General features: G+C 57.2%; 58 protein-coding genes and 1 tRNA gene (1 of these 59 cut by a window edge). 29 read left to right on the top strand and 30 right to left on the bottom strand.

Going from position 1 to position 42,767, the window contains the following annotated elements; translation table 11 throughout:
- A partial coding sequence (locus tag ABIE32_RS11245) for a hypothetical protein (RefSeq protein WP_429016139.1) occupies nt 1-1,147 on the top strand: 1,147 nt, incomplete at its 5' end.
- 262 nt (nt 1,148-1,409) lie between these two features.
- Here ABIE32_RS11245 and ABIE32_RS11240 read toward each other — a convergent pair.
- The 4 genes from ABIE32_RS11240 to ABIE32_RS11225 form a co-directional block, all read right to left on the bottom strand.
- A complete protein-coding gene (locus tag ABIE32_RS11240) occupies nt 1,410-2,156 on the bottom strand; it encodes a GntR family transcriptional regulator (RefSeq protein WP_429016136.1) in 747 nt (248 codons plus the stop codon).
- Nucleotides 2,157-2,219: 63 nt separating this feature from the next.
- Complete coding sequence (locus ABIE32_RS11235) at nt 2,220-2,957, bottom strand: aspartate/glutamate racemase family protein (protein WP_429016133.1); 738 nt, start codon at nt 2,955-2,957, stop codon at nt 2,220-2,222.
- A 28-nt stretch (nt 2,958-2,985) separates the two neighbouring features.
- Nucleotides 2,986-4,464, bottom strand: a complete 1,479-nt coding sequence (locus ABIE32_RS11230) for an NCS1 family nucleobase:cation symporter-1 (protein ID WP_429016131.1) — start codon at nt 4,462-4,464, stop codon at nt 2,986-2,988.
- Nucleotides 4,465-5,093: 629 nt separating this feature from the next.
- A complete protein-coding gene (locus ABIE32_RS11225; protein ID WP_429016128.1) occupies nt 5,094-6,005 on the bottom strand; it encodes a LysR family transcriptional regulator in 912 nt (303 codons plus the stop codon).
- A gap of 107 nt (nt 6,006-6,112) precedes the next feature.
- On the opposite strand from ABIE32_RS11225, the gene ABIE32_RS11220 reads away from it, so the two are divergent.
- Entirely contained in the window at nt 6,113-7,573 is a 1,461-nt protein-coding gene (locus tag ABIE32_RS11220; RefSeq protein WP_429016127.1) for an amidase, read from the top strand.
- Between the two features lie 44 nt (nt 7,574-7,617).
- Nucleotides 7,618-8,601 (top strand): Bug family tripartite tricarboxylate transporter substrate binding protein, encoded by a 984-nt coding sequence (locus ABIE32_RS11215; protein WP_429016125.1) that lies wholly within the window; start codon nt 7,618-7,620, stop codon nt 8,599-8,601.
- 92 nt (nt 8,602-8,693) lie between these two features.
- Here the strand turns inward: ABIE32_RS11215 and ABIE32_RS11210 are convergent, their stop codons facing one another.
- From ABIE32_RS11210 to ABIE32_RS11185, 6 genes are all read right to left on the bottom strand, one after another.
- Complete coding sequence (locus ABIE32_RS11210; RefSeq protein ID WP_429016123.1) at nt 8,694-9,083, bottom strand: nuclear transport factor 2 family protein; 390 nt, start codon at nt 9,081-9,083, stop codon at nt 8,694-8,696.
- 193 nt (nt 9,084-9,276) lie between these two features.
- Nucleotides 9,277-10,422 carry an MBL fold metallo-hydrolase gene (locus ABIE32_RS11205; protein ID WP_429016122.1) on the bottom strand — a complete coding sequence of 382 codons (1,146 nt, stop codon included), beginning with the start codon at nt 10,420-10,422 and terminating at the stop codon, nt 9,277-9,279.
- 92 nt (nt 10,423-10,514) lie between these two features.
- Nucleotides 10,515-11,528, bottom strand: a complete 1,014-nt coding sequence (locus ABIE32_RS11200) for a Bug family tripartite tricarboxylate transporter substrate binding protein (RefSeq protein WP_429016120.1) — start codon at nt 11,526-11,528, stop codon at nt 10,515-10,517.
- Nucleotides 11,529-11,571: 43 nt separating this feature from the next.
- On the bottom strand, nt 11,572-12,759 hold the full coding sequence (locus ABIE32_RS11195; RefSeq protein ID WP_224151737.1) for a M20 aminoacylase family protein: 1,188 nt from the start codon (nt 12,757-12,759) through the stop codon (nt 11,572-11,574).
- A gap of 207 nt (nt 12,760-12,966) precedes the next feature.
- Entirely contained in the window at nt 12,967-13,428 is a 462-nt protein-coding gene (locus ABIE32_RS11190; protein ID WP_224151738.1) for a RidA family protein, read from the bottom strand.
- Nucleotides 13,429-13,604: 176 nt separating this feature from the next.
- The gene (locus ABIE32_RS11185; protein ID WP_224151739.1) at nt 13,605-14,066 is read right to left on the bottom strand and encodes a RidA family protein; all 462 of its coding nucleotides are present in this window, start codon (nt 14,064-14,066) and stop codon (nt 13,605-13,607) included.
- 181 nt (nt 14,067-14,247) lie between these two features.
- On the opposite strand from ABIE32_RS11185, the gene ABIE32_RS11180 reads away from it, so the two are divergent.
- The gene (locus ABIE32_RS11180; RefSeq protein WP_429016118.1) at nt 14,248-16,644 is read left to right on the top strand and encodes a DNA internalization-related competence protein ComEC/Rec2; all 2,397 of its coding nucleotides are present in this window, start codon (nt 14,248-14,250) and stop codon (nt 16,642-16,644) included.
- Between the two features lie 625 nt (nt 16,645-17,269).
- Here ABIE32_RS11180 and ABIE32_RS11175 read toward each other — a convergent pair.
- From ABIE32_RS11175 to ABIE32_RS11095, 17 genes are all read right to left on the bottom strand, one after another.
- Nucleotides 17,270-17,737: a hypothetical protein gene (locus ABIE32_RS11175; RefSeq protein WP_429016116.1), complete on the bottom strand. Its 468-nt coding sequence runs from the start codon at nt 17,735-17,737 to the stop codon at nt 17,270-17,272.
- Nucleotides 17,724-17,975 carry a hypothetical protein gene (locus ABIE32_RS11170; RefSeq protein ID WP_429016115.1) on the bottom strand — a complete coding sequence of 84 codons (252 nt, stop codon included), beginning with the start codon at nt 17,973-17,975 and terminating at the stop codon, nt 17,724-17,726. Before ABIE32_RS11170 ends, ABIE32_RS11175 begins: the two co-directional genes overlap by 14 nt.
- Before the next feature lie 194 nt (nt 17,976-18,169).
- On the bottom strand, nt 18,170-18,856 hold the full coding sequence (locus ABIE32_RS11165; RefSeq protein WP_429016113.1) for a hypothetical protein: 687 nt from the start codon (nt 18,854-18,856) through the stop codon (nt 18,170-18,172).
- A gap of 801 nt (nt 18,857-19,657) precedes the next feature.
- On the bottom strand, nt 19,658-20,125 hold the full coding sequence (gene ssb / locus ABIE32_RS11160; RefSeq protein WP_429016111.1) for a single-stranded DNA-binding protein: 468 nt from the start codon (nt 20,123-20,125) through the stop codon (nt 19,658-19,660).
- Between the two features lie 45 nt (nt 20,126-20,170).
- Nucleotides 20,171-20,671 carry a siphovirus Gp157 family protein gene (locus ABIE32_RS11155; protein WP_429016109.1) on the bottom strand — a complete coding sequence of 167 codons (501 nt, stop codon included), beginning with the start codon at nt 20,669-20,671 and terminating at the stop codon, nt 20,171-20,173.
- Nucleotides 20,668-21,531, bottom strand: coding sequence for an ATP-binding protein (locus ABIE32_RS11150; protein WP_429016106.1), 864 nt, complete (start codon nt 21,529-21,531; stop codon nt 20,668-20,670). Before ABIE32_RS11150 ends, ABIE32_RS11155 begins: the two co-directional genes overlap by 4 nt.
- A 338-nt stretch (nt 21,532-21,869) precedes the next feature.
- Nucleotides 21,870-22,025: a hypothetical protein gene (locus ABIE32_RS11145; protein ID WP_429016103.1), complete on the bottom strand. Its 156-nt coding sequence runs from the start codon at nt 22,023-22,025 to the stop codon at nt 21,870-21,872.
- A complete protein-coding gene (locus ABIE32_RS11140; RefSeq protein ID WP_429016101.1) occupies nt 22,022-22,441 on the bottom strand; it encodes a hypothetical protein in 420 nt (139 codons plus the stop codon). Before ABIE32_RS11140 ends, ABIE32_RS11145 begins: the two co-directional genes overlap by 4 nt.
- Entirely contained in the window at nt 22,438-22,569 is a 132-nt protein-coding gene (locus tag ABIE32_RS11135) for a hypothetical protein (RefSeq protein ID WP_267906736.1), read from the bottom strand. The genes ABIE32_RS11140 and ABIE32_RS11135 overlap by 4 nt, the downstream gene beginning before the upstream one ends.
- Entirely contained in the window at nt 22,566-22,859 is a 294-nt protein-coding gene (locus tag ABIE32_RS11130) for a hypothetical protein (RefSeq protein WP_429016099.1), read from the bottom strand. Before ABIE32_RS11130 ends, ABIE32_RS11135 begins: the two co-directional genes overlap by 4 nt.
- A 311-nt stretch (nt 22,860-23,170) precedes the next feature.
- Nucleotides 23,171-23,476, bottom strand: coding sequence for a hypothetical protein (locus ABIE32_RS11125; protein ID WP_429016096.1), 306 nt, complete (start codon nt 23,474-23,476; stop codon nt 23,171-23,173).
- Nucleotides 23,473-23,721, bottom strand: a complete 249-nt coding sequence (locus ABIE32_RS11120; protein ID WP_429016093.1) for a hypothetical protein — start codon at nt 23,719-23,721, stop codon at nt 23,473-23,475. The genes ABIE32_RS11125 and ABIE32_RS11120 overlap by 4 nt, the downstream gene beginning before the upstream one ends.
- A gap of 572 nt (nt 23,722-24,293) precedes the next feature.
- Nucleotides 24,294-24,551, bottom strand: a complete 258-nt coding sequence (locus tag ABIE32_RS11115) for a hypothetical protein (protein WP_429016091.1) — start codon at nt 24,549-24,551, stop codon at nt 24,294-24,296.
- Nucleotides 24,552-24,612: 61 nt separating this feature from the next.
- Nucleotides 24,613-25,152: a hypothetical protein gene (locus ABIE32_RS11110; protein WP_429016088.1), complete on the bottom strand. Its 540-nt coding sequence runs from the start codon at nt 25,150-25,152 to the stop codon at nt 24,613-24,615.
- Between the two features lie 87 nt (nt 25,153-25,239).
- Complete coding sequence (locus ABIE32_RS11105; protein ID WP_429016085.1) at nt 25,240-25,530, bottom strand: hypothetical protein; 291 nt, start codon at nt 25,528-25,530, stop codon at nt 25,240-25,242.
- 428 nt (nt 25,531-25,958) lie between these two features.
- Nucleotides 25,959-26,228, bottom strand: a complete 270-nt coding sequence (locus ABIE32_RS11100; protein WP_429016083.1) for a hypothetical protein — start codon at nt 26,226-26,228, stop codon at nt 25,959-25,961.
- A gap of 3 nt (nt 26,229-26,231) precedes the next feature.
- The gene (locus tag ABIE32_RS11095; protein ID WP_429016081.1) at nt 26,232-26,522 is read right to left on the bottom strand and encodes a hypothetical protein; all 291 of its coding nucleotides are present in this window, start codon (nt 26,520-26,522) and stop codon (nt 26,232-26,234) included.
- Nucleotides 26,523-27,091: 569 nt separating this feature from the next.
- Between ABIE32_RS11095 and ABIE32_RS11090 the strand changes: the two genes are divergently transcribed.
- Nucleotides 27,092-28,318 carry an AAA family ATPase gene (locus tag ABIE32_RS11090; RefSeq protein ID WP_429016078.1) on the top strand — a complete coding sequence of 409 codons (1,227 nt, stop codon included), beginning with the start codon at nt 27,092-27,094 and terminating at the stop codon, nt 28,316-28,318.
- Between the two features lie 716 nt (nt 28,319-29,034).
- Here ABIE32_RS11090 and ABIE32_RS11085 read toward each other — a convergent pair.
- From ABIE32_RS11085 to ABIE32_RS11075, 3 genes are all read right to left on the bottom strand, one after another.
- On the bottom strand, nt 29,035-29,286 hold the full coding sequence (locus ABIE32_RS11085; RefSeq protein WP_429016077.1) for a hypothetical protein: 252 nt from the start codon (nt 29,284-29,286) through the stop codon (nt 29,035-29,037).
- Nucleotides 29,287-29,386: 100 nt separating this feature from the next.
- On the bottom strand, nt 29,387-30,337 hold the full coding sequence (locus tag ABIE32_RS11080) for a hypothetical protein (protein ID WP_429016074.1): 951 nt from the start codon (nt 30,335-30,337) through the stop codon (nt 29,387-29,389).
- Nucleotides 30,338-30,350: 13 nt separating this feature from the next.
- Nucleotides 30,351-31,079, bottom strand: a complete 729-nt coding sequence (locus tag ABIE32_RS11075) for a S24 family peptidase (protein ID WP_429016072.1) — start codon at nt 31,077-31,079, stop codon at nt 30,351-30,353.
- A 70-nt stretch (nt 31,080-31,149) separates the two neighbouring features.
- Here ABIE32_RS11075 and ABIE32_RS11070 point away from each other — a divergent pair, with 70 nt between their 5' ends.
- The 24 genes from ABIE32_RS11070 to ABIE32_RS10955 all read left to right on the top strand — a co-directional run.
- Nucleotides 31,150-31,395 (top strand): transcriptional regulator, encoded by a 246-nt coding sequence (locus ABIE32_RS11070; protein WP_429016069.1) that lies wholly within the window; start codon nt 31,150-31,152, stop codon nt 31,393-31,395.
- Entirely contained in the window at nt 31,388-31,828 is a 441-nt protein-coding gene (locus ABIE32_RS11065) for a hypothetical protein (protein WP_429016066.1), read from the top strand. The genes ABIE32_RS11070 and ABIE32_RS11065 overlap by 8 nt, the downstream gene beginning before the upstream one ends.
- Nucleotides 31,829-32,040: 212 nt before the next feature.
- On the top strand, nt 32,041-32,274 hold the full coding sequence (locus tag ABIE32_RS11060; RefSeq protein ID WP_429016064.1) for a hypothetical protein: 234 nt from the start codon (nt 32,041-32,043) through the stop codon (nt 32,272-32,274).
- A gap of 61 nt (nt 32,275-32,335) precedes the next feature.
- The gene (locus ABIE32_RS11055; RefSeq protein WP_429016062.1) at nt 32,336-32,521 is read left to right on the top strand and encodes a hypothetical protein; all 186 of its coding nucleotides are present in this window, start codon (nt 32,336-32,338) and stop codon (nt 32,519-32,521) included.
- 205 nt (nt 32,522-32,726) lie between these two features.
- Complete coding sequence (locus tag ABIE32_RS11050) at nt 32,727-33,026, top strand: hypothetical protein (RefSeq protein WP_429016060.1); 300 nt, start codon at nt 32,727-32,729, stop codon at nt 33,024-33,026.
- A gap of 75 nt (nt 33,027-33,101) precedes the next feature.
- Nucleotides 33,102-33,962, top strand: coding sequence for a hypothetical protein (locus ABIE32_RS11045; RefSeq protein WP_429016058.1), 861 nt, complete (start codon nt 33,102-33,104; stop codon nt 33,960-33,962).
- Nucleotides 33,962-34,783 (top strand): ATP-binding protein, encoded by an 822-nt coding sequence (locus ABIE32_RS11040; RefSeq protein ID WP_429016057.1) that lies wholly within the window; start codon nt 33,962-33,964, stop codon nt 34,781-34,783. Before ABIE32_RS11045 ends, ABIE32_RS11040 begins: the two co-directional genes overlap by 1 nt.
- Nucleotides 34,780-34,956 carry a hypothetical protein gene (locus ABIE32_RS11035; protein WP_429016056.1) on the top strand — a complete coding sequence of 59 codons (177 nt, stop codon included), beginning with the start codon at nt 34,780-34,782 and terminating at the stop codon, nt 34,954-34,956. The genes ABIE32_RS11040 and ABIE32_RS11035 overlap by 4 nt, the downstream gene beginning before the upstream one ends.
- A gap of 268 nt (nt 34,957-35,224) precedes the next feature.
- Nucleotides 35,225-35,497 carry a hypothetical protein gene (locus tag ABIE32_RS11030; protein WP_429016054.1) on the top strand — a complete coding sequence of 91 codons (273 nt, stop codon included), beginning with the start codon at nt 35,225-35,227 and terminating at the stop codon, nt 35,495-35,497.
- The gene (locus tag ABIE32_RS11025) at nt 35,494-35,625 is read left to right on the top strand and encodes a hypothetical protein (protein ID WP_279586284.1); all 132 of its coding nucleotides are present in this window, start codon (nt 35,494-35,496) and stop codon (nt 35,623-35,625) included. The genes ABIE32_RS11030 and ABIE32_RS11025 overlap by 4 nt, the downstream gene beginning before the upstream one ends.
- Nucleotides 35,622-36,077: a recombination protein NinB gene (locus ABIE32_RS11020; protein ID WP_429016052.1), complete on the top strand. Its 456-nt coding sequence runs from the start codon at nt 35,622-35,624 to the stop codon at nt 36,075-36,077. The genes ABIE32_RS11025 and ABIE32_RS11020 overlap by 4 nt, the downstream gene beginning before the upstream one ends.
- Nucleotides 36,037-36,423: a DUF2493 domain-containing protein gene (locus ABIE32_RS11015; RefSeq protein ID WP_429016050.1), complete on the top strand. Its 387-nt coding sequence runs from the start codon at nt 36,037-36,039 to the stop codon at nt 36,421-36,423. Before ABIE32_RS11020 ends, ABIE32_RS11015 begins: the two co-directional genes overlap by 41 nt.
- Nucleotides 36,420-37,046 (top strand): recombination protein NinG, encoded by a 627-nt coding sequence (locus ABIE32_RS11010; protein WP_429016049.1) that lies wholly within the window; start codon nt 36,420-36,422, stop codon nt 37,044-37,046. The genes ABIE32_RS11015 and ABIE32_RS11010 overlap by 4 nt, the downstream gene beginning before the upstream one ends.
- Nucleotides 37,046-37,489 carry a hypothetical protein gene (locus ABIE32_RS11005; protein WP_429016046.1) on the top strand — a complete coding sequence of 148 codons (444 nt, stop codon included), beginning with the start codon at nt 37,046-37,048 and terminating at the stop codon, nt 37,487-37,489. Before ABIE32_RS11010 ends, ABIE32_RS11005 begins: the two co-directional genes overlap by 1 nt.
- 496 nt (nt 37,490-37,985) lie before the next feature.
- Nucleotides 37,986-38,174: a hypothetical protein gene (locus ABIE32_RS11000; protein ID WP_429016044.1), complete on the top strand. Its 189-nt coding sequence runs from the start codon at nt 37,986-37,988 to the stop codon at nt 38,172-38,174.
- Between the two features lie 167 nt (nt 38,175-38,341).
- Nucleotides 38,342-38,536: a hypothetical protein gene (locus ABIE32_RS10995; protein WP_429016041.1), complete on the top strand. Its 195-nt coding sequence runs from the start codon at nt 38,342-38,344 to the stop codon at nt 38,534-38,536.
- A gap of 197 nt (nt 38,537-38,733) precedes the next feature.
- On the top strand, nt 38,734-39,213 hold the full coding sequence (locus ABIE32_RS10990; protein ID WP_429016039.1) for an HNH endonuclease signature motif containing protein: 480 nt from the start codon (nt 38,734-38,736) through the stop codon (nt 39,211-39,213).
- Nucleotides 39,214-39,221: 8 nt separating this feature from the next.
- A tRNA-OTHER gene (locus tag ABIE32_RS10985) sits at nt 39,222-39,324 on the top strand.
- Nucleotides 39,325-39,499: 175 nt separating this feature from the next.
- Nucleotides 39,500-39,700, top strand: coding sequence for a Com family DNA-binding transcriptional regulator (locus ABIE32_RS10980; RefSeq protein ID WP_429016037.1), 201 nt, complete (start codon nt 39,500-39,502; stop codon nt 39,698-39,700).
- A gap of 4 nt (nt 39,701-39,704) precedes the next feature.
- Nucleotides 39,705-40,700 carry a hypothetical protein gene (locus ABIE32_RS10975; RefSeq protein ID WP_429016035.1) on the top strand — a complete coding sequence of 332 codons (996 nt, stop codon included), beginning with the start codon at nt 39,705-39,707 and terminating at the stop codon, nt 40,698-40,700.
- Nucleotides 40,701-40,876: 176 nt separating this feature from the next.
- Nucleotides 40,877-41,884 (top strand): hypothetical protein, encoded by a 1,008-nt coding sequence (locus ABIE32_RS10970; protein WP_429016032.1) that lies wholly within the window; start codon nt 40,877-40,879, stop codon nt 41,882-41,884.
- A 116-nt stretch (nt 41,885-42,000) separates the two neighbouring features.
- Nucleotides 42,001-42,243: a hypothetical protein gene (locus tag ABIE32_RS10965; protein WP_429016029.1), complete on the top strand. Its 243-nt coding sequence runs from the start codon at nt 42,001-42,003 to the stop codon at nt 42,241-42,243.
- Entirely contained in the window at nt 42,240-42,617 is a 378-nt protein-coding gene (locus ABIE32_RS10960; RefSeq protein WP_429016027.1) for a hypothetical protein, read from the top strand. The genes ABIE32_RS10965 and ABIE32_RS10960 overlap by 4 nt, the downstream gene beginning before the upstream one ends.
- On the top strand, nt 42,614-42,767 hold the 5' portion of the coding sequence (locus ABIE32_RS10955) for a hypothetical protein (RefSeq protein WP_429016025.1). Its footprint extends 83 nt past the window's final position; 154 of the gene's 237 nt are visible here — the first part of the coding sequence; the start codon lies at nt 42,614-42,616; the stop codon falls past the right edge of the window. Before ABIE32_RS10960 ends, ABIE32_RS10955 begins: the two co-directional genes overlap by 4 nt.

The following is a 42,767-nucleotide window of genomic DNA, read 5'->3' as shown; positions in this document are numbered from 1 at the left end:
CAGTTTGTGGTGCGGTACTTGCGCCGACCCCAGTTCGTCTCACTCATCATCCGAGCCTACTACCGCTGCGGCCCGGATTTGTGCAACAAAGCCCTATAGCGGTGGAGCTACAGTGGCGACAGTTGGCCCTATCAGTACTGGAGCACTCAATTCGTCATTTAACGGCACCTCAGATACGAACCTGTTGGCACCGGGCGCAATCCTGGGCGGTGCAGGCGCAATGACCATTACCTTGCCCGTGACTGTGAATGCGGGTGTGAGCTCTGGCACAGTGATCTCCAACCAGGCAAACGCCAGTGGCTCTGGGGTGACAGGTAATGTTCCCACTGATAACGTGGACAACTCCAACCCAGCATGTCCGGCTGCTGCTCCTGCGCCATGCCTGCCCATTGGAGTGAGCGTACCTTCTGGTAGTGTGCAGCAGCCTCAGACTTCGACGGTTGATCCAGTATTGGTGGGAGTAGGTACCCCTGCGACCAACCCAGGTACAACAGCCTCTATGACAGGTGTAAAGTCGGTGCGCAATGCCACTAGCGGAGGCAACAGTGTGCTGCCTGGTGAGCAATTGGTCTATACGATCAGCTATGCGAATGTAGAGGATACAGATATCACCAACTTCCAGATCACGGAAACTCTTCCGAGCTATGTCAGCTACAACGGTGGGGCGACAGTGGCGACCTTTGGATCAGGTATTAGCACTGGCATGCTCAATTCGGCATTCAACGGCACCTCAGATATCAATCTGTTGACATCAGGAGCGGTTTTGGGTGGTAAGGGTGTAATGACCATTACCTTGCCAGTCACGGTGAATGCTGGCGTGAGTTCCGGAACTGTGATCTCTAACCAGGCCAATGGCAGTGGCTCTGGTGTGACAGGATCGGTTCCTACTGACAACGTGGATAACTCCAATCCGACATGTCCAACGGCAACTCCCGCGCCATGCCTACCCGCCGGGGTGACTGTGCCTGCTGGCAGTGTTCTGCAGACCCAGGCTGCAACTATTGACCCAGTGCACGTGAGTGTCGGCAGTAAGCCGGTCGCTGCCACTCCGGTTCCGGCAAATAGCACTGTATTGTTGCTGCTCTTGTCGTTGCTTGTGCCATTTGGCGCACGTAGTCTTGGGGCACTGAAGCTGGAGAAACCTTAAAGCAGTAGACATTGTTTGAGCAGCTAGATGGCTCGAACTTGACTTCTTGAATAGCGCCCGATGTCATATCGGGCGTTTTCTTTTTTGCATACCGGTTGCACTTGAAGTACGTTGTTGTGCAAACGATTTAGATACATCTAGACTACGGCCTGCTAATACATCGCAAACCACACAGGCAACACACTCCCTTTGAGGAGCTGGTATGGCAGTGGCCTGTGTTTGTGATGCCGCCGCTGAGCAGGATCAACTCAAGTTCGTCTTCTTACTCGTGCTTCAGCAGTGCATTGACCAAATCGAGTTGGCGATTGTGGGGCTGTGACTCCAACTGCAGGCTGGTCTCGATGCGCGATAGATGCGCGCGCATGCTCTCGACGGCGGCCTCAACATCGCCGCTGCGGCACAGTTTTAAAAGCTCTTCATGTTCGTCTGAAGAGCATTGGGGGTCGTTGGAGGTATGGTAGAGCATGGCGATCAGCGAGCTGCGCGCCACTAATTCGCGCACCAAGTCAGACAGCGTGCGATTACCCGTGGCCTCGGCCAATACCACATGGAAATCGCCCAGCAGCCGCTCCCGCACCGTGCTTGTGGCTGAGCGGACATGGAGGGCCTGGCGCTCGAATTTGATCTGCTCTGCAAGCAACTGGTAGTCGCGTGGCTTGGCACGCGCCATGAACAGACGCACCACCTCAGCTTCCAGAAGTTGGCGCACGCTAAAGACCTCGCGGGCCTCTTCCACGCTAGGCTGGCTGACGAAACATCCTTTGTCGGGAATATTCTCGATCAGTTTGTCCTTGGCCAGCATCACCAGTGCGGCGCGCACCTTGGTGCGACTGACGGCATATACCCGGCCAAGAGCCTCTTCGCGCAGCCAAGTGCCCGGCGGCAGGCGCCGCTCAATGATGGCTGTGGCGATATCCTTGGCGATGGACTCGATCGATTGTCGGTCGGTATCGCCAAGGCTGCTGGCATTGTCAGCACTGGGTCCGGAGGAGGCGGAAGCGAGGGGCATTTTGCGTGGGCGGGGCATGCACCATTGTGGCTCAGATGCCCATTGACCATCTTCGGGCGCTGGCTACTCTTGCAAGGCAAAGGGCTGCAGCATCCCCTCCATGGGTTTGGCAGGTGGGCGGTTCAGCTCGCCGCGCTTGCTGGTCGCTAGCCTGAGCGTGATCAGTGACTCCAGCAACTGTGTACCGGCTGTCACGCCGTCCACTACAGGTACACCCAGCGTTCGGGAGATGTGCTCGCACAAGTCGGTCATACCGGCGCAGCCGAGTACGAGCACATCGCTGCCGTCTTCGGCCAACGCTCGGCGGCATTCCTCCACGATGCGCTCGCGTGCGCCTGAGCCAGGTTCTTCCAACTCCAGTACCGACAGTTCGCAGGCTCGCACATTGGCACAGAAACGTTCCATGCCATAGGCTTCGGCAAGATGTTTGGCCTGCCCGATGGTGCGGCCCAGAGTAGTGACAACGCTGAAGCGGCGCCCGATGAAGCTGGCCATGTGCATCGCGGCCTCGGCAATGCCCACAACCGGGCCCCGTGCCAACTCGCGCGCGGCCAGCAGCCCTGGGTCGCCAAAGCAGGCGATCAGGTAGCCATCGAAGCCGTCGCGCTCGCCTGAGGCGATCTCCGCGAGCAGGCCAGGCACTGCAAGCGCCTCGTCGTAATGGCTCTCGATGGAGACTGGCCCCATGGCCGGGCTGACAGTCACCACCTCGGTGCCGGGCCTCGCCACAGCGCGGGCGCAGGCCCCCATCTTCTCGGTCATGCTCCAGGTGGTGTTGGGATTGATGATCTTGATGCGCATGCTGGCCTCCTTGGACCGTAGACAGGTTCTATTTGCGGCAGAGGATGGGATAGATGACGAGGCCCAGCCCCATGCCGATGAACCAGGAGTAATTGGCGGCGCCATGCAGTGCGGGCACCACAACGCACAGGATGGGGATGGTGGCTGCAGGCACCATGGTCCAGATGGCGGCCTTGTTGTAGCCGTTGCTGTACCAGTATCTGCCCTGAGGGCTCAGGGTGTAGAGGTCATCGACCACCACATGGCCCTTGCGCACCAGGTAGAAATCGGCAATCAGGATGCCAAACAGCGGGCCGATGAACGAGCCCAGAATGTCCAGCGTGTAGTGAATCACCTCGGGGTTGTTATACAGGTTCCATGGGGTGATGAAGATCGACCCCACGGCGGCGATCATGCCGCCCGTGCGCCAACTGATGTGCTGGGGAGCTACATTGGAAAAGTCGAACGCGGGCGACACGAAGTTGGCTACGATATTGATGCCGATGGTGGCGATCATGAAGGTGAGTGCGCCCAACACAACGGCAGTGGTGCTGTCGATCCGGCTGACGGTGTGTACTGGATCGGTGATAAGTTCGCCAAACACGGGAACGGTGGCGGCAGAGGTAATGACCGTAAGCACTGAGAAGAACACGAAATTGACCGGCAGGCCCCAGAAGTTGCCTTTCTTCACAGCACTGAAATCCTTGGCGTAGCGCGAGAAATCGCCGAAGTTCAGCATAGGGCCACTGAAGTAGCTCACCACCAGTGCGATGGCAGATAGCATTACAGGCAGTGCGTCCCACCCCTTGTATCGCACGCCGCCCAGATTCAGGTCGATATTCTCCCAGCCAGCCTTCCAGACCAGCCAGCCGCACAGCACCATCATCACCACGTACACACCGGGGCCGGCCCAGTCGATGAACTTGCGGATGGCTTCCATGCCGTGCCAGAACACGAGGGCTTGCAGCACCCACATAACCATGAACGACACCCAGCCCAGCGTGGACAAGCCCGCAAAGCCGTGCAACTCTACCAGGGAGTAGGGGCCGAGCTTTGGAAAGAAATGCAGCGCCAAAACCATGAAGGCGGCGGATGCCAGATAGGTCTGGATGCCGTACCAGGCCACGGCGATCAGGCCGCGGATGATAGCGGGAATATTGGCCCCTTTCACTCCGAATGACGCGCGGCATATCACCGGATAGGGCGTGCCGGTTACCTGGCTGGGTTTGGCCACCAGGTTGCAGAAGTACTGCACGATGACGATGCCCACCAGCAGGGCCACCATCACCTGCCAGCTCGTCAGTCCCAACGAGAACAGGCTACCGGCGGTGATGTAGCCGCCTACGCTATGAACATCCGCCATCCAGAAAGCAAAGAAGTTGTATTGCCCCCAGGTTTGCTTTTTGAGCGGGGCAAGGTCCTCATTGGTCAGAGCCGGGTCGTAACCGGGCTTAATCAGCGCATTGGAGTCGGCGTGGACGCCGTGCGCCTGGGGCAGCGCGTTGACGGGCATCTCTATGGTGCTCATGGGTCTCTCCTGTGATGGTTCGAAGGACCAAACCGACCGCCATGCACCCTACACATAAAACCAAGTCAGCAGTCGAAATGGATACGTTATTTGTATACAAAAATAGGATTCAATCAATAGGGAAAACATTCTTTTGGCGCAGGGGTATTCCCTGAATCTAGGATCAGCTGACGGTTTTCATGAGGGGTGGCAAGAACGACTGTCCCTGCGCTGGGCGTTGTTGCACAGATTGACCAGAGGCCGAGCCCACTCCAGCCTGCCAGCCTGGGCGACGGCAAGCTCGTGGCCACTTTCACGACACTCGATGGCATTGATCTGACGGCCGCCGCACCGGACGGTACGCTGTTCTTCCGCGGCTCAGCAGGCGGCAAGCCGTTTCAGGTCAGTCCCAAGGGGGAGTCCTGTGTGTTGGCGAGTGGCTGGCCCAAGACCGGCGGCGTGGCCTACGACGAGTACAGTCGCCGGCTGTTCGCAGTGGTGGTGGTGTCCGATGCGATTGGCCCGGCGAGCGTGCGGCTTGTGCCGGTGAAGTGCGCAGGATATGTGTGGCGGCTTGCCTGCTCTGGTGCTAGCAGCATGGCTCGGGCCAGAAAGACTGGCCGGCAGCCTGAAGGCAATCCCGGCTGCCATCACTCCGCAGGCAGTAATGCCCGCAGGTGCTCCAAAAACGCCTTCACGCCTTGCGGCAACTGGCGTCCGGTCAGCGTCTGCAATTCGATGGAGCGGGCATTCATGCCGCGCTCGCGGATGGCCGCCGTATGCAACTGGCCCCGGCGCACGTACTCGCGCACGGTGACCTCGCCGCCCAGCGTGAGTCCGCCGCCATGCAGCACAAATCGCACCAGGGCATCGAACTGGCTGCTCTCCAGCGCCGGTTCAAACTCCAGCCCACGCTGACCGCAGGCAATGTCAAACAGCTGGCGCGCGGTGTTGCCTTCGTCCAGCAGGGCAATCGGGTAGGGGTGCATCTGCGCAAGCGTCACGCTGGCAAAGCGGGCCAGCGGGTGATCGGGCGGCATGATCGCAATCACAGGCGAGTTCTGGCGGTGTTGCACATCAATGTCGCGCACTGCGGCGCGGCTGTAGGTGAGACCGATGTCGGCGTCTCCGTTGCGCACGGCGTGGGTCACCTCGGCAGGTGATGCGGCAGTGAGCTGAAACCGCATGCCCAGGTGCTGGTTGCGGAAAGTGGCCATGGCATGGGGCAGAAACTCGAAGGCAAACCCGGCGGATGCAACCACGCGGACATGGCCACGGCGCAACCCGTGCAAAGCCTGGATGTCCGACACCACCTGTTCTGCTTCCAGCGCGTGGCGTCTGGCATGGTGAGCGAGCAGCTCTCCTGCGGCACTGGCCACCATGCCTCGTGGGCGGCGCTCGAACAAGGGGGTTTGCAGCACTTCTTCCAGTGATGCGATCTGGCGGCTGACGGCCGATGCCGAAACATTGAGTCGCAGCGCAGCTTCGCTCACCGAGCCGCTACGCACCACTTCCAGAAAGTAGCGAATGGCGGTGTCCTGTAGATGCTGAGACGTTCGCATGGCCTGCTTTGCAAAAAACGCAACGATAACCGCAGAAAATTGTGATTGTCGGAAAGTGGATGTTTACCTATGCTGAATTTTCAAGACATCCAGGAGACGGACATTCAATGAGCGAGCACCGTATTTCTGCCAGCTCCGGCATCGTGGAACTCAGCGCCACCCAGCTTTCAGCAGCCATCCATCGCAAAGAGGTTTCCTGCACTGAGGTGCTGCAGGCCTTCTGGGGCCAGATGGATCGGCTCAACCCCCAGGTCAATGCCTTGGTGGCGCACATGCCCCGCGAGCCGCTGCTGGCGCAGGCGCGCCAGCTTGACGAGGAGCTGGCGCGTGGCCACAGCAGGGGCCCGCTGCATGGCTTTCCGCAGGCGCCCAAGGACATTTCACCCGCTGCAGGCATGGTCACTACCAAGGGCTCGCCGATCTTCGCGGGCCAGGTAACGCAGGCGGATGCGGTGGCTTTCGAGCGCATGCGCGCTGGCGGCGCACTGTTTGTGGCTCGCAGCAACTCGCCCGAATTCGGGCTGGGTGGCCACACCTACAACCCTGTCTATGGCACCACGCGCAACGCCTTCGATCCCGCGCGCTCGGCGGGTGGCAGTAGTGGCGGTGCAGCCGTGGCTGTGGCCTTGCACATGCTGCCGGTAGCCGATGGTTCGGACATGATGGGTTCGCTGCGCACGCCGGCCGCATTCAACAACGTCTACGGCCTGCGCACTTCGGTGGGCTGTGTGCCGCACGGGCCGGGGGATGAGGTGTTCTTTCAGCAGTTCAGCGTGGCGGGGCCAATGGCGCGCAATATTCCCGATCTGGCGTTACTGCTGTCGGTGCAGGCGGGGTTTGATGCACGGCTGCCGCTCACGCGGCGCAGCGAGGGCGCACAGAACTGGGGCGGGGCGCTGTCGCGTGATTTTCGCGGTACGCGCATCGGCTGGCTGGGCGATCTGGGCGGGCATTTGCCCATGGAGCCTGGGGTGCTCGATATCTGCCGTACGGCACTTCAGTCGTTCATCAACATCGGCTGCAAGGTGGATGAAGTGGTGCCGCATTTCGACATGGAGCAGCTGTGGCGGGCCTGGATCGACCTGCGCAGCTTCACAGTGGCGGGCGCCAATGCAGCGTTGTACGACGATCCGGCAAAACGCGCATTGCTCAAACCCGAAGCCCTGTGGGAGATGGAGCGTGGCAGTGCGCTGTCCGCCATGGACATCTATGCGGCAGCGCGCGTGCGAAGCGCCTGGTATGAGACGCTGCGGCGGTTGTTCGAAACCTACGATTTCCTGATCCTGCCTGCCGCCCAGGTCTTTCCTTTCCAGGCGGAGCTGGACTGGCCCAAGACCGTGGGTGGCCGCACCATGGACACCTACCACCGCTGGATGCAGGCGGTTATTCCCGCCACCATGGCGGGCCTGCCTGCGCTGGCAGCACCTGCGGGCTTCAGCGCGCAAGGGCTGCCTGCAGGCTTGCAGATCATCGGACCTGTGCAAGCCGATCTGGCCGTGCTGCAGATGGGCCATGCCTACGACCAGGCCAGCGGCCATGCGCGCGTAGCGAGTCCGCTGCTGGCTTGATGTCGTGTTTTCAGAAAGCGTATCTTCCTAAGGAGATTTTCACCATGGCCTTGTCCCGCTCCCGCTTCCTCATCTGCATGGCGGCCAGTGCTGCCGCACTGGCGCTGCCACCGGCCCTCGCGCAGCAGCATTACCCTGATCGGCCGATCAAGCTGGTGGTGCCCTATGCGCCCGGCGGCGCGACCGACATTCTGGGCCGCCTGCTGGCCACTGCGCTGGGCGAGAAGCTGGGCCAGCCCGTGATCGTGGACAACCGCCCCGGCGCCAGTACGGCCGTGGGGGCGGGGCTGGTGGCCAAGGCGCAGCCTGACGGCTACACACTGCTGCTGGGTGCAGGCTCGACGCTGACGATGAACCCCGTGGTGCGCAAGACGCTGCCCTACGATCCGCAGCGCGGCTTCACCATGCTGGGCGTGGTGGCAGACATGGGGCTGGTGCTGGTGGCCAACAACGAGGTAAAGGCCAATACCTTGCAAGAGCTGGTCGCTGAATCGAAAGCCGCGCCGGACAAGTTCTCGTATGGCACTTTCGGCGCGGCGTCATCGGTGCATTTTGGCGGCGAGCTCCTCAAGTCCGCCACGGGCTTGAGCATGCTGCACGTGCCCTTCAACGGTAGCTCGCCCAGCCTCACCGCGCTCATGGGCGGACAGGTGCAACTGGCCGTCGATACGGTGGTGGCGACCTCGCCACTGATCAAATCGGGCAAGATCAAGCCGATTGCCGCACTGGGAGCCAAGCGGCTGGCCCTGTTGCCGCAGGTGCCGACGGTGGCCGAGAGTGGCTACCCGGGTTTTGACATGAGCACCTGGTTCACCTTCATGGCGCCAGCCGGACTGCCTGGGCCAGTGCAAAAGAAGCTGGAGCAATCACTGGCCGATGTGATGGCGGTGCCCGAGATGCAGCGCAAGCTCGTGGACATTGGCCTGACACCCGCCTGGGGGCCGGGTGCGGCCCTGCGCGAGCGTGTGGAGCGCGAGCTGCCGCTGATGCGCGAAGTGGCGCAGCGGGCCAATATTCAGGCAGAGTGAGTGCCTGCAGCCGAGTTGAGGATCGGTATCAAAAAGATAGCTGCTGGCGCATATGCAGAAAGCGCTGGCAACCATTTTTGGTTTTCAGCAGATCAGGCGACCTGTGCGTGGAAGGCCTTGTTGGCGATCTTCCAGCCTTGCTCGGTCTTGAGCAGCACGAAATAGTCGGTGAAGGTGATATTGCCGTGCACCAGCGTGACCTTGGCGCTGGCCGCCGTGCCCACGATATCGAGCGTATCGATGGTGCGGCGGCGTGTGGCCTCATCGGTGGCCGGGGTGTGCTTGAAACGCTGGCAGTAGGTATCGAGGTCCCACGATGTCAGGGGGCCTTCGCGCACGCTCTCCAGCCGTGCGGTAGGCATGAAGGCGGCGCGCATGTGCTCTGCACTGTCTTCTGCATGGCCTCGCATGTACAGCTCCAGCGGCACGCGCACGGCGGCCTCTTCGGGGTGGTTGGTCAGGCGGGTGGCTGCGTTGCTCATGGTGTTGTCTCCTCGGAAATAGTTCGGAAATCGGTGGGAAATCGGTGGGAAATCGGTGGGAAATCTGCCGCAGGACCGTGAACACGATCCCGAGAGGCGCTCATACGGGGCAATACGGCGCCCTGCGGCAGGTATGCGAAGCGATGGTAGTGGGCGCAGGCGCTGCGATTAGCGCCATTGCGGTCATCAGTGCTTAACGTAGGTTTTTCCACCACAGCGCATTGATGCGTGGCAGGCCAACGGTCAGCACCTCGCCGATCTCCGGGGTTGCCAGCGCGATGCTGCGCTGCTCGGTCAGCGCCTCCAGGCGGTCCAGAGGATCGCGCCAACCGTGCATGGCGAGCGAAAAGGTGCTGTTGTGCACGCTGTAGAGCACCTGGCCACGTACATCGGTAAACGCTTGCACGGTTTCCTCTGGCGTCATGTGTACCGAGGGCCAGTAGGCATCGTAGGCACCGTTTTCCATCAAGGCCACATCCATGGGGCCGAGCTTTTCGCCAATGGTCTTGAAACCGGGGAAGTAGCCTGAATCGCCGGTATAGAAAATGCGCTGGCCTCCCGCCTGCAGCACCCACGATGCCCAGAGCGTGCTGTTGCGGTCATTGAGCGTGCGGCCTGAGAAATGCTGCGACGGCGTGGCGGTGAGGGTAACGCCGGCATGCGCATCGGCCTGCCACCAGTCGAGTTCGGTGATGCGGTCCGCTTCCACCCCCATGGCACGCAGGCGGGCACCGACTGCCAGTGGCACGAAATAGCGCTCCACCTTGCCAAGTAGAAACTTGATCGTGGGCTCGTCCAGATGGTCATAGTGGTCGTGCGAGAGCACGAGGCCTGCAATTGGCGGCAACTCCTGCAGCGGCAGCGGCGTGGGGTGAAAGCGCTTGGGACCGATGAAGCTGAAAGGCGATACGCGCTCGCCAAACACCGGATCAATCAGCCAGTAGCGCCCCTGCAGCTTGAGCAGGTGCGAGGAGTGGCCCAGCCGGATGATGTGGTTGGCGTCGTCTGGCAGCGCCTGCAACTGCGCCTGCGTCACCGGCCGCACGGGAATCGGGTCTTGCGGCACGGTGCCGGTTTTGTCGCCAAACAGAAAACGCGACCAGATCTGCAACCCGCCTGCGTGAGGCTTGATGTCGGGATTGGGGCCATTGCGAAAGCGCTGGTCCTGCGCTGAATATTGTTGCGAAGCCTGGTAGCGGCGCTGGCTTTCTTCGTCGGGAGTCGATGCGCATGCGGCAATGGAGCAGGCCGTAGCGACCAGCCAGCCGCTGCGCAGGCGTTTGAATCCGCTGCGTGGGCTTGCCGTGGCGGGGGATGGCGAGGGGGAGGGTGTGCTCATGGAACAGGTGTCGAGTTCTCCGAACCATGATAGCGGCCTGAAAAAAAGCCGCAGGCGTGCGGCTATTGGCTCCAATCCTCCATGCACAGAGGCTATGCCAGTGCCTTGCGCCCTACGGCCTGGATCAACTGGTTCAGCCGCGCATATTGCTGCTGAAACACCTCATCCGCCTGGGATTGCGAGTTGATCGGCTGGCGCACATTGCGGCCTTCGGATTCGAGCTTGCTGCGAATGGCAGGCGTTGCCAGCGCGGCAGAGACTGCATTGCGCAGGACGGTGACGCGCTCTGGCGGCGTGCCTTTGCGCACAAAGTAGCCGCCGCCGATCGTATGCTCGAAATCGGGTGTGTACCGGCTTGCAGAGATGAGCGGCAGGTGTTTGATGGGCTCGGGCAGCGCCTTGGAGAAGCTTGTGAGAATGCGCAGGCGGCCCTGCTGCTGCATGCCATCGAAGCTGGTCTGGTACGGCAGGATGGCGAAATCCACCTGGCCGCCAGCCACATCCTGCAGCGCAGGTGCTGCGCCCTTGTAGGGCACGTGCAGAAACGGCAGCTTCAGCTGCGCTGCCAGGGCATCGCCCATCAGGTTGTACATGGAGTCGATGCCCACCGTTGCATAGGTGAGCGGTTTGTCCTGGCGCTTCTTGGCAAAGTCGATGAAATCGTCATAGGTGCGGGCGGGCAGGTCGTTTTTCACCAGCAGCACGATGACTGCATCGGTGGTGGGGCAAGCGAAGCTGAAATCCTGCGGTTTGTAGCGCGCAGCCGGGTTCAGCATGGGGGCCAGAAAGACTTCATTGGCCGAGCCGTGGAAGAAGGTGTATCCGTCACTGGGGGCGGACAGCACCTTGCCAGCGCCCAGCAGGCCGGTGCCTCCGCCGATGTTCTCGACGACGACCTGCTGCTGCAGCGTCTTGCCCATGGATTCCGCAAAGATCCGCGCTGCCACGTCGCTGGCGCCGCCTGCGGGATAGGGAACGACCAGACTCAACGGTTTGCTGGGGAATGCATCACTGGCCCACGCAAGCGGCGAGATGGCCGACAGACCGGCAAGGCCCGCCGTGGCGCTCAGACTCTGGATGAAGTGGCGGCGATGGATGTGCTGCATGAAAGCTCCGGAAAGATGTGCAGATGCGCGGGGCCGACAGGGGCTAGCGCAGATAGCTCTGGACGAGGTGCGACCAGAAGGCGGCGCCAATGGCCAGGGCCTTGTCGTTGAAGTCGTACAGCGGGTTGTGCACCATGCAGCCCCCATCTTCTCCGACGCCATTGCCCAGGCGAATGTAGGCGCCGGGGCGCTTCTGGAGCATGTAGGCAAAATCCTCGCTGCCCATGGTGGGCGTGCGCTGGCTCACGTTGTCGGCGCCCAGCAGGCGGATGGCGGCCTCGCGGGCGTACTCCGTCTGCGCGGGATGGTTCACCAGCACGGGGTATTTGTGCAGGTAGTCGATCTCGCAGGTCAACTGGTAGCTCTGGGCCTGGCCTTCAACAAACTGGCGGATGCGCTTTTCGACCAGCGTGCGCACCGCAGGATCGAGCGTACGCACGCCGATTTTCAGCAACGCAGATTCGGGAACGATGTTGTAGACCTCGCCCGCCTGGATGGAGCCGACGGTGATCACTGCCGCGTGCAGCGCATCGATTTCGCGGGTGACGATCGATTGCAGGCCCAGCACGATGCTGGCTGCGCACTGCATCGGGTCGATGCCATGGTGTGGCATGGCGCCGTGGGCGCTGCGGCCATGCAACCGGATGGTGACGCGGTCGAACGAGGCCATGGCGGGGCCGGGGCTGATCGCCATCTTGCCAACGGGTAGGCCGGGGGCGTTGTGCAGGGCGTAGATTTCGTCGCAGGGAAAGAGGTCGAACAGGCCTTCATCCACCATGCGCAGTGCGCCGCCTTCATTTTCTTCCGCAGGTTGGAAGATCAGGTTCAGCGTGCCGTTGAAATCCACCGATTGGGCCAGATGCCTCGCAGCGCACAGCAAGATGGCGGTGTGGCCATCATGTCCGCAGGCATGCATCTTGCCAGGCAAGGTACTGGCGTAATCGAGGCCCGTGCGCTCCTGGATGGGGAGCGCATCCATGTCGGCGCGAATGCCGATGGCCTTGCTGCCATTGCCCTTGGTCAACTGCCCCACGACACCAGTGGAGCCCAGGCCGCGATGCACCCGGTAGCCCAGGCCTTCGAGGGTGCTGGCGACCAGGTCGCTGGTTCGCTGCTCTTCAAAAGCCAGTTCTGGGTGGGCGTGGATCGATCTGCGGATCGAGACGAATTGCGGTGCAATTGCTTCCACGGAAGACAGGAGACCGGCGCTGGCAGGGAAATCTTGAGACATGGCTTGTGCGATGGCAGGCGGAGAGGGTGTCTTGCATTGTGGAGCGGAGTGCCGGGACGCTTTGTCACTCAATGGACAAAAGGAGTGTCCTGAGCGGCCTGGGCAGCAGATGCAAAACGCTGAGAGCAAGAACGCAAAAACGCGCCCGAGGGCGCGTTTGAGTCTGAAATGTGAAGTCTGGGATTCAGGCTTTGCGGCGAAGCGTGCTCATTCCACTTCGGCAATCAACTCGATCTCGACGCAGGCACCACGGGGAACCTGTGCCACGCCAAATGCGCTGCGGGCATGGGCGCCCTTTTCTGGGCCGAACACCTGGGCGATCAACTCGCTGGCGCCGTTGGTGACGAGGTGCTGCTCGGTGAAGTCTTCCGTGCTGTTGACCAGGCTCATCAGCTTGACGATGCGCTTGACGCGGTTGAGGTCTCCGCCCACGGCTGCTTGCAGGGTACCCATCAGGTCAATGGCAACTGAGCGCGCAGCCAGCTTGCCTTCGGCGGTGTCGATGTTCTTGCCGAGCTTGCCTGCCCAGGGTTGCCCGTTCTTGCTGGCCGTGTGGCCACTGATGAAGACCAGGTTGCCGGTCTGCGCAAAAGGGGAATAGGCTGCAGCAGGCGTGCGCACGGGCGGCAGCTCGATGTTCAGGGCTTTGAGTTGGTCGTAAACGCTCATGGTTGGTGTCCTGGGTATGGTCAAGAAAAGGAATGCCTGCAAACCAGTTCTGCTATCAAATTTGCATGCTTACCGCACATCGTACCAGTCCCATCGACCATTTTTCTATGCAAAAAGGCAGCGGCGCCATGCCCAAAAGACATTGGCGCCGCTGGCACAGGCCTGGCGCCCGGGTATCAGGCCAGCTCGGCGATCAGCTCGATTTCCACGCAGGCGCCGAAGGGGATCTGTGCCACGCCGAAGGCACTGCGGGCATGGGCGCCTTTTTCAGCACCGAACACTTCGGCCATCAATTCGCTGGCACCGTTGGTGACGAGGTGCTGCTCCGTGAAATCGCTGGTGCTGTTGACCAGACTCATCAGCTTGACGATGCGTTTGACGCGGTTGAGATCACCGCCCGCTGCGTGCTGCAAAGTGCCCAGCAGATCGATGGCCACGGCGCGCGCGGCAAGCTTGCCTTCTTCGGTGGTGATGTTGCGACCAAACTGCGCCACCCAGGGCTTGCCATCCTTGCGCGCGATATGGCCGCTCAGGAAGACCATGTTGCCGGTCTGCACATAGGGCACATAGGCAGCAGCAGGAATGGCCAGCGGCGGCAGGCTGATGTTCAAGGCTTGGAGTTGGTCGTAAACGCTCATGGAGTCCTCGGTGGTTGGTGGGGGCAGCAGCGCTGCGCCGATTGCAGAAAGCGCCAAGTGTGGCACAAATGCATACTGCTTCCCAGCGCAGGCGATGACCTTCGTCATGAATGTCTACCGTTTGTCTGTTCAGGGGGCCGACCCTTGGAAGCACAGCGGCGGTGATGCCTAGCATGGCACCATGCCAAGCGCCTTGTCACCGTCACCACGCTCTTCTGTGCAAAACGCAACGGGGTGGCAGCCTCTGGCATGGCTTTGGGGCGTTGTGCTGGGCGCCACATTGCAGCTGCAGCAATCGGAGCTGTACCCGCAAGCGGTGTATGGATGGGCGATGGGCTTGGGCACATTGGCAAGCGCCTGGTGCATATGGCGTGCAGGAGCATGCAGAAAACACGGTGGATGGCGCCGGCGTGCCGATCGTCTGGGCGCAATGCTGGCGGCTTGCGCGCTGGCCTGGGGGCAGGCGGGTTGGCAGGCCACGCAGCAGATGGCGCTGCGGCTGGATCCCGCGCTGGAAGGGGTAGATTTGCTGCTGCAAGGCACCATTGCCGCCATGCCGCAGCAAACGGCGCTGGGGCAGCGCTTTCGTCTGCAGGTTGACACGGCGGAGTCAGGCGGGCGACCGGTTGCAGTGCCGCCGTTGGTCGATCTCGCATGGTACGCACAGCCCGTTGCCAATGCCACGCGTAGTGGTGCACCTGCTGGCTCTGTAACGATTCCCACGCTGGCGGCGGGGCAGCGCTGGCGCTTGCCGGTACGGCTCAAGGCGCCGCACGGCAGCGCCAACCCGCATGGGTTTGACTATGAACTGTGGATGTGGGAGCAGGGCGTGCACGCTACGGGCTATGTGCGCTTGCCAGTGGGCGCTCGGGCCGGTGGCAGCCTGCAGTCCGGCCCGCAATTGCTGGAGGTTGGCAACACACATTCGGTGGAGCGCCTGCGGCAGCATGTGCGCGATGCCATGGTGCACCGGCTGGCGCCGGTTGCCGATGGCAGACGTGCAGGTGGCGATGGGGGCGAGCAGGAGGCTGAGACACGGCGGGCCCGTATTGCTGGCGTGTTGGTGGCTTTGGTTACCGGTGAACAGCGCGCCATCGACCGGGAGGACTGGCGTGTCTTTCGCATTACGGGCGTGGCGCATCTGATGGCGATTTCGGGCCTGCACATCACCGTGTTTGCCTGGGCTGCCAGCATGGTGGTGAGCTGGTGCTGGCGCCGCAGCAACCGCCTGTGCCTGTGGCTGCCTGCGCCACAGGTGGCCCTGGCTGCCGGGGTGCTGAGTGCTTTTGCCTATGCTGTGTTCAGCGGCTGGGGAGTACCTGCGCAGCGAACTGTGCTGATGCTGGCGGTGATCGCCATGCAAAGGCTGAGTGGCAAGCCATGGCCCTGGTATGCGACATGGCTGATGGCCTGCGGCGCAGTGGTGGTCTTCCAACCCATGGCATTGCTGCAGGCGGGGTTCTGGCTCAGTTTTCTGGCTGTGGGCATCTTGTTTGCTTCGGATATTGGAGCGGGCGGTTCCCGTGAATCCTCTGCTGGACGGCTACAGGGAGCCAAGCGCCGCTTGCTGGCCCTGTTGCGCGAACAGTGGATCGTGACGGTGGCTATCACGCCACTGTCCCTGTTGCTGTTTGGCCAGGTGTCGGTGGTTGGCCTGCTGGCGAATGTGCTGGCCATACCTTGGGTGACCTGGGTGGCGACGCCTATGGCATTGCTAGGCGTGGCACTGCCTCCGTTGTGGGATATGGCTGCCTGGGCCATGCAGATACTGATGGTGTGGCTGGAATGGCTGGCGCGCTGGCCGCACGCCGCGCTGTGGCTGCCTGCCGCGCCATGGTGGGCAGCGGTGGCAGCCATGGCGGGCGGCATCTGGCTCGTGTTGCCGCTGCCATGGCAGTTGCGCATGCTGGGCCTGCCATGCCTGCTGCCCGCACTCTGGTGGCAGCCGCTGCGGCCTGCCGAGGGACAGTTCAGCCTGCTGGCGCTGGATGTGGGGCAGGGCCAGGCCGTGCTGGTGCAGACGGCTCGCCACAGTCTGTTGTACGACACGGGGCCGGTCTACGGCCCGGGCAGCAATGCAGGGGACCGCGTGGTGGTGCCCGTAATGCGTGCGCTGGGGGCGCAAGGGCGTGAATCGGGCGTGTTGGACATGCTGGTGCTCAGCCATGGTGACAGTGACCATACCGGCGGCAGCGCCGCTGTGGCAGAGCAACTGCGACCTGCGCAGGCCATGGGCTCTCTGACCTTGCAGGAGCGCAGCCAAGCAGGTTTGCAGGCGCTGCCCTGGCGTGACTGTGCTGCGGGTCATTCCTGGAGTTGGGATGGGGTGCAGTTTGAAGTCCTGCATCCTGATGGCCCCTTGCCAGTGGAAGAGCGCATGGGGCGCCAACGTTCAGGCAATTCGCGCAGCTGCGTATTGCGCATTCAGGCGCAGCCCTACCAGGGCCATGCGGCAGCGGCTCTATTGCTGGGTGATCTGGAAAAGCAGCAGGAGCAGCTACTGGTGCAGCGCGGTACTGTGCTGCGTGCAGACCTGATGCTGGTTCCACACCATGGCAGCAATACCATTGGTTTATAGGGATCTTGAAGGTTTGTGCGGGATTTGTGCGGGTTTTCTGAATAAATATGCCCGGACTTCACTTCTCAGCCACAGTCTTTTCCTTGGAGTGCTGGTGGGTGCGGGAGGTGGGAATCCAGGGAGTTTTACCAGAACATCGCGAGCATGCCGGTCTCCGCAATGGTGAAGTTTGGCGATGTCGGAAAGAGTTAGTAGATCGTTCATATCCATTCCTCCAAAAAAGAACCCCGCATCAAGAGCGGGGCTCGGGTTCGTCTTGTTCGCGGTAGGGTGCACGTTTGTCACCCCATTTGCGTGCTCGTTTGGTGGTCATAATTCACTCGTAAGTGATTGAACTAATTTGGATGTCGGAATTGCGATATCCTCTTCCTCAAGCTGCGCCAGTGCAGATCCTCGTCCTGCAGGATGTTGCAAACCGGGTATCGAGATAGCAGGTAGTACAACTCGGCACCAGTAATGGCCTCCCCGGTGCACACCCACTCCCAAGTGACCTTAAGGGGTAGCTTCCCCGGAAGAATGCTCCCGAACGATGTTGCGCGCAGCAAGTCGGTCTGCACTGGCGAGAGTTGAATCCCCCAGGCGTCGGACTTGTGGACCATCTGACGCCTGACATAGTGGACTCGCATCATGTGCCCCCTTCCTGCTTTGGGGTGGCGGGGAGGGGCTGCCAGTGCGTGGGATCTATGTAGGCATAGTTCCAAGACTCGTCTCGAAGATCCCAGCAACCATCAGCAATGCCTCCGCTTGTGCAGAGCAATAGGATTGTGGTGCCGTCCTTTGGCGCCGTCTCGATTGGTTGCCAGCGTTCCGAATGGTGTTCGTCAATCTGCGCAAGCAGCACGTCGATGTACTCTTGCGGGTTGCAATGTCTGCATCCATCGCCAACCATTCGCTGACTGAAAGTGCAGACACACTTGTCTCTTCCCTTGTGGGCCATGGCTGCTTGCCAAGTGAGCCAGCGCTCTTGAATATCTTCATGCTCGTAGCCGCCATGCGTGTTTCGAGTGATCCATCCTTTGCCGCGTACATAGATACCGTTCTCGGTGAGAACGTGCTTCTCAAACGCCTCACGGCTTGGGTCAGGGGTTGTCATTGGTGGCTCCCAGGGGCTTCACTGTCGGGTCGTAGGTCTTGCAGTATTCGATGATGCTTCTCATCAAGTAGAAAACGGTTGCTGCCTCGGAGAAGTCGTCGTTTTCATTAAATTGACCATAGTGCTGGGTGACAAGCTCCCGCGCTTTCATCAATGGCGGCATTTGCGCGGTTCCAACCAGGGTTCGCTCTCCGTTCGATTTCTGACCAAACACTTGAACCATGTTTTCATCTGTCATTGGTGGCTCCAAGATTCATTGAAGGTTGATCGGGGATCACAATGTCTGTTCGCCCACAGGCTGGGCAGACATGGCGATACCCCTTGCCCTCAGGGATGTACAAGCCGCTTGGCGCGTTGTGCTCGGGATGGCGACAGAATGGTCGCTTCAACATCCAGCCTGGAAGCTCGCGGTCGAGGTCGAGGTCGAAGAAGTTACCGGGCATTGGTGGCTCCTTGTGCGAGATCCATGATCCATTCTTGGATCACAGCGTCTTTTTGCTCTTGGCTCAGCGGCTCCCGCTCAGGTGGGGGAGGGGCGGCGTGATAGGCCAGTTCCGCGCACTCGCGCTGATCGGGGTCCCAATGCCAGTCCTTGCAATCCAGAGCGCTGCGCAGCCACAGCAACGCGTCATGCATCGCGGTATGGTCTTGACCTGACACAGCTGCGGGCGCCTGTGCTGCCACTGCCTGGGCGTCCGCTCGAACATATGCAATGCCGTGGCCGGTTGCATTGTTAGGGCTCCACGTCACTTCGCCTAGTTCTGCGAAGTTGGCATGCTCTGCGTCTTCCACGCCCAGATCCAGCCAGATGCGCTCAGGCGCGGTGCGGGCTGCAAGGGGTGGCGTACTGCAGTCAGGGCAAGGTTCTGCTGTGAGAATGTTGCCAACGGCCCCTTCGTCATTGCAGGTGGTGCAATGGACTACAGCCACTGCCTTGGCCGCGTAGTTGGCTCCGGCCCTGAATGCATTGGCAAAGGCGCCTCCAACATCAGGTGCGATCGCATGCTCGTCGCAATCCTGCAGGTACTCTGAGAGTGCAGCGGCTCCTGCGCTGGGAAAGTCGAGTGCCGCCCCCTCGGCAGTCTTGTGGGGAGCGGAGGATGGGGTAGGTTCAGACATGGTGGGCCTCCAGAAATGAGATAGCTCGCCTCGATTGCTCAGGGCGGGCTGTGAATAGGTGCCCACTGGGGGCGGTAGACTAGCGGGCTATGCCAACGCTTTTTGACTCCATGGTCAGTGCCATTCGCGCGCACTGGGCCCAACATGAGAATGCCTACCCCCAATGCATCGAACTTGATCCTGTATCAATGAAGGAATTCGTTGAGACGCGCGAAGTGGTTCGAAAGGGGTTGTCTTTCAAAGCGTTACCAGAGGGCCAGCAGGAGCTACTTGGAGTCAAGCTCGTAGTCGGAGAGAGCAATGCGCTGGTTGCTAAGGATGGGACGCGGGTTCCATTGGTTAGCTAGGCGACATGTCGCGCGATGGCGTGGGCCTCTTTGTGGTGCTTATCGCATAGCCACACCACGTCAAGTGGTCTGCTGTAGTCAGGGTGGTGGCCTTCCGGCTTGCCGCAACAGTCAGGCACGGCGCAGACAGGCCACGGAATGACGCGGCGATCTCGCACAGCGTTATCAAGCATTGTGTTTGCTCGGCGGCGCTCTGGGTGTTTCTCTGCCCAGCGCTTGGCTGCTGCTTTGTGGCTCTCCGCATATGCAGCGGTCGTGCGATAGGCTTCCCTGGCCGCTACTCGATGAGGCATGGAGGCCCGCGCCTTATCAAATGCGCGGTAGTGGTCAATATTGGCTAGCCGATTGGCCCGGACAGCCGCCTTTGTGCACTCTTTGCATTTGCTCTTTTGGCCTTTGTAGAAGCCATCCGTGGGTTTTTCGGTGAGGCAGGTTTTGCAAAGCATAGCCACTCCTAGAAGGGGATCGAATCTTCCATGTCGTCGAAGCCTGACGGTGCGCGTGGCACTGGGGCTGGCCGTGGTGCTGGAGTAGCAGAGCTGCGTTGCTGACCAGCATCCCGCGATTCATTCTCAACAGACTTTGGAACTCCGCCCAACATTTGCAAAGAGTCGGCGCGAATCTCGGTGGCGTAGCGTTCCTGCCCAGATGCTTGGTCGGTCCACTTTCGAGTGCGTAACGACCCGGAGATGTAAACCTGAGAGCCCTTTCGTAGGTACTGGCCTGCAATTTCTGCAAGCCTTCCATTGAATACAACGCGGTGCCACTCGGTCGATTCCTTGCTCTCTCCGGTGCTCTTATCACGCCAACGGTCGGTAGTGGCAATGGTGACGTTGGCGACCTGATCGCCTGACGGGAAAGTACGGATCTCTGGGTCGCGGCCCAAGTTGCCGACGATGATGACGGTATTGACGGATGCCATATAGGCCTTTCATAAATACCCGCCGCCCGACGCGGCAGGTGTTGGTTAACTGATTCGCAGGCTATCGCCCTGGGTCAAACGTGCGCCTTGAATGTCGGCGCCTGCCTTGATTGCTTCTTTCAGCTTTGCTTTATCAATCTGCTTGGGAGGTGTGTGCCAAAACTCGTCTGGAACTAGCGCTTCCTCGAATACGTCCAGCTTGTCCGGATTCTTCTGGATTCGCATCTCGAATAGGGGGCAGGCGATCTTTTGAATGCCAAGCTCCTTCATCGATGTCTTGACCCGATCCCGGAGTGCATCGGCGCGCGTAGTCAAACGTTTCTCCATAGCCTGGAGCCGTTTGACTTCCGCCTGTATAGCGGGAACATGCGCCTCTAGATTGCGTGCCACCATCTCATAGCCCTGCACCTTTTCTTCCAGTGCCATCTGTACATCACTACCTTCGATGGTGTCAGCGATGGTCTGGGCATCCAAGTCCATGTCGGCTAGCTGGCTCGCCAGTTCCAGCCACTGGCCTTTGAGTTGGTAAAGAGTTACTGCTGTCATGTCGCCTCCTGTACAGGTTCAATCTCTCGTTTGCGTGTATTGGTGGCCTTATTGATAGCCGGATGGTGATCAGGCGATAGCATCTGAATGGCGGCTTCATAGTTCGCCTTGAGTACCGCCATCGAGCTAGAACGTGCGATGTTCTCAAGGATGGAGCGCACATCCGGCTGCTGCTCTCCGCTATCAAGCCAGTCAAGCAAGATTCGCCCGGTTTCCTCGGTAACCGGGTGCGGATCCTTGTCGGCGAAAATGCCTGTTCGGTCTTTGCTGGCCGTGGCGAAGTGCCCGTCATGCACCAAGTCCAGAGCCACGGTGAATTCGTACTCCAAACCCTCACGCTGCTCAGCCTTCATCCCGAGCTTGGCGACTTTCTTGCGCCCGTTTTCCTCCACTTGGGCTGTTTCTGTTTTAGCCCGGGTCGTAGCGATGATGTGCATGGGGCTTTGCAGGATCGCGTCCAGCAGTGCGCGGTGGCGTGGTGTCACATCGTTCCAAGCACTCCACGAATTGCCTCGGTACTTAGATTTGGCAATGTCATCTACCAACTCCAAACACCCGCCCACGCCGGACCATTCGTGCGACAGGCTGTCAATAATCAGCGTGTCATAGCCGGCTTGCTCTGCTGCCTTGATCGCTTCAATATATCGCTCTGGCGTATACGGCGCGGTCAAATTGAGGGCATCAAACTCCAGCAGATTGCTGTAGAGTGAAGCGCTGTCGCGCTCTGTGTCAATGACTGCGATTCTTCCCCCCAGCCCCTTTGCGAGCAGTAGGGCGCTATATGTTTTTCCGGAACCGCTAGGCCCAGACAGTGCCAGCCGTAGCTTGGCTTTCTTGCGTGTTGCCTTAGTGAATTGCATGATGCTTCCTTGGTTAAAACGGCAGTGCTGCGCGCTCCTCAGTGGACAGTTGGTCAACGCCGCTGGAGAAGGTGATGGTTTCGAGCAGGGGTCGTCGTACAGGCTGGTGACGGACATACAACCCGGCGAGGTGCTTTAGCGCGGGGCTGCTCTTTGCCACCCCTTGGCCGATTACCAGGCGCAGCGCTTCTATGCGGCCAGGCAATTGCTTGGTTCTTGGGTCTTTGCGCATAGGTGCTTTCAGCTAGCCACGGCGCCCAGACACAGGGCCAGCAGCAAAAGAAAAACCGCCAGGAGCGGCGGTTTGGGGATTTGGTAGAGGTTGCTGACTGAAAACGTCATTTCTTCTCCTGCAGCGCGATCAGGCGCCGGTACTTGTCGAATGTCTTGCGGATGTCGGTTGCTATCGCAGGGGTGTAGCGGTTGGCCTTCTGCCCAGGCAGTGGGCAAAGAGGGCGGCTGGGCATGGTGAGCATTGGGGTGGAAATCGTCATAGCTGCTCCAGCGATCTGTCGCCCTGGGCCTTACCTGTACCATTGCAGCGGTGGCAGGTGCGGTACTTTGTGCCCTCTGCAGCGCTCCAGCCACACCAAGCCTGTCCGGTGCCGCCGCATTCACCACAGTGCCCGGTGTCAGTTTCGTATTTCGCGCGTGCCGCGTCCATCTCCGCGCCGGTCACCACGACTTTCCCGTGTGGCAGCTGACGGCCATCGATTCCGCGCCATGTAGTTTCGCCCTTGTTCTTGCCCGAGGTCTTAAGGCGTGTTTGGCCAAACCCCACGACAAAATCATTGCCGTCGCCTATGCGCTCCCATCGGAATATCTGCCAGTCTTTGGCTTTCTCTCCGAGTTTTTCGCGAGCAACGATCTGCATGAAGTCGGGGGCTTTGCGTTCGGTGGTGGTGGTCATAGCTGCTTGACCCTCACTTTCATTGGTTGGCCGTCGTCTTGGGAGAGAACGAAGCTCCAGGCCTGCCAGTCGTCGGCGAACAGGCCTTCGTGCTTGGTGTCGTTGATCGAGATGGAGTAGCGCTTCATTTGGCCTCCCGGGCTTTGAGCATTGCATTCGCCCAAGCGTAAGCTTCTGCTGCGACCTGATCATGTGTTGCATTGACAAGCGCCCATCCACTAATTCCGTTCGCTTGGATTGGGCCACCGGCGTTTGCAAGCATCCCCTGCAGTGCTTTGCTGGCAAAGTAGTCGCGCATGGTCATGCCGCCTTGTGCCAGTGCTGGCTCGTACTCTTCGCCGCCAAATGGGTCAACTCGCACGCACCGCAGTTCGACAACCTGGCCGAAAGCTGGGCCGCCTGTGTTGATCACTTCCATCTCACACCTCCTTGTGTTTGGCGAGAGCGGCGCGGGATTCTTTCATGCACCTCCCATCTGGATAACCGCCTTCATCAGCGCGTTGAGTCATCCATGTAAGCGCACTCCGCAACTCCCTATACCCCTCCAGTAGCTCCCAAGGGCTCAGGCCGCACTCGTGGTGAGTGTTGAGTGCGTCCAGCAGCAGCCTCTGGTTTGCCAATGCTGCTGGCGAGTTAGTCAGCGATACTCCATGTATTGGCACACGCTCTCGCGGCGCGCTTACAACGTTGTCGTACTCGTCCATGTAGTACGCGGGTGCGTTAGGCTTCTCACTCGTCATCTTCAATCCCCTCGATCAGTTTTTCAGCCTCCGAGTACCATCGCGCCCTAACAATGGCGGCATAGTGGTTGGCGAATTTCATTGCAAGCCCGATAGCCTGCGGCGTGTGCTGCTCGACCATGAAGGCGCACAGCAGCTCGTTTGCGGTGTCTAACTCTTTGCCGCTGATCGCCTCAAGCCCCCATTCCACACTCTGAGGTGTTAGCTCAAAGTCTGGGTGAGTCTCGATAAGAGTTAGCGGGGTCGAGTAGTCAGGAGTGCATGGCAGATAGCGCTGAATGCTGTGATTGCTCATGGCGTCACCTCCTGCAGATATCCAAAGCCATCCATCACGCAATAGCGATTGCCTGAGTGCCAATGCCGCCCATCGGAGTCGGTGTGCTGCTCGGTCAAGACCCAATATGGCGCGCAGTTGCCGATATGGTGTCTGGTCATCTCCGCGCGGCTCTCATATCCATCGCTCCACCAGCTGGCGTAGTTGCCACAGCGGAAGCCGTCATCAAGGTGATGGCGAACGAGTGTGATCGGGGGATTCAACATGCGCGCGCTCCAAATAAAAAAGCCACCCGGAGGTGGCGAATCCAGCGTGGTAGCGCTGGAGTGTGTTTCGTGAATAGATAGCCAAAGCCAGATTTCTTTGCAGATCATTGGCTTGCGTGAAATCTGAATAGATTGGTGAATAGATTTGCCTGGGTTGGCAACATCTATGAATAGGGCGGGCTACTCGCTGCACCGTGCGCTCCCCCGGTAGCACCCAGAGGCGGCATTCGCTTTTGCCCGTAATTGAAGATGGTGGCCGGTGCTGATCTCCGGCATTCCTCGCGTCATCGTTAGCTTCGGATGCAAGACGGAGTTGAACCGTCCTCGTCGTTGCGATCGCAAGCACCTTAGGCCCACCCGCAGCGCATCAGCCTGCGCATTCACCATCATTTGGGCAACCTGCCGAACAGGGTAAGTGGCCTGCTGTCTCGATGACCGAGTTGCTTTCGACACAACAAAGTCAACGTCTATCGTTACTGCTGCAGCAGTACAGATTGCTCAAATGATGCCCCTCTTTCGAGGATATGAGTACCCAAAGCATCAAGTCATCTTAAATGATGCTTTTGGGTCGCTTATGTGTCGGCCTTGGGGTTGAACTCTCGGGCTCGGTGTTCTATTGGATCAATCGCGCCCAGGGCCTTGGCGATCATTTCAGCCATGCTCCGAGTGGAGGAGTTGTCTGTATGGCCATAGCAGTAGTACACAGTGGCCAACTGGGCCGGTTTATGCCCTTCGTGTTGCCGCATCACATGCCTACTACCGCAGAAGTCGCTCTCGATCCAGATCTTGGTAGGCAGGATCTTTACGACTCGGGCTGTTTGGACTTCCATCATCATCCTTCCGCGCCTGTGCGCATAAATTGAACACGCCCTGAGTAGGGCGCTTGGGGGGTTAGTAGGGCTTGGTGACTTTGCCTTGGTCCTGAAGGCTTTTGACGCGGAACAGGTCATTCAGCATGTTGTCCATGACGCTGGCCAGCTGGCCACGGAGACCATCCTTCAGATGCCCTGCAATGTTGGTCGCGTGTTTCTTCATTTCTTCCGAGAAGTTCTCGGCGCAGATTTGCGTCATCAAGTATTCGGCCCGCGTTGTGCTGTTGTAGCTGTCGCTCGGCTTGCCAGTGCGCGAGTCCACCTTCGTTGTCCAGTAGCCACCGATCAGCTTATCCAGCTGTGCGCGGATCGTTGTCTTTTCGCCTTCTGGCTGACCCCAGTTGTTGACGCGCTGGTATTCAACATCGAAGCCCTTCTGCACAGCCGCATCCACTGCGGTAGAAATCTGTGCTTCAGCGCGGTCAACAAAGATCTTCTCGATCCGGCGCTGCACTTCTTTGTTCACCATAGCGCTCAGGTCTTCGTCGTGCCTCAGCAGTTCATCTGCAGCCTTCTCAACAATCGCGCTCTTCAGGTCTTCCTCATTGATGTTCAGCATGCTCACTCCTTGTAAAAAGCAAAAGGCGACTCCGCTGAATCGCCTTTTGATTTCCCTCTGATGTCGCCCAGAGGGGAGCGCCGGGGGTTAGATACCGCGCCGCAGAAGTCCAGCCGGGTTCGTTCGGGCGATGAACTTAAGTTCCGCTTCAAGCTGCTTGCGGGTTAGCTTGTGCTTGGTCATTAACTCCTTAGCGCGCTCGTCAGATAGCTCGGCGATCAACGCCAATGCCTTGGTCTTCTTAGCGTCGAATTCGGCCTTCCGCGCGTCGAGTTCGTTGCGCTTCACCATTGCCTGCTCACGCTTGTAGCGGTCAATCTGGTTGTCGATGTTCCCGCGCTTGGATAGCGGAACATTCAGTACTCCGTGATCTAGCATTGCTACTCCTTAGAAAAACGAAACGCTCCCGATGGAGCGCTTTGGTTTTCTAGCTTCATGTCCCGGCCCAAAGCTACTGCTTGCCTCCACCCCCGGCCTGGTAAGAGACGCAGACCTCGGCGGCTGCTCAGCTACGGGATTCCTTCGCTGCTCTCGTCATTGGCTTGATCGCGTTCTGCAACTAGCTGCGCTCCACTGGAGCTAGACCTTCCTCTTGCATCGAGTCGGTTCAGGGGCCGGATCGCTACCCCTTCGGTCGTTTCGCGGTTGTTGCTGCGATGGGTGTACTTTAGCAATGCTAAATTAATAAGTCAACAGCTTTGCTAAATTTTTTTGGTTAACACTGGAAGAGTTCCTCATGACCGCAAGAAGCACACCCATGAAAAAACCCACCGCAGAGGGTGGGCGTTGTGGAGTCCGGCGGGGCTTTAAGCTGCAGTAGCTCGCTTCCCATACACCTTCTCACAGTACTCAAGCCAGTCATCGATCTGGTCCATCTTCAGTACTGGCATGAGTCGAGAGCTACGAGCATTGACGACAGCACCCAGCAGAATGGCGTTCTTTTGATGCTCAGGCGGCAAGAGGTCGTAAACCTTTGATAGCCATGTCGCGTAGGCAAGGCCTACATCTCGAATTTTTGGCAACTCAAGATCGGGAGCCCTCATCTGGGCAAATATTTCTTCCTTGGTCGTCGCCATGGCTCACCCCACCTTCACCTCAAAGTAAGCCTCCTCAACTGCGATGTCTCGAAAGCCCGCCTGGCGCGCCTTGTCGTAGGCGTTCTTCCAGGTGGCGGCAACCTTCTCTTCTGCCTTGGAGATGGTTCCGCCCTCTGATGCATCGCTGAACAGCTTGAATGCGCGTTTCAGGGCCTCGTCGTTGGGAAAAGACTTGCGCAGCTCGCGCTCGAATCGCGCCTCTGCCTGGCGCTGGTGTTGTGACTCAATGCTCGATGGGCAGTCTTGCAGTTGCACGCTGATGATGGCTTCCATGACACACTCCTTTACTGGTTGGATATACAGTGAAAAGTGTGCCAAAGCACTGTTGATTTGTACAGTTTTTTTTGCGTCAGGCAACAAAAATCCGCCCGGAGGCTGTTGTGCGGTGCTGATGCAGAGTGTCTAGGCTTCACGCTCTTCTAGCCAATGCGATCCTGCCCCATACACCTCATTGCCAACCTCTACGATAGTCTCGAGTGTGTGACGGTTTTCTGCATTGTCTGGATGCCACAGGCCAGCAAAGATGGGGCGTCCCGCCAGGTCAAATCTTCCGTCGATTCGCCATGCAGCACGGATCTCTGCCATGCGCTTGGTGGCAGTGACTGGAGCAAGCTGTTCTGTGGCGTTCATGACAGGGGATGGTAAGACCACGGCCAAAAAAATGCCACCTCGAGGGTGGCAAAGCGCACTAGAAAAGCCGACCTTTAGGGAGCAAGGATGCCGCGCAACAGCGCGGCAACACTCTGTTGGCCAAAATATAGTTTAGTTGACTAGAACATAATTTAGTTGGCGGAAAATTGAAATAGTGCGACAATGATGCATCGAAACACCACGGAGGAAGCATGAGCGGAGTTGACATAGAGACAATTAAGCGCATGGATGAGCTGTCCAGAGTCTTCAGCCCTAGCGCCCCCATTGATCACCAGTCATTGTTCGCTGGCCGAATTCTTCAGCTACAGGACGTATTGAATGCTGTCAACCAAAAGGGTCAGCACGTTCTTCTTTATGGAGAGAGAGGGGTGGGCAAAACGTCTCTCGCGCGTGTTATTACGGGACTTTTGGCTGGTCAAGGGTCAGGCTTGATAACGGCATCAATTAATTGCGACAACACCATGGACTTTTCCGGTCTCTGGAAGAAGGTTTGCCGCGAGATCTCTGTTACGCAAGGGGCAAAGCTATCAATTGGTTTTAATGCCACTAGCACGCATCAAACAATATCTCTAGATCAATATCTACCGGAAGACGTTACTCCTGATGATGTAAGACATCTATTCTCCAAGATTGGAAAGTCGGTAATTGTTATTGACGAGCTTGACAGACTTGTGGATAGCCACGCCGCAGCGCTCTTGGCTGACACCATCAAAACGCTCTCTGACCACGCAGTGGATGTGACTATCATCCTCGTTGGTGTTGCAGATTCTGTAGATGCACTTATCGAGGAGCATCGCTCGATAGAACGCGCGCTTGTTCAGATTTTGATGCCTAGAATGTCGCCTCCAGAGCTGGAGAAAATCATTGACAATGGCCTGAACCAATGTCAAATGACAATCACTGATGAAGCGAAGTCAAGGATTGTTGCACTTTCGCAAGGGCTGCCACATTACACTCACCTCTTGGCGCTATACGCTTCCCAACGTGCAGCAGTAACCAATCGGTTGGAGGTTATTGCTACAGATGTGCGTACTGCAATCGACTCTGCCCTCTCAAAAGCACAGCAAAGCATTATAGGCACATACCACAAGGCGATCACTAGCCCGCGAGAGAACATGTACCAGCAGGTCTTGCTTTCATGCGCTCTTGCTCACGTTGACATGCTGGGGTTTTTTGCAGCCGTTGATGTACGCGCCCCGCTTTGCAGCATTATGGGTAAGCACTATGAGATACCTGCTTTCGCTCAACACCTCAACGCCTTTTGCGAAGAGATAAAGGGCCCGGTACTGCAAAGGACTGGCACAAGCCGTCGATATAGATACCGGTTTGAGAATCCATTAATGCAGCCCTATGTTGTCATGGATGGCATACGAAAGCAACTGATCAGTGAGGACCTAAAGCCGATGCCACTCCGCTAATCTTCTTTATCAGATTAGCGGTCACACTCAATGGGCTACCTTGCATGTCTTTTTCTATGGGTGTGCATGGGAATGGCCTAGAGAAGCACAGTTGATATGGATTCTTATGAATTCGCAAAGCTGTAACAGGAGGGTGTTCTCACTGAGGTAGGTCGTCATTGACGGCGGGTCAATTGTGAACACCCTCAAAACCACCCCAGCCTCAGCGCGCAGAACAGCCCCACCCAGAGCAGCACAAAGGCAACAAACACTGCCTTGATGTAGCCGGGCCAGCTCAAGAACACTTTCCAGATATTTTTGTTCTTCCAGGCCATGAGCGGTGAGGGCGTTTTTGGGGCTTGCAGCCAGTTTTTGAAGGCTGTAACATTGTGGCCGAGTCCTTGAGTGCAAATCAACGATTCACCTGAGAGCCCTTGCGATACTCCAGCCGCAGGGGCTTTCTTGCTTTAAGGGACTACGGTGCCCTCCAGCCGTACCAACCTCTGAGCCAATGTCTCAGCGTCATAGAGCATGGCCTCTCGTAGAGTCGTCCCCACACTCACAGGCCCGTAGTACACATTGAACGCCTTTGATGCTGGTTGGTAGTGCCTGGCAGCCTCTCCAATCACATCAGCAATGGTGGACTGCCACACCTCCCCAAGCAGCTCCCGACCATCCAAGATCCTGCCGTGGTACTCGCCTTGGTCTATCTTCTCTATGCGGAGGGTGGGGAGCATTTACTGAGTGCGCTGGTTAGCTTCGTCTCGGCGATTGATGGCATCGAGGGAGTACCGAATGGACTCGCTGTCCTTCATCTGCTTTGAAAGCTGCAGTACCCGAAAGATCACATATGGCACAACAGCAAAAGCTACTGCCATAGCAGCAGCCGCCGCCTCTTGTGGAGCACTCTTCGCACCCATGAACCCCAAAACAAGAGTGATGCCGCCAACCAAAGCTCCGATGATCGAAACAATTCCCATGAAATACATGTTGTCTCCTTAAGCCGTTGTGCAACGGCTTGCTGTAACAAAAAACAACATTCTATCGGTTCAATCCTTACGGTAGCTTACAGCTGTTGGAGGAGGGCAATTAAAAGTCTTTAGTGTTGGCTTTAAGCCGCTTCTCGAGATCTTCCTTCCGTTGAGCATCTGCGACTCTTCCTGATATTTCCACTTTCCCCTCATCTACCACAGACGAACGGTAAGTCAGGACCAATTTCTCGCCCTCAACAATCCACGTCTTCTCTGCATTGGGAATGCTGTTGCCCATCTTGTTCATGAATGGTGTAGAGTCAATCTTGACCGGCTTCCCATACTTTTGTGTAAGGGTCGCGTCGAGCACGGCCATTTGGTCAGTGCTGATAGTCAATGAAACTGATGAAAGTTTCCCCTCGGAGAAGGTCGCATACCCGTATTTGGGTGTTGCCCCGCCATAAGAAGTGCCTAGCGCGCACTCTGCAGATGAGGCTCTAGGGGCAGAAGAGAAGCTGCTTTCGCAAGACGACTGGAGAAACGAACAAGCGGACTCGCGACAGGCATAGAGCGGTATCTTAAATTTAAAGCGCGCTATTGAGTCGCCAATTCTCACATTCTTATATGAAAGGCGAGGGTCATTCTCTGGCGGGTCAGGCTCAATATATGCTTCATTTCCCGGCCTCGCGAGCGTCTTTGGATTCTTTTCTAATTCCGCTTTGTATTCACTGAGATTCAGTGTCCTTGCTCCAGTGAAAACTCGCTCTACCTGAAGCGAATCTCTCCCAACTGAGCAAACGATTTTTTGACCCCTGGATATCATGGCTATGTTTACTGCATACTGTCCAGAGAGATTTTGGATGCCATCATTATGAGTGTCCCAAGCATCGGGGAACTCATTTTTGCATGCCTGCACATAAAGTGGAAACTTAGCTTCAGCAGCATTCCTTGTCGCCTCCACTTCAGCCTCAATCCTCTTTTGCTCAGCAATTGAGATGCCGCCATTGTAGTTAGCAGCACATCCCAATAGAGCGGTGATAGCAGCCAAAACTATTGCAACCTTCTTCATATCCCCTCGCAAATCAAAGTTTCCTGCCATTCCAGACCCAAACCACGCGCCCAAGAACATTTATTTCATGGTCTCCATTGAGCTCTTGCACAAGAGTTACGTTCTTATTGTCGCTGGAGACCATTCGGCTGCCATCAAATCTCTCGGTGACACGCTTGATGAACAGGCGTTTGCTTGTTGCGAGAACGTAAACCCCATCTGCGACAGAAGGATCTCGGCGGCCTGTGTCTACCAAGAGGATGTCTCCATCTTCAAAAGTTGGCGACATTGAGTCGCCATATGCATGGATGAATCGAAGCGCGTCGAACGCTGTTGGTCGAATGCGTTTGTCCAGCCACTCAGGTGAGACAGTGATAGCGCCAATTAGTACATCGTCATGTTCAACATCTGCTCCCGGACCCATGCTCGCAGCATTGGCCAATAGGGGGATCTGGACTCCAGGCGCGCCAGGCTCTGGGATGGGCGCAAGTGAAGTGATGCTTACCGCTCCACTAGTGGCAGTGGAAGCCGCTTTCACTTCTATGGCAAGACGTGGGCTGATTTCCTCAAGCTTTACATCAAATCCATTTGCATAAGCAGTTGCCGCAGCCAAGTTCATTGGCCGATGACCGCTCAAGTGCTGCGACAGCATAGATGCTCCACCCGGCACCTTGAAGTCGCGAGCAAAAGCGGCCTTTTTCACCCCCGCAAAGCGTTGGCGAAGGTGTTCGGCCTCTTCTTCAACTGTCCAAATTTTTAGCATAAAGCAATGCTATAGAAATAAATATTTAGCATGGCTTGCTATTTTTGCTTAGCAATGCTAAAGTTTTGCCATGAACCAACTACAGTCTGCTTGTGCAATCGCTGGGGGGCAAGCCGCTCTGTCTCGCCAACTTGGCGTGACAGCTGCAGCGGTGAATCAGTGGATCAAAGGTCTGCGCCCCGTGCCGCCTAGGCACTGCGTTTCGATTGAGCTCGCCACCAAGGGCGCTGTCACTCGCCAAGACCTCCGCCCCAACGACTGGCAGCTGATCTGGCCCGAGCTCACCCCCAAGCAAAAGGAGGTGGCCCATGGTTGACCCCCAAGACAACAACCCTGGCGAGCGCGTCATTCCAGCGATGGACAACAAGCAGTGGCTGGAATTGATGTGCAAGTCTAAAAAAGAACTGCTCGTGCTGATTTTGCTGGAGCTGCGCCAAGTAAACAGCCGCATCAGCGGTGGAGCACAGGCAATTCGCATCACCACCAGTGCTGAAACGAAGGGCTTGATCGACTCCGCCCGTGCAGAAGCGGAGATGGAGCGTCGCTCATCCACGCCAACCAATGCCTCATGGCAATTGGGTTTGACTGCTACTGAGATTTCAACCGTCGAATCTCTTGCTCGACTGTTTGCAGCTGACGCTTCATTGCAAGCAATGTGGCTTCGAGTTGCTCTTGTTGCTGTGCAAGCGCAACTAGGCCGTGATTCAGATTCCAGCTCAGTGGATCTGCCTGCGGCGAAAGGCGGCTGATGTTGTCCTCGAAAAACTTCTTCGCTTTCATGTCTGCCCTCCTTAAGGCTCTGATTACTGGATGTGTAGCAACTCCCAGCATAGCTCAAGGAAGGGCAGGCACCCATATCCCACTGCCTGTGACAAACACAGACCTGGCACAGCTGGTCTGAGTCACAAGTACCGAACCCAATTTCAACTTCGTGTTTTTTAAGAGAAAGGAAGAACACACCATGGCCTACGAAAACCGCGACCTTGTCCGCGTTCCTATTTGCATGTTGAGAGGCAGCAAAGAGGAAGAGGAAAAGCTGTTGCGACTGGCTAAGCGCTTGTCCAACGGTGGATCGACTGCTGTTGCCTTGCGAGATGCGCTCTTGAAGCTTGCTGATGAGATGGAGCATGAGCGAAATCCTATTTCGTTCCGCCAGCTTGACAGGAAGTCTTTTGGTGCTATGTGCACCGCCTGATCCCGGTTTTCGCTACTTCATCAACCCAAGCCTATGTAGACATCACATGCACATTTTCCCTATGCCTCTGGATCTCAGTGGCGCGACTCCTCAACAGATTCGCGCTATCAAAAACAAAGCATTCAGCGAAGGCGTTTCATTCGAAGAAGCTGCTAAGCGAATGCTCCTGGAGCTTGAAGACAGGCTTGAAAAGGGTGTTGCGATGACCCCCATTGCACGACTCTTCCGTTTCTCCTGGATGCACTAGCTCGGTACTTCTCAGTTACTCAGAAATTATGGAAACCAACCTCTTCTCAATTCCCAGGCAATCAATCGCTACCCACTTCAAACCACCTCGAATCCTCAAGTCAGTAGGCCGCAACCCTCGATACCACGGCTACTACATCGAAAGCGGGGCTAAGGCCCTGGAATCAACCCTCAAGACCCAACGCATCAGAAAGGTGAGCATCTAAATGAACTTCCTCAAGAACATCTGGCAGGCACTGTTTGGCAAGAAAGAAACCAATGAGTCTTGCAGCAAAACGCCTATCAAGCCTAAGCAAATGACCATGGCTGATCGGGTTCTTGCCGCCCTCTACCTGTATGGCAAGCAAACCAGCAAGGGTCTGGCGCTTCACCTGGGCGCCAATGAAAACACGGTCCGCAATGCACTGGCAATCCTGCGTAGCGAAGGGCTCGTGACTCTGGAAGGCAAGGACGGGCGTTACTTCATCTTTGCCGTGTCGCCGAATTGGAGTCCACGCCATGAATAAGCAGGAAAGAAAAGAGAAAACCCGCATCGGCGGCAACCGTGCGGGCTTCATTGACCAAGTAAGTGAGCAACTCAAATGGCATTAGCGCAAGTTTATCAATTCCCACCCATAGAGGCAAGCCCCAAAGTGGCAACAGTAAAACGCCCATCGTTCCAGTTCTATCCAGCTGACTGGCGCAAAGATCCAGCCCTTGCGGCTTGCTCTTTGGCTGCGCGCGGTCTTTGGATGGAGCTGCTGTGCATTGCGCACGAATCGGAGCGATATGGTTTTCTGTCCATCAATGGCAAGGCTATGACGCCAGCGCAACTGGCCCGCATCGTTGGCGAGACGCCTGCACTTGTGACAAAGCTGCTGCGTGAAATCGAGGAGGCTGGTGTTCTCTCCCGCAGTGAGGATGGAATCATATTCAGCCGTCGCATGGTGCGCGATGAAGAGCTTCGGAACATCCGTGCTGCCAATGGCGTCAAGGGGGCAGAGCATGGAAAGAAGGGGGCATCTCACGGGGTTAAAGGTGGCCGTCCAGCTAAGACAAGCATTGGAGAAATAACCCCCCTAGAAACCCCCCAAGATGTTCAAAAAGAACCCTCCCCTTCATCTTCTTCTTCATCTTCTATTAATTCCGTAGCTGAAGCTACGGGCGGCAAGCCGCCAAAGATCACTGATCCAGCTGAAATCATTTTTGGCTACGGGCTCTCCATGCTGGTCAACGCTGGCACTGCCGAAAAGCAGGCCCGCTCCTTCCTTGGTGGACTGCGCAAGGCGCATGGTGACGATGCCTTGATTGACAAGCTGCGTGACTGTGCGAAGGCCAAGCCGTTGCAGCCGCTGGAATGGCTCGCTGCAGCCCTGCCACCGCCTGCTTCTGGTGGTTCTCGAGCACCGAAATCTGAAAACTTTGATGCCAAGGACTACGGCTCTGGCGTGGAGGCTCTGTGATGCAAACCATCGAATCTTTGATCCGCCGGGCCGACGACTTTGCCGCCCGTAACCCGCAAGTTGGCGAGCCAGTGTTTGCAACTCGCAACTGCGACAAGCACGGCGAGTACCAGGCCAAGCAACTGATCCCGGGCCGCTTTGCCATGTGCCCAACTTGCCGTGCTGAGAGCGAAGAAGCGGAGAAGCGCGAACGCGAGGCGATGTATGCGCGGATTGCCCATAGCAACCACATCGCCCGTCTTGGCCGTGCTGGTATCCCCGAGCGCTTCCATGACCGCACCTTGGAAAACTTCGAGGTAGAGAACGAGGGCCAGCGCAAGGCATTGGACTTTGCGCTGGACTACACCGCCGACATCGAGAAAACCATGAAGTCGGGCCGTAGCGCAGTTTTCATCGGCAAGCCCGGCACCGGCAAGACCCATCTTGCAATCGGTATTGGCCGCAAAGCCATGCAGGTTCAAAAGGCCGATGTCCTGTTCATCACGGTGATGCGCGCCATCCGGTCAATCAAGGACACCTGGGCTAAGGGCAGTGAGCAGAGCGAATCCCAGGCCATTGCGGCGCTGGTAGCCCCTGATCTGCTGATCCTTGATGAGGTGGGCGTGCAGTACGGCTCGGACTTCGAGAAGAACATGCTTTTCGACGTGCTGAACGACCGCTACGAGAAGCGCCGCCCAACCATCTTCCTGTCCAACCTGAACAAGCATGAGGTGGCCGCATACCTCGGAGAGCGTGTCATGGATCGCCTTCGTGAAGACGGTGGGGCGGTCATTCCGTTCACCTGGGACAGCTATCGCAACCGCAATAAGGAGCAGAAATGATCAAACAGCACCAAATCTACACGCTCCCAAGCGGTGCCATTGTGAAGGTCAATTCCTTGGTCTCTGGCACTTCGGACGATTGGAATTGTGAGTTCAAGCACAAGGAGAAGGCGGGCTACATGGTCTGCTTCGCTGGAAAGTTCATCCGCAAGTATGGAAAGGCAATGGCATGAATGAGCTGCGCCCAATGCCAAGCAATTTCAAAGCACCAAGCCGACCCGGCGAAGAGATCCATGTTCAACCCAGCGTGCCTGTGGTGTGGAGCAAGAGCAATCCAGTGCACGCAGCGGGTTCTGCTGATCGGTCGAGATGCCAAGGTTCAGCGGTGCCGGGAGATTCTGGCCAGGTGGCTGGAATTCGGCCACTCGGAGGCGGAAATCAGGCGGCTGGCAAAGCAGGGTGCATGGGCTGTGGAAAGTGCAAACAGGAAGGGGTGAGGGGATGAACTGCAAACCTGGAGATTTGGCGATTGTCATCAAGAGTTTTGCTGGCAACGAGGGAAAAATTGTTCGCTGTATACGGCTTGTTCCGGGAGGAAAAAGGTGGAATGGATTTGGTCTTTGTGACACATGGGAGACCGACACAATGCTTCCCAATATCGCAGGGTTCGAGAACAACGTAATCAGAGATGCGCAGCTCCGCCCTATCCGAGACAACGACGGCGAAGACGAAACCCTGCAATGGGCGCCAGTACCAGTGAAGGAGATCGCATGAAGCCAAAACTGATCAAGAGCAACGGCATCTGGCACTGCGCCCTGGTGTCGGCGCTGCGCGGGTTCGTCGGCCTGGGATACACCCCGGCAGATGCGTACCAAGACTGGCTGACTGGAGGTGCGCGATGACTGAGCGCATCAGCCTTTCCCTGTGGGAGACCAACCAAGCCCACATCGCAATCCTGCATGCCTGGACGGTGGTCAAGGGCTGGATCAAGGACGGACGCCGTCTCACCCTAGAGATTCGGCCAGAGAAGCGCAGCGATGCGCAGAACCGGCACTACCACGGGCTGATTGCGCAGATCGCGGCACACATAGGCGGCGACTTGTCCGATCCAGACGATGCAAAGCGCATCTTGATCTCAGCTTTCAAGATTGAGACACAAGAAGAGTTGGCAGACGAATGGGCGAAGTTCGGCGACCTGCGTATGGGGCGCGGACTGCATAAAGAAATCGTGGTGTTGGGCACGCAGTCTCGCGGTTTTACCAAAAAGCTTGGCGCTGCTTTCATTGAATGGCTCTACGCCTTTGGCGCGACCCATGGAGTGCAGTTCAAAGCAATGGAGGGTTGGGATGACTAGCTTTGTGCTGTGCGTCTGTGGCGGACGAGACTACCAAGACCGTGAGCGAGTGTTTAGCACTTTGGATCGCGTGCATTCAAAGCGTCCAGTGACGCTGCTTGTGCATGGTGACGCATCAGGGGCCGACTCTTTGGCTGCTGCATGGGCTATTGTCCAAGGCGTTCAGATTCGGGCATTTCCTGCGGCCTGGAATAAGCATGGTCGGCGAGCTGGGCCAATTCGCAATTCTGAGATGGTCGCGTGTGGCATTGATGGATTGGTTGCCTTCCCGGGTGGAAATGGAACTGCCGATATGGTGCGGCAGGCCTACGCAGCTGGCGTTGCCGTGATGGAGGTGGTGACTTGACGTTCAAGCGAACCCGCTGCCCCCACTGCAAAGCCAAGCTTGAAACAGGCCAGCGCATCCACCCCGACTGCATCGAGCCGTGGGCAGAGGCTCAAGCCGCCAAGAAGGAGCGAGAGGAAGCCAAGCGCGCCCGGGCTGCAGCAAAGGTAGAGCGAGCCGAAACCAAGCGCCGCAAGGGAGCGTTGAAGACCCGCAATGAGGTGCTGGCAGAGGCGAAGGTAGCAATCCAAGCCTTCCGCCGTCTAGAAGAGTTGGCTAAGGGTCGGGGCTGCATTAGCTGCAAGCGTTCTCGTGAAGAGGTGGAGTCCGGCCCATGGCGTCCTGGAGGCTACTGGGATGGAGGCCACTTCAAGAGCAAGGGAGCATATCCAGAACTAGCTCTTGAGCCCTTGAATATCTGGTTGCAATGCAAGTCTTGCAACGCGGGCTCAGGGAAGTACGCCCGCAAGGGATACACCGTAGCGGCGAGCTTTGAGGCGAACCTGGCAGAGATTGAGGGACAAGAGCTAGTTGACTGGCTCAACGGCCCGCACCCAGCCAAGCATTACGACATGGATCAATTGACAGCCCTCCGCAACGAGTACAGAGCAAAGACCAACGAATTGAAGAAAGAGAGAGCCTGATGATTGAAGAACGCTACCTATCCGCATCGCTGGCCTCTTGCCTGGCAGACGAGCCCCACAAGATTGGTCAGGTCGATGTGATCAAGGCCAGTGGCATGAGCGCCCGCAATATGGCTGCCCACTACCTGCGCCTGATCTCCAAGCCGACCAAGGAGGATATGACCCGGGTGTATGCCGCGCTGCTGCACCACATGGAGAGCAAGGGATTGGCAGGCGGGACGGATGCCATTGTTGCGGCGGTCGAGTGGTTGCTTGATCCTCGTTGCAGGGTCTGCCAAGGGGCTGGGGTTGTGGTCAGGAAGGAAAAGGAGCACACATGCCCCAAGTGCAAAGGCGAGAAGTTCCGAAAGGAGCCTGTCTGCAAGACCACCCAGGCGCTGATTGACCATGTGAGGGCCTGCCGTTCAGCCCATTGCGGGCGAATGTTCAAGCTGTTGCGTTAAATGCTTGTGCTTTGCCTCTATCTGTGGTAACGTTCGTACTGCGTTAGTTTGATCATGAATCAGTTTGGGCTGTGCTTAGGCCTCCCAAGATTCAGAAGAAACATCCCATAGAAACATGGCAGGCCCACGATGGGAAGCCGCGCCCTGAGAGATCAGGGCCATCACACATGCTGATTGACATCCTTCTAGAGGGTGGTTGGCGCTGGTAGCACTGCACCCGCCCCAGCAGCAACACAGTCAGGGAGATCCTGGCGGGCCACAGTCAGCAGTTGTGATGAAGAAAGGTGCCAGTAACCACTGCTTCGGGAGGTGGGTAGCCTGGTTGTTTATAGACGGACGAACTTGGCTGTGCACGGCTGAGGTAGTCGCTGGAACCGTCACCAGCAGCCCGAGTCATCCCATCTGCCCATCACACTTTCTCCCTGGCGTGCGCCTCGGGTGGTGGGTAGATCAGATGGAATGTGTTAGAAGTGACTCTTCTCAACAGGAGTCATGCATGGCACAAGATAGGAAATTTGTTTCTCTACAGGCGCTAAGTTATGCGCCAGATAAGCCGGTGGTCTATATCGCTGTTGCAGATGATGGGTCTGCATGGCTTGGCAGGCCAGCCGCACCAGTAGACAAAAACCTAGTGAATGTTGATTGGAGGCCGCTGCAACCTTTGCCAAAAAAGGATTTGCTTTAGTTAGAACTCCAGATCCAAGCCCTGTCTAGTGTGGAGCTTTCTTTTTTGACCATGTGTGCTTCGTGGATGGGTAATAAGTCACTTACATCCGGTTTATTGTCGGAAACGAGCGTACTGTGAAGGCGTGGGAGTAAATCCTTGCTCCCAGTGCCAGGCCGGAGGTTTGTATGGAACATTCAACTCGCGAGGTTTGGAGCCGCACATTGCTGATCCAGGAATCAGAACTAGATGTAGTTGCTGAAAAGACGGAAATGGCCGGAGCAGCTGATGCGGAGGTTGCTGAGCTTGGCATGCTCAGAAAAGTTGAAGACGAGCGGCAGGAAGCTCTTGATGCTCTGGGGCGCAAGTTGCCGTGGGGTTGACAGTCTTCTTCATCAAAATGTACTTAGGAGCTTCGGCTCCTTTTTTCATTTCCAGCTGCAGCAAGCGCGGCCCACTCCAGAGTGGTTTGATGGAGTGGCATCTCCTTCCCCAAGCTCACGGGGTGCTTGCAGAGCGAACGACAGCCCTTGCCCGTGCGGGTAGATCGAAAGGGCTCTTTAACTTTTTGAGGTGCCCTATGACTCGTCGGATTTCAGGTGATCAGTTGCGGGCCTGGGGCACTTACGATCCAGAAACTGGCATATTTACTCGCCATAAGGGTGGAGCGATATCAGTTGCTTTGACGAGCGCAGGCTATGTACGCTTTTCGGTATTGGGCAGCCAACAGTACGCTCAGCGTATGGCGGTGCTCTACATGACAGATGTTCTTCCAGGTGATGAGTTCGAGGTTGACCACATCAACGGTGATAAGTCTGACAATCGCTGGTCAAATCTGCGAGTCGTTTCTTTGTCTGAAAATCAGCACAATCGACGACGCCCAAACAGGCGCAACAAAAGCGGATATCTTGGGGTGAGTCAGTACGGCAGCAGGTATCGGGCGCAAATATGGTGGAAAGGCAAGATACACCGGATTGGAGTATTCAAGTGCCCACAGGAGGCCTCACGAGCCTACTTCTCCGCCAAGCAGCGGCTTGCGGGCGATCTTGTCGTTCTGTGAACGAATTACGCGATGTGCCCGAGAGGTTGAAGGGTGACTAGATCAAGAGGATTGACGGGGCGACTAGAGCCACTGCGTCGGTCTGCCTGGGTTCGAATCCCAGCATCGCAAACAACAAAGCCCGCTAGGTCGCTCCAGCGGGCTTTTTGCGTTGAGCTTCCGAGCTCGAAAAAAGACAGGGCGAATGAAAAGGTGCGCTAACACCCAGACAAACGCCTCCGCCGTGAGTGCACACGGCATTGACCTAAGACCCTGCCACCTAGCTAGGTGAGGGCCATTATGGACTATGCCGCACATGCAAGAAGTCAGATGCGCGAACTGCAAGCGCAAATTGGCTGTTGGAGTCTTTCAGCAGCTTGAGATCAAGTGTCCTCGTTGTGGGACTCTAAATTCCTTGAGGGTCGAGCACCCCTACGCAGAGCGCCCAGGAGCGCCTTTCTCTTTAACCAGTAAGAAAGAGCGCTCTAATGCCAACACAAGTAATTGAACACATGTCTTCTGCAGTGGATCTGCAGGGCCCCATCTCCAATCATCTCCCAGGTGGATCTGCGCCCAATAAGCTCCATATGTGGGACAACGGATCGGGCCCTAACGACCTGACTCCATATTCGGGCTGGAACATGAGCCCATACACTTATTCAGGTCACCCGCCCACTAGTACATATCAAGCCAAGTCGGTGCCGGATGTGCCAGGTACAACTGGTTGTTCTATCGGGGACGGGATTCTGTCCTTTTGGCAAAACGGCTTCGAGACAAAGCTGGTCCAGAATCAGTTCTACAACAGCATGTCGTTCGGTGATGAGCCTCGCAATCAGGTCTTCAACTGGGAGGGTACGAAGGATTTTCACTTCCGGTATCGTCAGACGTTCGGGTATTTCTATTCTGGCTTGCCTGATTACTGTGCATACTCGTACATCACACTGATCATCTATGACAAGTCCATCAATCGAAGCATCACATTGATGATCAACGACTGGGACTCACGCCCAGGTCGAATCGTTGGCGAGTACACAGGATTTGCCCCGATCTACAACCCTGATGGTTCACTGGCCTACCTGATGCCATATGCGGGAGCGGACCTTGGCCACTCGACTTTTGTGGACAACTATGGGGATTCGAAGAGCACAGGTGATCTCAATAGCCAGGCAAGGATCCGCGTAGGGACCATCACACAGCAAAATCTGCGCAATCTCATCACTGCCTACCGGCAGATGGGATCCGACAAAATTCCTGAGTATCAAGCCAAAGCGGCGGCAGAACTGGCGGCGCATAACGGGCAGCCTACCACTGCGTATTACGCATACTTGGCTGTGGTAGAGGAGCTCAATGACATCGCGAACATGTCCTTGGATGTCTCCAACTACAAGGTGACCAACATTGGCATCCAGCCGGAACATGCAGTTGATTCTGCAACCTTCCGCTCGTTGCCGATGGGGCAGTTTGGCATGACCTACAACGAAGTGATGTTCTGCACCTGGGTTAACTAAAGTCGGTTAATTGAGAGTGCTTCCCTGTGGCTTTGATTGAGCTTGAATTCCGCTGTGGAGCAGGTATCCTCAAAGACGCGGGGAACATCGAAATATCCGCTTCCTATCCACCGAGATTTATCAATTGAGTGATCTTGGAAGATTGAAAACTCAGAAATTGGAGAAGAGACATCATTATGAAATATTTAAAGGGTATCGCACATGTTGCAGTACTGGTGCTGTCGGTAAATGGTCTATCTGCGTATGCGCAGTCTGCCATTTGGCATCGTAGTTCGCTCTCTGAGTACAACAATACAGTTGGCAAGGCGCATCAACCCAAGGGCTATTTTCTGTTCAATCACGGGTATGCCGATGCGACTACCTTTACCCCAAGCACGAATTGGAATGTGAACGATTTCACGAATGCAGGCATTCCCTTCACCGCCAACAATCAAGTGCTGCGTCAAGTGAATGGCTATGGCAGCACAGCCTTTCAAATGGGTGATGGCAAGGCAGCTTACTTCTTGAATAGCTATCGCTCAAGCGCCGATCCTCTAAATGAGGTCGGCTTGGACATGTTGAACACTGATACCAAGATTGACGCTGCCTTCGGTGGAGATGTCAACAACATCACAAACAATTGGTCCTTGTCGCCTTCAGCGCAAGTGTGTCTGAGCACTGTCTATACGATGAACTACTGGAGTGGCGAATCAGATAAGGCCGTTCAGTCTTACTGGTCGGTTTTTCTCCTTGATACATCTCTGAACAAAGGGTTCAACCTGACAATCAAACTTTGGGCCAATCGAGAAGAGGGGAAGTGGGAAGGCTCAGGCGGCTCGGAGATTGGCAAGTATGTCTACACAGGTGTGTGGAATGGTGCAAGATTCACAACACCGCAAGTTCACAGTAATGAGGCAATTCTTGGCGCCACAGCTACTAGCAACGCATTAGGTCAAAACGTGTGGTTCCACACCTGCATCACTCGGCAAAACCTGGCAAATATCATTGCTGAGTACAACGCAGGACTGTCTGCAGCCGACAGAATCAGCACAAATGTCGATCACTATCAATTGAGAGGAGTGTTCAACCAGACCGAGATGATGAAGCTGCGCTGGCCGAACACTGGCCCCGGTAACTACAACTTGAATGCGCGCTCACATGTGGGCGTGACATGGCAAAGCCATGACATCGTGACACTTTACTAAGAACAGATGTCGCATTGATCAGGCAGTTTTATTGATCACGACCCGGTAGGTACATCCGTCGGGCAACCTACTCCAAGGCCAGCCAAGTGCTGGCTTTTCTTTTGGCAGGAGGCGCGATGAAATACACCTCGCGCAATGTTGACCGCGCAACGGTATTTGATGTCGACACCAAGGAGCAGCTCAAGCAGGTGCTCATGGTGAACACAGAGACAGGTGCGGTGGTGGTTGCCAAGCAGCCACTGCGCCTGAATCACAAGGGATCAGTTGACCGGGAGACTATCCACTTCGATGCGATCCACCCGATCTATGGCGGAGGCATCAAGCCCTGCTTGTTCCACTGCTACGGGAGGCAGTCATGACTTCGGCGGCGTCAATCCGGAAGCGCGGATATGCCCTGATGGGCGCAAGAATCCAGGCACGCAAGCTGGAAGACATTGTTCACCGGGCAATCAACCGGACTGTGCAGCGATTTTTCGGCAAGGCGCTGGGCCTGAGTCTAGTGCTGACCTTCCCCAATCGCCACCAGTTCAAGGCAGGCGAGTATGCCAGCCGATGCGGTGACGATGTGCAGCAAGTCACCTATGCAAGTGCAGATGGTGTGATTGCCACCTTCAAGTGCGTAAAGGCCCCGGCCTCTGGCTGGTGCAGTGTTGGCGACGAGGAAGAAAACCTGCAGCGTCGATACGTCCTGTTGAATGAGCGGGACTTGATTGCAATGGGGGTGAAGCCATGAGCCTGATACCAGACAACCTAATGGAGAAGATGGAGCGAGCTAGCAAGGCTGCCCGTGAATTGGAGGCCGCGCTGAATGATCTGGTTTCCAGCAATTTTATGGACAAGGTGCAGGCTGAAATCGATGTGGTGGAGTCTCAGCAGATTCAGA

Origin of the sequence: Comamonas sp. 4034, from assembly GCF_050434545.1 — a bacterium.
Classification (GTDB): Bacteria; Pseudomonadota; Gammaproteobacteria; order Burkholderiales; family Burkholderiaceae_C; genus Comamonas; species Comamonas odontotermitis.
Note: the sequence above shows the minus strand (reverse complement) of the source record. Positions and strands in the feature narration are given on the sequence as shown.

What these genes read in the sequence shown, in the direction of transcription:
- ABIE32_RS11240 (WP_429016136.1), bottom strand. Translation starts at nt 2,156, where the DNA reads ATGCCCCTCGCTTCCGCCTCCTCCGGACCCAGTGCTGACAATGCCAGC.
- ABIE32_RS11235 (WP_429016133.1), bottom strand. Translation starts at nt 2,957, where the DNA reads ATGCGCATCAAGATCATCAATCCCAACACCACCTGGAGCATGACCGAG.
- ABIE32_RS11230 (WP_429016131.1), bottom strand. Translation starts at nt 4,464, where the DNA reads ATGAGCACCATAGAGATGCCCGTCAACGCGCTGCCCCAGGCGCACGGC.
- ABIE32_RS11225 (WP_429016128.1), bottom strand. Translation starts at nt 6,005, where the DNA reads ATGCGAACGTCTCAGCATCTACAGGACACCGCCATTCGCTACTTTCTG.
- ABIE32_RS11220 (WP_429016127.1), top strand. Translation starts at nt 6,113, where the DNA reads ATGAGCGAGCACCGTATTTCTGCCAGCTCCGGCATCGTGGAACTCAGC.
- ABIE32_RS11215 (WP_429016125.1), top strand. Translation starts at nt 7,618, where the DNA reads ATGGCCTTGTCCCGCTCCCGCTTCCTCATCTGCATGGCGGCCAGTGCT.
- ABIE32_RS11210 (WP_429016123.1), bottom strand. Translation starts at nt 9,083, where the DNA reads ATGAGCAACGCAGCCACCCGCCTGACCAACCACCCCGAAGAGGCCGCC.
- ABIE32_RS11205 (WP_429016122.1), bottom strand. Translation starts at nt 10,422, where the DNA reads ATGAGCACACCCTCCCCCTCGCCATCCCCCGCCACGGCAAGCCCACGC.
- ABIE32_RS11200 (WP_429016120.1), bottom strand. Translation starts at nt 11,528, where the DNA reads ATGCAGCACATCCATCGCCGCCACTTCATCCAGAGTCTGAGCGCCACG.
- ABIE32_RS11195 (WP_224151737.1), bottom strand. Translation starts at nt 12,759, where the DNA reads ATGTCTCAAGATTTCCCTGCCAGCGCCGGTCTCCTGTCTTCCGTGGAA.
- ABIE32_RS11190 (WP_224151738.1), bottom strand. Translation starts at nt 13,428, where the DNA reads ATGAGCGTTTACGACCAACTCAAAGCCCTGAACATCGAGCTGCCGCCC.
- ABIE32_RS11185 (WP_224151739.1), bottom strand. Translation starts at nt 14,066, where the DNA reads ATGAGCGTTTACGACCAACTCCAAGCCTTGAACATCAGCCTGCCGCCG.
- ABIE32_RS11180 (WP_429016118.1), top strand. Translation starts at nt 14,248, where the DNA reads ATGCCAAGCGCCTTGTCACCGTCACCACGCTCTTCTGTGCAAAACGCA.
- ABIE32_RS11175 (WP_429016116.1), bottom strand. Translation starts at nt 17,737, where the DNA reads ATGACAACCCCTGACCCAAGCCGTGAGGCGTTTGAGAAGCACGTTCTC.
- ABIE32_RS11170 (WP_429016115.1), bottom strand. Translation starts at nt 17,975, where the DNA reads ATGACAGATGAAAACATGGTTCAAGTGTTTGGTCAGAAATCGAACGGA.
- ABIE32_RS11165 (WP_429016113.1), bottom strand. Translation starts at nt 18,856, where the DNA reads ATGTCTGAACCTACCCCATCCTCCGCTCCCCACAAGACTGCCGAGGGG.
- ssb (WP_429016111.1), bottom strand. Translation starts at nt 20,125, where the DNA reads ATGGCATCCGTCAATACCGTCATCATCGTCGGCAACTTGGGCCGCGAC.
- ABIE32_RS11155 (WP_429016109.1), bottom strand. Translation starts at nt 20,671, where the DNA reads ATGACAGCAGTAACTCTTTACCAACTCAAAGGCCAGTGGCTGGAACTG.
- ABIE32_RS11150 (WP_429016106.1), bottom strand. Translation starts at nt 21,531, where the DNA reads ATGCAATTCACTAAGGCAACACGCAAGAAAGCCAAGCTACGGCTGGCA.
- ABIE32_RS11145 (WP_429016103.1), bottom strand. Translation starts at nt 22,025, where the DNA reads ATGACGATTTCCACCCCAATGCTCACCATGCCCAGCCGCCCTCTTTGC.
- ABIE32_RS11140 (WP_429016101.1), bottom strand. Translation starts at nt 22,441, where the DNA reads ATGACCACCACCACCGAACGCAAAGCCCCCGACTTCATGCAGATCGTT.
- ABIE32_RS11135 (WP_267906736.1), bottom strand. Translation starts at nt 22,569, where the DNA reads ATGAAGCGCTACTCCATCTCGATCAACGACACCAAGCACGAAGGCCTG.
- ABIE32_RS11130 (WP_429016099.1), bottom strand. Translation starts at nt 22,859, where the DNA reads ATGGAAGTGATCAACACAGGCGGCCCAGCTTTCGGCCAGGTTGTCGAA.
- ABIE32_RS11125 (WP_429016096.1), bottom strand. Translation starts at nt 23,476, where the DNA reads ATGAGCAATCACAGCATTCAGCGCTATCTGCCATGCACTCCTGACTAC.
- ABIE32_RS11120 (WP_429016093.1), bottom strand. Translation starts at nt 23,721, where the DNA reads ATGTTGAATCCCCCGATCACACTCGTTCGCCATCACCTTGATGACGGC.
- ABIE32_RS11115 (WP_429016091.1), bottom strand. Translation starts at nt 24,551, where the DNA reads ATGGAAGTCCAAACAGCCCGAGTCGTAAAGATCCTGCCTACCAAGATC.
- ABIE32_RS11110 (WP_429016088.1), bottom strand. Translation starts at nt 25,152, where the DNA reads ATGCTGAACATCAATGAGGAAGACCTGAAGAGCGCGATTGTTGAGAAG.
- ABIE32_RS11105 (WP_429016085.1), bottom strand. Translation starts at nt 25,530, where the DNA reads ATGCTAGATCACGGAGTACTGAATGTTCCGCTATCCAAGCGCGGGAAC.
- ABIE32_RS11100 (WP_429016083.1), bottom strand. Translation starts at nt 26,228, where the DNA reads ATGGCGACGACCAAGGAAGAAATATTTGCCCAGATGAGGGCTCCCGAT.
- ABIE32_RS11095 (WP_429016081.1), bottom strand. Translation starts at nt 26,522, where the DNA reads ATGGAAGCCATCATCAGCGTGCAACTGCAAGACTGCCCATCGAGCATT.
- ABIE32_RS11090 (WP_429016078.1), top strand. Translation starts at nt 27,092, where the DNA reads ATGAGCGGAGTTGACATAGAGACAATTAAGCGCATGGATGAGCTGTCC.
- ABIE32_RS11085 (WP_429016077.1), bottom strand. Translation starts at nt 29,286, where the DNA reads ATGTATTTCATGGGAATTGTTTCGATCATCGGAGCTTTGGTTGGCGGC.
- ABIE32_RS11080 (WP_429016074.1), bottom strand. Translation starts at nt 30,337, where the DNA reads ATGAAGAAGGTTGCAATAGTTTTGGCTGCTATCACCGCTCTATTGGGA.
- ABIE32_RS11075 (WP_429016072.1), bottom strand. Translation starts at nt 31,079, where the DNA reads ATGCTAAAAATTTGGACAGTTGAAGAAGAGGCCGAACACCTTCGCCAA.
- ABIE32_RS11070 (WP_429016069.1), top strand. Translation starts at nt 31,150, where the DNA reads ATGAACCAACTACAGTCTGCTTGTGCAATCGCTGGGGGGCAAGCCGCT.
- ABIE32_RS11065 (WP_429016066.1), top strand. Translation starts at nt 31,388, where the DNA reads ATGGTTGACCCCCAAGACAACAACCCTGGCGAGCGCGTCATTCCAGCG.
- ABIE32_RS11060 (WP_429016064.1), top strand. Translation starts at nt 32,041, where the DNA reads ATGGCCTACGAAAACCGCGACCTTGTCCGCGTTCCTATTTGCATGTTG.
- ABIE32_RS11055 (WP_429016062.1), top strand. Translation starts at nt 32,336, where the DNA reads ATGCCTCTGGATCTCAGTGGCGCGACTCCTCAACAGATTCGCGCTATC.
- ABIE32_RS11050 (WP_429016060.1), top strand. Translation starts at nt 32,727, where the DNA reads ATGAACTTCCTCAAGAACATCTGGCAGGCACTGTTTGGCAAGAAAGAA.
- ABIE32_RS11045 (WP_429016058.1), top strand. Translation starts at nt 33,102, where the DNA reads ATGGCATTAGCGCAAGTTTATCAATTCCCACCCATAGAGGCAAGCCCC.
- ABIE32_RS11040 (WP_429016057.1), top strand. Translation starts at nt 33,962, where the DNA reads ATGCAAACCATCGAATCTTTGATCCGCCGGGCCGACGACTTTGCCGCC.
- ABIE32_RS11035 (WP_429016056.1), top strand. Translation starts at nt 34,780, where the DNA reads ATGATCAAACAGCACCAAATCTACACGCTCCCAAGCGGTGCCATTGTG.
- ABIE32_RS11030 (WP_429016054.1), top strand. Translation starts at nt 35,225, where the DNA reads ATGAACTGCAAACCTGGAGATTTGGCGATTGTCATCAAGAGTTTTGCT.
- ABIE32_RS11025 (WP_279586284.1), top strand. Translation starts at nt 35,494, where the DNA reads ATGAAGCCAAAACTGATCAAGAGCAACGGCATCTGGCACTGCGCCCTG.
- ABIE32_RS11020 (WP_429016052.1), top strand. Translation starts at nt 35,622, where the DNA reads ATGACTGAGCGCATCAGCCTTTCCCTGTGGGAGACCAACCAAGCCCAC.
- ABIE32_RS11015 (WP_429016050.1), top strand. Translation starts at nt 36,037, where the DNA reads ATGGAGTGCAGTTCAAAGCAATGGAGGGTTGGGATGACTAGCTTTGTG.
- ABIE32_RS11005 (WP_429016046.1), top strand. Translation starts at nt 37,046, where the DNA reads ATGATTGAAGAACGCTACCTATCCGCATCGCTGGCCTCTTGCCTGGCA.
- ABIE32_RS11000 (WP_429016044.1), top strand. Translation starts at nt 37,986, where the DNA reads ATGGCACAAGATAGGAAATTTGTTTCTCTACAGGCGCTAAGTTATGCG.
- ABIE32_RS10995 (WP_429016041.1), top strand. Translation starts at nt 38,342, where the DNA reads ATGGAACATTCAACTCGCGAGGTTTGGAGCCGCACATTGCTGATCCAG.
- ABIE32_RS10990 (WP_429016039.1), top strand. Translation starts at nt 38,734, where the DNA reads ATGACTCGTCGGATTTCAGGTGATCAGTTGCGGGCCTGGGGCACTTAC.
- ABIE32_RS10980 (WP_429016037.1), top strand. Translation starts at nt 39,500, where the DNA reads ATGCCGCACATGCAAGAAGTCAGATGCGCGAACTGCAAGCGCAAATTG.
- ABIE32_RS10975 (WP_429016035.1), top strand. Translation starts at nt 39,705, where the DNA reads ATGTCTTCTGCAGTGGATCTGCAGGGCCCCATCTCCAATCATCTCCCA.
- ABIE32_RS10970 (WP_429016032.1), top strand. Translation starts at nt 40,877, where the DNA reads ATGAAATATTTAAAGGGTATCGCACATGTTGCAGTACTGGTGCTGTCG.
- ABIE32_RS10965 (WP_429016029.1), top strand. Translation starts at nt 42,001, where the DNA reads ATGAAATACACCTCGCGCAATGTTGACCGCGCAACGGTATTTGATGTC.
- ABIE32_RS10960 (WP_429016027.1), top strand. Translation starts at nt 42,240, where the DNA reads ATGACTTCGGCGGCGTCAATCCGGAAGCGCGGATATGCCCTGATGGGC.